Source organism: Pirellulales bacterium, assembly GCA_036499395.1.
GTDB lineage: Bacteria > Planctomycetota > Planctomycetia > Pirellulales > JACPPG01 > JACPPG01.
Window position 1 is genome coordinate 1 of sequence record DASYDW010000019.1, and the last position, 57671, is coordinate 57671.

At 60.3% G+C, this 57671-nt stretch carries 48 protein-coding genes (1 of these 48 running past the window's edge); 43 read left to right on the top strand and 5 right to left on the bottom strand.

What is annotated here, in order from left to right; translation table 11 throughout:
- The first annotated feature begins 595 nt into the window (after nucleotides 1-595).
- From VGN12_03590 to VGN12_03610, 5 genes are all read left to right on the top strand, one after another.
- Nucleotides 596-1522, top strand: coding sequence for an exosortase/archaeosortase family protein (locus VGN12_03590; GenBank protein ID HEY4308514.1), 927 nt, complete (start codon nucleotides 596-598; stop codon nucleotides 1520-1522).
- 321 nt (nucleotides 1523-1843) lie between these two features.
- Entirely contained in the window at nucleotides 1844-4111 is a 2268-nt protein-coding gene (locus VGN12_03595; GenBank protein HEY4308515.1) for a polysaccharide biosynthesis tyrosine autokinase, read from the top strand.
- Between the two features lie 72 nt (nucleotides 4112-4183).
- Nucleotides 4184-4900 (top strand): exosortase-associated EpsI family protein, encoded by a 717-nt coding sequence (locus tag VGN12_03600; GenBank protein HEY4308516.1) that lies wholly within the window; start codon nucleotides 4184-4186, stop codon nucleotides 4898-4900.
- A gap of 523 nt (nucleotides 4901-5423) precedes the next feature.
- Complete coding sequence (locus tag VGN12_03605; protein ID HEY4308517.1) at nucleotides 5424-6605, top strand: DegT/DnrJ/EryC1/StrS family aminotransferase; 1182 nt, start codon at nucleotides 5424-5426, stop codon at nucleotides 6603-6605.
- Nucleotides 6606-6743: 138 nt separating this feature from the next.
- Nucleotides 6744-7715 carry an NAD-dependent epimerase/dehydratase family protein gene (locus tag VGN12_03610; GenBank protein HEY4308518.1) on the top strand — a complete coding sequence of 324 codons (972 nt, stop codon included), beginning with the start codon at nucleotides 6744-6746 and terminating at the stop codon, nucleotides 7713-7715.
- An 86-nt stretch (nucleotides 7716-7801) separates the two neighbouring features.
- Here the strand turns inward: VGN12_03610 and VGN12_03615 are convergent, their stop codons facing one another.
- A complete protein-coding gene (locus VGN12_03615) occupies nucleotides 7802-7939 on the bottom strand; it encodes a hypothetical protein (protein ID HEY4308519.1) in 138 nt (45 codons plus the stop codon).
- Nucleotides 7940-8023: 84 nt separating this feature from the next.
- Between VGN12_03615 and VGN12_03620 the strand changes: the two genes are divergently transcribed.
- The 16 genes from VGN12_03620 to VGN12_03695 all read left to right on the top strand — a co-directional run bounded on the left by VGN12_03620 (nucleotide 8024) and on the right by VGN12_03695 (nucleotide 24607).
- Nucleotides 8024-9556, top strand: coding sequence for an SDR family oxidoreductase (locus VGN12_03620; GenBank protein ID HEY4308520.1), 1533 nt, complete (start codon nucleotides 8024-8026; stop codon nucleotides 9554-9556).
- Nucleotides 9557-9697: 141 nt separating this feature from the next.
- Entirely contained in the window at nucleotides 9698-10969 is a 1272-nt protein-coding gene (locus VGN12_03625; protein ID HEY4308521.1) for a glycosyltransferase family 4 protein, read from the top strand.
- The gene (locus tag VGN12_03630) at nucleotides 10929-11561 is read left to right on the top strand and encodes a sugar transferase (GenBank protein ID HEY4308522.1); all 633 of its coding nucleotides are present in this window, start codon (nucleotides 10929-10931) and stop codon (nucleotides 11559-11561) included. Before VGN12_03625 ends, VGN12_03630 begins: the two co-directional genes overlap by 41 nt.
- Before the next feature lie 329 nt (nucleotides 11562-11890).
- Nucleotides 11891-13009 (top strand): GNAT family N-acetyltransferase, encoded by a 1119-nt coding sequence (locus VGN12_03635; protein ID HEY4308523.1) that lies wholly within the window; start codon nucleotides 11891-11893, stop codon nucleotides 13007-13009.
- Nucleotides 13010-13044: 35 nt separating this feature from the next.
- Complete coding sequence (locus VGN12_03640; GenBank protein ID HEY4308524.1) at nucleotides 13045-13887, top strand: FkbM family methyltransferase; 843 nt, start codon at nucleotides 13045-13047, stop codon at nucleotides 13885-13887.
- A 3-nt stretch (nucleotides 13888-13890) separates the two neighbouring features.
- Nucleotides 13891-14562 carry an acetyltransferase gene (locus tag VGN12_03645; protein ID HEY4308525.1) on the top strand — a complete coding sequence of 224 codons (672 nt, stop codon included), beginning with the start codon at nucleotides 13891-13893 and terminating at the stop codon, nucleotides 14560-14562.
- Between the two features lie 141 nt (nucleotides 14563-14703).
- Entirely contained in the window at nucleotides 14704-15015 is a 312-nt protein-coding gene (locus VGN12_03650) for a hypothetical protein (protein HEY4308526.1), read from the top strand.
- Nucleotides 15008-15709, top strand: coding sequence for an SDR family oxidoreductase (locus VGN12_03655; GenBank protein ID HEY4308527.1), 702 nt, complete (start codon nucleotides 15008-15010; stop codon nucleotides 15707-15709). The genes VGN12_03650 and VGN12_03655 overlap by 8 nt, the downstream gene beginning before the upstream one ends.
- The gene (locus VGN12_03660; protein ID HEY4308528.1) at nucleotides 15709-17103 is read left to right on the top strand and encodes a fatty acid--CoA ligase family protein; all 1395 of its coding nucleotides are present in this window, start codon (nucleotides 15709-15711) and stop codon (nucleotides 17101-17103) included. Before VGN12_03655 ends, VGN12_03660 begins: the two co-directional genes overlap by 1 nt.
- Entirely contained in the window at nucleotides 17104-18165 is a 1062-nt protein-coding gene (locus tag VGN12_03665; GenBank protein ID HEY4308529.1) for a ketoacyl-ACP synthase III, read from the top strand.
- Between the two features lie 150 nt (nucleotides 18166-18315).
- On the top strand, nucleotides 18316-18555 hold the full coding sequence (locus VGN12_03670) for an acyl carrier protein (protein HEY4308530.1): 240 nt from the start codon (nucleotides 18316-18318) through the stop codon (nucleotides 18553-18555).
- Between the two features lie 48 nt (nucleotides 18556-18603).
- Nucleotides 18604-19368 carry an SDR family oxidoreductase gene (locus VGN12_03675; protein ID HEY4308531.1) on the top strand — a complete coding sequence of 255 codons (765 nt, stop codon included), beginning with the start codon at nucleotides 18604-18606 and terminating at the stop codon, nucleotides 19366-19368.
- A 16-nt stretch (nucleotides 19369-19384) separates the two neighbouring features.
- Nucleotides 19385-20011, top strand: a complete 627-nt coding sequence (locus VGN12_03680) for an acetyltransferase (GenBank protein ID HEY4308532.1) — start codon at nucleotides 19385-19387, stop codon at nucleotides 20009-20011.
- 1 nt (nucleotide 20012) lies between these two features.
- Complete coding sequence (gene wecB / locus VGN12_03685; GenBank protein HEY4308533.1) at nucleotides 20013-21143, top strand: UDP-N-acetylglucosamine 2-epimerase (non-hydrolyzing); 1131 nt, start codon at nucleotides 20013-20015, stop codon at nucleotides 21141-21143.
- Nucleotides 21140-22396 carry a UDP-N-acetyl-D-mannosamine dehydrogenase gene (gene wecC / locus VGN12_03690; GenBank protein HEY4308534.1) on the top strand — a complete coding sequence of 419 codons (1257 nt, stop codon included), beginning with the start codon at nucleotides 21140-21142 and terminating at the stop codon, nucleotides 22394-22396. The genes wecB and wecC overlap by 4 nt, the downstream gene beginning before the upstream one ends.
- Nucleotides 22397-22462: 66 nt before the next feature.
- Nucleotides 22463-24607: a bi-domain-containing oxidoreductase gene (locus VGN12_03695; protein ID HEY4308535.1), complete on the top strand. Its 2145-nt coding sequence runs from the start codon at nucleotides 22463-22465 to the stop codon at nucleotides 24605-24607.
- 187 nt (nucleotides 24608-24794) lie between these two features.
- Here VGN12_03695 and VGN12_03700 read toward each other — a convergent pair whose 3' ends face one another.
- Both VGN12_03700 and VGN12_03705 read right to left on the bottom strand, forming a co-directional pair.
- Nucleotides 24795-25307, bottom strand: a complete 513-nt coding sequence (locus VGN12_03700; GenBank protein HEY4308536.1) for a hypothetical protein — start codon at nucleotides 25305-25307, stop codon at nucleotides 24795-24797.
- A gap of 361 nt (nucleotides 25308-25668) precedes the next feature.
- Nucleotides 25669-27837, bottom strand: coding sequence for an alginate lyase family protein (locus VGN12_03705; protein HEY4308537.1), 2169 nt, complete (start codon nucleotides 27835-27837; stop codon nucleotides 25669-25671).
- A 712-nt stretch (nucleotides 27838-28549) separates the two neighbouring features.
- On the opposite strand from VGN12_03705, the gene VGN12_03710 reads away from it, so the two are divergent.
- The 14 genes from VGN12_03710 (at nucleotide 28550) to VGN12_03775 (ending at nucleotide 45273) form a co-directional block, all read left to right on the top strand.
- Nucleotides 28550-29113 carry a transcription termination/antitermination NusG family protein gene (locus VGN12_03710; GenBank protein ID HEY4308538.1) on the top strand — a complete coding sequence of 188 codons (564 nt, stop codon included), beginning with the start codon at nucleotides 28550-28552 and terminating at the stop codon, nucleotides 29111-29113.
- A gap of 163 nt (nucleotides 29114-29276) precedes the next feature.
- Nucleotides 29277-30332, top strand: a complete 1056-nt coding sequence (locus VGN12_03715) for an N-acetylneuraminate synthase family protein (protein ID HEY4308539.1) — start codon at nucleotides 29277-29279, stop codon at nucleotides 30330-30332.
- Nucleotides 30325-31491 (top strand): UDP-N-acetylglucosamine 2-epimerase, encoded by a 1167-nt coding sequence (gene neuC, locus VGN12_03720; protein ID HEY4308540.1) that lies wholly within the window; start codon nucleotides 30325-30327, stop codon nucleotides 31489-31491. The genes VGN12_03715 and neuC overlap by 8 nt, the downstream gene beginning before the upstream one ends.
- A gap of 18 nt (nucleotides 31492-31509) precedes the next feature.
- Nucleotides 31510-32232 (top strand): acylneuraminate cytidylyltransferase family protein, encoded by a 723-nt coding sequence (locus tag VGN12_03725; protein ID HEY4308541.1) that lies wholly within the window; start codon nucleotides 31510-31512, stop codon nucleotides 32230-32232.
- The gene (locus VGN12_03730; GenBank protein ID HEY4308542.1) at nucleotides 32229-33185 is read left to right on the top strand and encodes an NAD(P)-dependent oxidoreductase; all 957 of its coding nucleotides are present in this window, start codon (nucleotides 32229-32231) and stop codon (nucleotides 33183-33185) included. Before VGN12_03725 ends, VGN12_03730 begins: the two co-directional genes overlap by 4 nt.
- A gap of 70 nt (nucleotides 33186-33255) precedes the next feature.
- Nucleotides 33256-34629, top strand: a complete 1374-nt coding sequence (locus VGN12_03735) for an oligosaccharide flippase family protein (protein HEY4308543.1) — start codon at nucleotides 33256-33258, stop codon at nucleotides 34627-34629.
- A 228-nt stretch (nucleotides 34630-34857) separates the two neighbouring features.
- Entirely contained in the window at nucleotides 34858-35841 is a 984-nt protein-coding gene (locus VGN12_03740; GenBank protein HEY4308544.1) for a class I SAM-dependent methyltransferase, read from the top strand.
- 50 nt (nucleotides 35842-35891) lie between these two features.
- The gene (locus VGN12_03745) at nucleotides 35892-37343 is read left to right on the top strand and encodes a hypothetical protein (GenBank protein HEY4308545.1); all 1452 of its coding nucleotides are present in this window, start codon (nucleotides 35892-35894) and stop codon (nucleotides 37341-37343) included.
- A 111-nt stretch (nucleotides 37344-37454) separates the two neighbouring features.
- The gene (locus VGN12_03750) at nucleotides 37455-38507 is read left to right on the top strand and encodes an NAD-dependent epimerase/dehydratase family protein (GenBank protein ID HEY4308546.1); all 1053 of its coding nucleotides are present in this window, start codon (nucleotides 37455-37457) and stop codon (nucleotides 38505-38507) included.
- Between the two features lie 65 nt (nucleotides 38508-38572).
- Entirely contained in the window at nucleotides 38573-39817 is a 1245-nt protein-coding gene (locus VGN12_03755; GenBank protein HEY4308547.1) for a glycosyltransferase, read from the top strand.
- A gap of 140 nt (nucleotides 39818-39957) precedes the next feature.
- Nucleotides 39958-41073 carry a glycosyltransferase gene (locus tag VGN12_03760; GenBank protein HEY4308548.1) on the top strand — a complete coding sequence of 372 codons (1116 nt, stop codon included), beginning with the start codon at nucleotides 39958-39960 and terminating at the stop codon, nucleotides 41071-41073.
- A complete protein-coding gene (locus tag VGN12_03765; protein ID HEY4308549.1) occupies nucleotides 41048-42412 on the top strand; it encodes an O-antigen ligase family protein in 1365 nt (454 codons plus the stop codon). The genes VGN12_03760 and VGN12_03765 overlap by 26 nt, the downstream gene beginning before the upstream one ends.
- A 112-nt stretch (nucleotides 42413-42524) precedes the next feature.
- A complete protein-coding gene (locus tag VGN12_03770; protein ID HEY4308550.1) occupies nucleotides 42525-43595 on the top strand; it encodes an SGNH/GDSL hydrolase family protein in 1071 nt (356 codons plus the stop codon).
- 13 nt (nucleotides 43596-43608) lie between these two features.
- Nucleotides 43609-45273 (top strand): MBOAT family O-acyltransferase, encoded by a 1665-nt coding sequence (locus VGN12_03775; protein ID HEY4308551.1) that lies wholly within the window; start codon nucleotides 43609-43611, stop codon nucleotides 45271-45273.
- Between the two features lie 102 nt (nucleotides 45274-45375).
- Here the strand turns inward: VGN12_03775 and VGN12_03780 are convergent, their stop codons facing one another.
- Both VGN12_03780 and asnB read right to left on the bottom strand, forming a co-directional pair.
- Nucleotides 45376-46335 carry a class I SAM-dependent methyltransferase gene (locus VGN12_03780; protein ID HEY4308552.1) on the bottom strand — a complete coding sequence of 320 codons (960 nt, stop codon included), beginning with the start codon at nucleotides 46333-46335 and terminating at the stop codon, nucleotides 45376-45378.
- Nucleotides 46336-46487: 152 nt separating this feature from the next.
- Nucleotides 46488-48434: an asparagine synthase (glutamine-hydrolyzing) gene (gene asnB, locus VGN12_03785; protein ID HEY4308553.1), complete on the bottom strand. Its 1947-nt coding sequence runs from the start codon at nucleotides 48432-48434 to the stop codon at nucleotides 46488-46490.
- 250 nt (nucleotides 48435-48684) lie between these two features.
- Here asnB and VGN12_03790 point away from each other — a divergent pair, with 250 nt between their 5' ends.
- The 8 genes from VGN12_03790 to VGN12_03825 form a co-directional block, all read left to right on the top strand.
- Nucleotides 48685-49746: a hypothetical protein gene (locus VGN12_03790; protein ID HEY4308554.1), complete on the top strand. Its 1062-nt coding sequence runs from the start codon at nucleotides 48685-48687 to the stop codon at nucleotides 49744-49746.
- Entirely contained in the window at nucleotides 49743-51191 is a 1449-nt protein-coding gene (locus VGN12_03795) for a formyltransferase family protein (GenBank protein ID HEY4308555.1), read from the top strand. Before VGN12_03790 ends, VGN12_03795 begins: the two co-directional genes overlap by 4 nt.
- Before the next feature lie 55 nt (nucleotides 51192-51246).
- Complete coding sequence (locus VGN12_03800) at nucleotides 51247-52410, top strand: glycosyltransferase family 4 protein (protein HEY4308556.1); 1164 nt, start codon at nucleotides 51247-51249, stop codon at nucleotides 52408-52410.
- A gap of 69 nt (nucleotides 52411-52479) precedes the next feature.
- The gene (locus VGN12_03805; GenBank protein ID HEY4308557.1) at nucleotides 52480-53472 is read left to right on the top strand and encodes an SDR family NAD(P)-dependent oxidoreductase; all 993 of its coding nucleotides are present in this window, start codon (nucleotides 52480-52482) and stop codon (nucleotides 53470-53472) included.
- A 171-nt stretch (nucleotides 53473-53643) separates the two neighbouring features.
- A complete protein-coding gene (locus VGN12_03810) occupies nucleotides 53644-54957 on the top strand; it encodes a UDP-glucose/GDP-mannose dehydrogenase family protein (protein HEY4308558.1) in 1314 nt (437 codons plus the stop codon).
- 531 nt (nucleotides 54958-55488) lie between these two features.
- Nucleotides 55489-55881, top strand: coding sequence for an HU family DNA-binding protein (locus VGN12_03815; protein HEY4308559.1), 393 nt, complete (start codon nucleotides 55489-55491; stop codon nucleotides 55879-55881).
- Between the two features lie 347 nt (nucleotides 55882-56228).
- Nucleotides 56229-56447 carry a hypothetical protein gene (locus tag VGN12_03820; GenBank protein HEY4308560.1) on the top strand — a complete coding sequence of 73 codons (219 nt, stop codon included), beginning with the start codon at nucleotides 56229-56231 and terminating at the stop codon, nucleotides 56445-56447.
- A gap of 300 nt (nucleotides 56448-56747) precedes the next feature.
- Nucleotides 56748-57671, top strand: the 5' portion of a protein-coding gene (locus VGN12_03825) for a dihydroorotate dehydrogenase (protein HEY4308561.1). 15 nt of this gene lie beyond the right edge of the window; only the first 924 of its 939 coding nucleotides appear in the window; the start codon lies at nucleotides 56748-56750; the stop codon falls past the right edge of the window.

Sequence of the window (57671 nt, forward strand, 5' to 3'; positions counted from 1 at the left end):
GCAGACGCCCGCCCAGACCGCCACGCCCACGTGCGCGCAGCAACCCAGCAAGACGCCGCCCTCACCCCCCCGTGAGAACCCGGCTTCCATACAGCCCCTACCATCGACATTCCTAACCCATTCCTCAAATCTTTCCCGAACCATGATCGAAAATCGACCACAACATGTGTGGTTGATAAAGCGCGCCGATTGCGCGGCATGCGCCAAGTAAAAACGAACGGTTGCAACAGGTATGACCGCGCTAATCAAACGCAAATATTGCCAAGACAGGTCACACGCAACACAACCTGGGGGAAACTGTTTGACAGCATTTTTCGACCCGGATATCGTGACATCAGACGCAGTCGCAAGCCCACTTCAAATCTCAACGGGACCCCCTCAGCGCCAATCCTGCGGTGATGAGGCAATTTCAAATCAACCTCGGACGATCCACGCTTGCCATAGGGGCAGTTCAAAGGACCGTCGAGGAAGCCCGTTGTTCGACTGATTGATCCGTGCGGATTGCGGCCGGAAGTCCAAGAAGACCGAGTCGCGCCAAGATCGCGATTCGGAACTCCCTGACACGACTCACAACACCTGGAATCGACAACGTACGATGGCCGAGTCCTTTCTATCGCAATTCGAAATTCGTCGGGATCAGCAGCGTCCCATCGCCATTCTTACCGTGTTGGTGTTGCTGCTGATCGCGGTTTACTGGAACACGCTCCGTACGATCTCGACGGTGTGGAATACGCCCGCGTACTCGCACGGCTGGTTGGTGCCGGTATTCGCGCTAGTGCTGCTCTGGATGCGGCGCGAGCCGATTCAGGAACCGACACCGCAAGCACGCTGGACTGGCGTCGGGCTATTGGCGCTCGGTCTGACGCTCCGCATGGTCGGCGGCTATTTCGCCTACCCTTACGTCGAGATGGTATCCCTGTTGCCGTGCTTGTTCGCCATCTTCTTGTTGGTCGGCGGTTGGCAACTGTTGCGCTGGTCCGGTCCGGCGTTGGCCTTCTTGGTGTTCATGTACCCGCTGCCGGGTATCGTCGAGCGCGGTATGCTTGACCCCCTGCAACGTGTGGCCACGATCTGCAGCACCTACGCCCTGCAAACCCTCGGCGTGGCGGCCCATCGGTCGGGCAATCACATCATCCTGGGCGAATTGCGATTGGGCGTGGTCGATGCCTGCAGTGGTTTGCGCATGTCGACGATCTTTCTCGCCCTGGCCGTGGCGATCACCTTGGTAACCGAACGCCCCTGGTGGGAACGCATCACGATCATCCTTAGCGCGGTGCCGATTGCCCTGATCGTGAATGTCATTCGCATTACCGTTACCGGAATTCTACATCGCACCGTCGGTACACAGATCGCGGATGCGGTGTTTCATGACTTAGCAGGCTGGGTCATGATGCCGATGGCAATGGGCTTTTTGTTCGTCGAGTTGCAGCTACTACAGAACCTGTTTATCGAAGAAGAAGACCGCGGCCCGGTCATGGTCGGCCAGGTGGGCATGCCACGTTCGACTTCGGCCAGCCGGTAAGTGCAGGCCACGCAAAACAGACAGACACGCGCAATAGACGGGCGAATTCAGCTATTTAGCGACGTCAGGTGGAGAACAAAGGGCGCAAAGACAACGTTAGAAAGCAGCGACGTTGTAAAACGGCGACGAACAAGCGGCTCGTCCTCAGAGGAGTGAACGAATCAAAGCTCAAAAGCATTAGTCACTTACGACCAACTACGGAAAACGCCCTGGACGGCGGCCCGTAAGTTGCGTCGGCACTTGACCTCGCTTTCGGCGGCCCACTAGCAGCATGGATTGCCCGGAAACCGCAGCGCGATCACAACTTTGGAGAGTTTCTTGGTGTCTACGACTCACAACTCAGATCCCAGCGCCGCGCAAACCATATCTAGCCCCCCGCCGGACGAACATCGCGGCGGCGAGTTAGTCCCCGTCGGCAGCAACTACGGGATGGCGCCCTACGCGGGCGTACCCTGGCAGACCGGCCCGGCACCGCGCCCCGAGATGCTCTCTGCCGCGCCGGATCCGATGTCGATGCTGCGCGCCTTTCGGCGCCGCTGGCCGCTGGCGACCGGGCTAGGCATCTTGGCCGCGCTCGCGGCCATGGCTGGTGCCTGGTATGTGATTCCGCAAAAAGGCGAAGTCATCGCCTACGTGCAGGTCATGCGCGATCCGGAAACCATGACCACGAAAGCGCGTCAGGCCGACTCGTACGAGTTTTTGACGTATCGAAATACGACCGTCGAAATGATGAAGAGCAAGTCGCTTTTAACGCGCGCCATTCGCGACCCGTCGATTGCCCAACTGCCGCTTATCAAGAAACAAAATGATCCGGTCGAATGGCTGCAGGATCAACTAAGTATGAAATACCCCGGCGACGCCGAACTGTTGCAGGTCACGATGAGCGGGTCGATCGAAGAGATCGACAACATCGTCAACATCGTCAACGCCGTGATCAACGCATACTTCAAGGAAGTCGTGGAAAAGGGAGTGCTGGAGCGTACCAAGAAAGAGCAAAAGCTGAGCGAGCTGAGGCAGATGAAGAGTGAAGAGCTGCTGCGCGATATGAAGGACATTGAAGGTCTGCAAAAGAATCTGGGCATTGTCGATCCTGCCGCGGCGGCCGCGCAGAATCAGATGCTGCAGCAACAACTGGGCGTGGTGAATAATTCGATCTTCTCGCACACATCGCAGGCGGCGAATCTGGAAGTCGAGGTCGATAAGCTAAAGCTCGACATCGAGCTGGCCCGCGACCCTGCGGCCCGCGAAGCACGCGCCGAGGAGGAAATGCACAAGGACGACAAGCTGAAGAAGCTGGAAGAACAGAAGAGCGATCTGGAGCTAGCCATTTCCGAGGCCAAAAATCAAGTTAAAGGGAAGGACAATCCCACCGTCAAACGGTTGGCGAAAAGCTTGCAGGCGGTCGAGGAAAAGGTCGGCTTGCGACGGGACGACCTAATGAAACGCTTTTCCGACTCAAATGAATCGGTAAAGATCAAGGAATTCGAAGGTAAAAAGCTGGCTACCGAAAAGCATCGCGCCAGCGTCGTGGAGCAGATCGCAGAGTTGAAGGAACAGCACACCGAACTGACCGAGAAACTGACGGTCATGACGCGCGACACCGCGGAACTGGATACCAAGCGCCAACGCGTCAAAACGCTGCAGGCCCTTGTCGATGGCTTGAATGCCGACTTGTACAAGATCTCTGTCGAAAAGTCGGCCCCCTCGCGCGTGCAAAAGTTGGACGACGCGATTGCGCCGGGCGGATCGAGCATGAAGCGTAAGGCCGGGCTTGTCGGCTTTGCCGGCTTCGCCGTTTTCGCTATGGTTGGATTGGCCGTGGCGTTCTTCGAATTCCAGGCCCGCCGTATCAGCACCTCCTCGCAGTTGAGTGACGGATTAGGGTTGCGGGTCGTCGGCGCGCTTCCCTCGGTCACGCGTCCCGGTCGAAAGGCTCTGGCCGCGGCCAACGGCGACCTGAACCGGTTGCTCGTCGAATCGATCGATACGGTCCGCACCAATTTGATTCACAGTGCGGTTTCGGAACCGATGCGCGTGGTCATGATCACCAGTGCCCTGGATCGCGAGGGGAAGACCACGGTCGCCAGCCAACTAGCGGCCAGCCTGGCGCGGTGCGGCCGCAGGACGTTGCTGGTCGACGGCGACTTGCGCCGTCCCACGGCGCACAAGCTGTTCGAACTGCCGCTCGAGCCGGGGCTTTGCGAAGTCCTGCGAGGCGAAGGAGAGGTGGACGACGTCATTCGCCCCACGCGTGTGGCCGGCTTGTGGATGATTTCGGCCGGTCAGTACGACCTGGAAAGCATTCAGGCGTTGTCGAAAGACGGTGTCGGCGACATTTTCGACGTGCTGCGATCGCGCTTCGATTTCATCATCGTCGACTCGGCGCCCGTGCTCAGCATTGCGGACGCGTCAATGATGGGGCAAAACGTCGACGCCGCAATACTGTGCGTCATGCGCGAAGTGAGCCAGGCCAGCAAAGTCTATGAGGCCAGCGAGCAGCTTCGCTCGGTCGGCATTCACGTGCTGGGAGCCGTCATCAACGGCGAACGGACCGAGGCCACTTATCGCGCCCATGCCGCCCGCGCCTAAATGGGAAACGATTAAAACTGCCGCGGCATGGTCCTGCGGCTTCCTTTGAGATTCACCGCGAGAGCGAAAGATATGAAGAGCTATTTGGCGCCCGCTTGTGCCGCCCTGTTGATCATCAGCACCGGATTGGTCCGGGCCTATTGGGGTGGCGCCTTCGGGGCCGGCGACGACGCCGAGATCCTCAAGTTGTTTGCTGACCGGATCAAAGACGTCCCGATGGCCGTCGGCGATTGGGAGGGCAAGGACCAAGAAGAGATGGATCCGCGCGAGCGCGAAGTGGCCGAAGCCGATGCATCGCTCGGACGACAATACACGAATCGTTTGACCGGCGCGGTCGTCAATATCTCCCTGGTCAGCGGTCGCTTCCGCGGTGTGGCCCAGCACGTCCCCACGCAATGCTACGTGGCGGCCGGCTTCCAAATGATGAACCCGGAAATTCAATACGATATCGAGACCGACGCCGGTCCGGTGAAGTGTTACACCACGGTGTTCAAGAAGGACGAACATACGGGCACGCAGTACCTGCGCGTCTTCTGGACCTGGAGCTACGACGGCAATTGGATCGCCCCCGACCTGCCGCGCGTGGCGCTGGTCGGACAACCGGCGCTGTACAAGATGTATTTCATCGACATAGTGCCGATGCCGGGGCAGGCGATCGAACAGAACTCGGCTGTGGATTTTGTTCGCAAATTCATCCCGCCCACCAACGCTGTCTTGTTCCCCGATCAACCCGCGAAATCCTCGGACTCAGCTCCGGTCAATGAACCCACGTCGTCCCCCGCCAGTTGAGAGCATGGCCCCCTGCAGGGGGCCGGAAGCGGCCCCGAACGCTTGCCGCAGTAGCATGCCCTTTCGGCTCGCCGGTGTGCGATTTCACCTCCTGACTCTTCATCTTGATCCTCCCGCACGGCTACCCCGACAAGACATGTCGCGTTGTCGAGACGCAACGTGCCGTGGCCTGCGGACCACATCCCGTTTATCTGTTTGTTCCATAAAACCAGGCCAGGCCGTTCGCAAGCGGCCCCGCACGTCGTAAAATCGTGACCATCGGATGTCGTAAGTTCGCCGTCCGGACGAGGCACAGTTTTTGCCTCGTCAGTTAGCAGCGTTATGTCGGGGCATGCGAATTAATCGCGTCGACATCGCGGCTTTTGAAAGAAAAAGTTTTAAACGCCACATGTTTTTTTGGGTGCTGTCACCCATGGGAACGGAGTGCGCGCCGACCACGATCAGAACGATTCGTAGGAACGCTATCTCACATCCTTCATACGCGCCCGTTCTTCACCTCTAGTCACGCATCGAGACCAACTGCATGACCTCTCCGTCCGCTGCTGTCGCCAAGAAAGATTGGTTGTTCGTCGATGCCGGCAAGAAGGTGCCGCTCGCGCGGGCATGGTTCGACGAATCCGAGCCGACGGCCGCGGCCGAAGTCGTGCGCTCGGGCTGGTTATGCCAGGGGCCGAAAGTCGCGGAATTCGAAGAGCAATTCGCCAAAACGGTCGAAGCCCGGCATGCGATCGCCGTATCGAACGGCTCGATCGCTTTGCTCGTCTGCCTGCAAGCGATGGGAATAGAACCGGGCGACGAGGTCATTGCGCCGAATATGACCTTCATCTCCTCGGCCACCGCGGCCATGGTGCTGGGGGCGAAGCCGGTGTTGTGCGACATCAACCTGACAAACTATTGCATCGACGTCGATCGACTCGCGTCGCTGATAACGCCGCGCACCAAGGCCATCGTCCCGGTCCATTACGCCGGCCAATCGGCCGACATGGGACCAATCATGGACCTGGCCGACAAGCACGGCCTGAGCATCCTCGAAGATGCCGCCGAGGCACATCTGGCCCGATATAACGACGACAAGTACGTCGGCACGATCGGCCGCATGGGCATTTTCAGCTTCACGCCCACCAAGCCTATGACCACGGGCGAAGGGGGCATGATCGTCACGAACGACGATGATCTCGCGGCGCAATGCCGGTTGATTCGCAATTTCGGCGACTCGGGCAAATTCCAGTGGGACTTGCTCGGTTTCAACTACAGGATGAACGAAGTCGCGGCCGCGGTCGGCATCTGCCAACTGGCCAAACTCAAGCAAATCATCGCGATGCGTCGCGAGAAGGCGCTGCGCTACGACCAGGCGTTCGCCGGCGAAGAGGCGATCGTCATTCCCTGGCGGCGTTCAATGGAAGATATCAACTACCAGCTTTACACGGTTCGGTTCCGCCTGGACCTGCTGGACGCGGACCGCGACCAGATCGCCGATGAATTGGCCGAGTTGGGAGTCGCCTCACGACTCTACTACCCGTCGTTGCATCGGCAAAAGGTCTTTGCACCGTTTGGTCCCTACGACGACAAGGACTTCCCGAACTCGCTGGAATTCGAACGGTCGGCCCTGTCCCTGCCGATCTTTACCGGCTTGACCAACGACGAACAGGATTATGTCAGCGCCTCGCTGTTGAAGGTCGTGCGACATCATCGGAAGCGGACTTAGGCGTCGTAACAACATTTCCCCAAATCGCATTTTGATTCGCCGTGCGGGCCACGCGTTCAACACATTCGCAGACATTGCTCTCGAATTCCTGGCGACCCGCGCGGTCCACGATAGAGTCGGCCACATTAGGAGTGCTGAATGATCACAGGTAAGAAGGTATTAATCACGGGCGGGGCCGGTTTCATCGCCACGCACATGGCCGAGCGGTTGGCCGAACGCAATGAAGTGACGCTGTTCGATATCGATCTGAACGGCTCGATCACCTACAGCCCGCTGAACAAGGACAGTCGCGTCCGCAAAGTCCAAGGGGACGTGCGCAATCTCGAGGCCGTGCAAGAGGAAGTCTCGCGCTGCCAGATTCTACTGCACTACGCGTCGATCCTGGGCGTGCGCAAAGTCATCGACAACGCGCGCGATACGATCGATACGGTGCTATTCGGCACGCGCAATGTGCTCGAGGCGGCCCGCCACAATCCAAAGATCGAGCGCATCGTCAACATCTCGACCAGCGAGGTGTACGGCAACGTGATGGACGCTCGCGAAGGAAACAACTGCCTGGTCAGCACCGCCAATGACGCGCGCGTCTGTTATGCCTCGAGCAAGCTGGCGGCCGAGCACATCGTGTGGGCCTATCACCGCGATTTCAAGTTGCCGACGGTCATCGTGCGGCCGTTCAACATCTTCGGCCCGATGCGCAAGACCGACAACGCGGTCGGCCGGTTCTGCGTCCGCGCGATCGCCAACAAAGACGTGACCCTCATCGGCGATGGCAGCCAGTTGCGATCGTGGTGCTATATCGACGATTTCTGCGACGCCATGTCGAGCTGCATCGAAACGGAAAAGGCCATCGGCGAGGATTTCAACTTCGGCAATCCGGTGACCGCCGTCACGATCTATGATTTGGCTGACCGCACCATCCGGCTGGCCAAGAGCAGCTCGAAGATCACGACCACAGCGCACACCTTCAGCGATATCGGCGTCCGTGCCCCCAGCTCGGTGAAAGCCCGCGATCTGCTGGGATACGTGCCGAAATTCAACCTGGACGCGGGCCTGCTGCCGACGATCGAGTGGTACCGCCAGAACCTGAACGATTTCCGGGATTGGCTGTAGCAGTATGACCGACCTGGCGCGGTGCTGGCAGGAGTGTCCGGATGCACGTCCTGCCGCAACGATTCAGGCGAATAGCTTACAAATAATTAAATTTCGTTGATTTTTTCCATCGACACGCACAGAATTGACCACGAAGAGGGCAGTTCGGGGATCATCGGTCGGAAACGGAACCGTTCGTGTTCCGCACGCCGCGCCGTGCGCTCCGAAGGAGCGGTCGGGTTCATGTCACTGGCCTCGTTTAGGGGCCGGCCATGTCTCGCTGCATCGCGCCATAGGAAGCTTCGAAGTCGCACCCAGGAGGAACAGGCGTGAACTCTTCTAAACTCAGCTTCACCACCGGCACGATCCTGCGCATGGGCGCCGATACGGTGATGTTGCACGTCGCCGTTGCCGCGGCACTCGGACTGCGATTGGTGTGGCTCGTGGTCTCCGGTAATGCCCGCACGCCCGTCGATAACGCGGCCGACTTCTGGCGATTGTTCAGCCATTTCTGCACGTCGGTATGGCCGCTGACCTTGGTCTGTTTGGTTGTCTTTTACATCAGCGGCTTTTACACGTACGGCCGCGCGTATCAGAGTCGCTACAAGGCATTAATTGTCGCCCAGGGCGCGACGCTCGGATTTTTGATCTTTGCCTCGCTGTCGTATCTGTTCAGCGGTGCTGGATTTACGTTGCCACGGTCTGCTCTGGTGATGTCGTGGCTGTTCAGCGTGGTGCTGCTGGTCGGTTCGCGCATCTGGACGACCCTGTGGGCGACGATCGTCAGCCCCGAGCGGGATGCCCTGGTCAAGAAGCAGGTGGGCGAACGCCGGGTGCTGGTCATCGGTGGCGGGGGTTACATCGGGTCGGCCTTGCTGCCAAAGTTGCTCGATAAGGGCTATCACGTTCGCCTGCTCGATCTGCTGATCTTCGGCGATGATCCGATCCAGCAGGTCATCAATCATCCGCGCTTGGAAGTTCGCCGCGGCGATTTCCGCCACGTCGAACAAGTGGCTGATGCGTTGCGCGACGTCGACTCGGTGGTTCACCTGGGCGCGATCGTCGGCGATCCGGCTTGCAATCTGGACGAAGAGTTGACGATCGAGGTCAACCTGACGGCCACCCGCATGATTGCTGAGCTGGCCAAGGCATCGGGCGTGCAACGGATGGTGTTCGCCAGCACCTGTTCGGTCTACGGCGCCACGGACGAGATGCTGGACGAGCGAAGCATCGTCAAACCAATTTCGCTCTACGGCCATACGAAGCTGGCATCGGAGCGCGTGCTGTTGTCCATGACCAACGACAGCTTCAAACCCACGATTCTGCGGTTCTCGACCATTTACGGCCTATCGGGCCGGACACGGTTCGACCTGGTCGTAAATCTGCTCACGGCCAAGGCCAAGCTGGAAGGCAAGATCACGGTCTTCGGTGGTGATCAGTGGCGTCCCTTCGTACACGTCGACGACGCGGCCCTGGCCGTGGCAACGGTGCTAGAAGCGCCAGAGGAAATCGTCGGCAGCCAGATCTTCAACGTGGGATCGAACGATCAGAATTACACCATTCAGCAAATCGGCGAAATGGTGCATGAGAATGTCTTCTCGGCCGAGCTGCTCGTCAATTCCAACGACGCCGACAAACGCAACTATCGCGTCAACTTCAACAAGATCCGCAACCAGCTCGGCTTCACGCCGCAATGGACCGTCCGGCAGGGCATTCAACAAGTGTTGGACGCCATCGCGAACGGTGACATTTCGGACTACGCCGATTCCCGCTACTCGAACGTAAAGTTCCTTAGCGAGAAGAAATCCGTCGTTCGCGACAATTGGGCGCACGAACTTGTGCGGGTGATTGCCTCGCAATAGCCTCTGGTGTGCTGCCGGATCCAGTAGTCCGTCGCTCGGCTACCCATCGGCGGCTAGGCGATCGCCGCTGGCTGTGTTGCGACCGCTTCACAACTTTCCGTTCCGCTCCTGTCGGTCATCTCTTCGGTAACTCGCCCGCGCATGCGTCTGCTGTTGATTCACCAATACTTTGCCGGGCCCTCCGAGCCCGGCGGTACGCGCCACTACGAGCTGGCTTCGCACTTGGTACGCGCTGGGCACGATTGCACGATCGTCGCCAGTACGATGAACTACGCGTCGGGCAAACGTGTGGTCGAAGGGCGCGGCCTGGTCGTCGAGCAACGAATAGACGGCATTCGCGTCCTGAGGGCCTACACCTATCCCTCGCTGCATCGCAGCTTCGCCTGGCGCGTCGTGGCGCTGGTGAGCTTTATGTTCACGTCGGTGTGGGCCGCTTTACGTGCCAAGGATATCGACCTGGTGATGGGGACGTCACCTCCGTTGTTCCAAGCGCTCAGCGCGTGGCTGGTGTCGGCGATCCGCCGTCGCCCTTTGCTCTTGGAAATTCGCGACCTGTGGCCCGAGTTTGCCATCGATATCGGCCTGCTGAAGAATCCGATCATCATCAAACTCGCCCGCTGGGTGGAAGTCTTCCTCTATCGGCGGGCCACGCATTTGCTGGTCAATTCCCCCGCCTATCGCGACTATCTGCTCGCCAAGGGCGTGCCGGACGCGAAAATCACCGTTATCGCCAATGGTGTCGACCCCGACATGTTCACACCCGAGGCCGACGGCAAGTTCTTTCGCGAAGAGATGGGGGTCACGGACAAGTTCGTCGTCACCTATGCCGGCGCCCTGGGCATGGCCAATGACATCGAGACCATCCTCCGCGCCGCGGCCCGCCTGCGGACCGAGACCCGCGTCCGCTTCCTGCTGGTGGGCGAAGGCAAGGATCGCCCGCAGCTTGAGGCCAAGGCTAAGGAGCTGGAGCTGGGCAATTTGAAATTTGCCGGTTCGCGTTCCAAGGCCGAGATGCGTGCCGTGCTCGCCGGCTCGAACATTTGCCTGGCGACGCTCAAGAACATCCCGATGTTCCGCACGACGTACCCCAACAAGGTGTTCGACTACATGGCCGCCGGCCGGCCGACGGTGCTGGCCATCGACGGCGTGATTCGCCAGGTGGTCGAAGCGGCAGGGGGCGGCGTATTTGTCGAACCGGGGAACGACCGCGCCCTGGCCGCGGCGATCCAGTCCTTGTGCGACGATCGCGAACGTTGTCAGGCGATGGGCTTGGCTGCGCGCCGGTATGTCGTCGAGAATTTCAATCGTCATCGCCAAGCGCAGGACTTTGTCCGCCTGTTGGAGCGTTTGACGAACGTCCCGCAAACGGATCATGAACCGCCTGTACCGGAAGTTCGGGAAACGTGCGTTTGATCTGGCGGTCGCCGTGCCGGCGCTCGTCGTGTTTTCTCCGATCATCGCGCTCACGGCTCTGGCCGTGCGCTGGCGGTTGGGAGCGCCGGTCATTTTCCGTCAGGAGCGCCCCGGACAGAACGGCACTCCTTTCGAGGTGTACAAGTTTCGCACGATGGTCGACACCCGCGACGCCGCTGGCAATCTATTGCCGGATGCCGAGCGATTGCCCGCCTTCGGCATCTTCCTGCGTCGCACGAGCCTGGACGAGCTGCCGCAACTTTGGAACGTGGTGCGCGGGGACATGAGCCTGGTCGGTCCACGCCCCCTGATGATGCGCTACTTGGGGCGATACAGCGCCGAGCAGTTTCGCCGGCACGATTGTTTGCCCGGCATCACTGGCTGGGCCCAAGTGAACGGTCGCAACGACATTTCGTGGGAAAGAAAATTCGAGCTCGACGTGTGGTATGTCGACCACCTGAGTTTTTGGCTCGATCTAAAAACGCTCTGGTTGACGGTGCTGAAAACGGTTTTAGGGGTCGGTGTCAGCGCTAGCGGACACGCCACGATGCCGGAGTTTGAGGGAACGAAAGAGTTACAACTACGTAAGTAGCCCTCCCCCGCGTTGCAACGCCGGCCTCGGGCGATTAGTTATATGCTGACGATGAGTAGGGAAATTCGGAAGCAGGGGCCGAAACGGGGCGAGGGCGAAGAGTTGGCCTCTTAGGTTGAGGGCCTCTGATCGGGGCAGTGGGGCTCGTCGGGACTGTTCGGGATTCCGCGAGGATTGGCTATTCGGCTTGAAATGTCAAAGCCATGGATCGCATCGGTTGACGCGATCGGCTTTATTGGCAGGCGGGCTGGGTGTGCTACCGATCGAAACGGCCGGAGCGCGGCACGTTTCTGCGCTGCGGTGCGCAATATCTTCTCGAGCAATCGCCCGTGTTTAGCGATTCCGTCAACATCGTTCCCACGGCTTCTCTTCAACAGGGAATGCACGAGAAACCGTCGATGAACTTGACGTTCTTGACGCCGGATAGCGAGGAGTGGGGCCAGTTCCTCAAGACTGTCCCGCACGACTTTTATCATCTGCCCGGCTATGCGCGCATGACGGCCCCCTTCGACGGAGGCCAGCCCGAGGCGGCGCTGGTCCGTTCGGCCGAGAATTACTTCTTTCTGCCGTACATCGTGCGGCCGCTTTCCTATATTCCCTGGTTGGGAAACGAGGGAAGCACACTCTTCGACATTGTCTCGCCGTACGGTTACCCCGGCCCACTGTTCAGCGGTGACGAGGCCTTCCACCGCGCGGCAATCGGCGAATGGCATCGGCTGATGCAACAGCGTGGCTGCGTGAGCGGGTTCATCCGCCTGCACCCGCTGTTGAATGTCGGCAGCGACATCCCCGCCTCGGGCGGTCAGATCGTCGAACGCGGCCGCACCGTCTCGGTCGACTTGCGCCTATCGCTCGAAGAGATGTGGGGGCAGACGCGCGCCGATCATCGCCGCAATATCTCGAAGTCCCGGCGCAGCGGCATGACCGCGGCCATCGAGGACTTCGACGCCAATCTCGATGCTTTTCTCGAGATGTACAAAGAGACCATGGATCGCACGCGGGCCTCGCCCTATTACTACTTTCCGGCGTCTTACTTTCGAACGCTGAAAGAAGTGATGGGGGAACAAATGTCGCTGTGCCTGGTGCGTGGCGGCGGCGGGGAACTGCTGAGCGGTGCCCTGCTGACCGAGTGCTGCGGCATCGTGCAGTACCATTTGAGCGGCACATTCAACTCGGCGATCCAACTGCGGCCCAGCAAGCTGATGCTCGATTACGCGCGCACCTGGGCCAAGGCGCGCGGCAACGACGCTTTTCATTTGGGGGGCGGCTTCGGCGCCAAAGAGGATTCGGTCTTCGAATTCAAGGCCGGATTCTCGTCCAGCCGTCATTCGTTCTACACCTGGCAATTCATCTTCTCGACCGATCAATACATGCTCCTCGAGGAGCGCCGCCGCGGCCTGGAAACCGCCGCCCCCAACACCGAGTTCTTTCCGGTCTATCGCGGGTAATCTTCGCTCGTCCACGACACTTCACTGCGATCCGCATGAAATTGCACCTCGTACGATTCCTCCGCCGGCCAGCGATGGCCCTGTTCTCGCGCCTGAACCCGGGGGACATCACGATTCGGCATCACTGGACCGGTGATCCGGTGCGTTTGCATTCGTTCCGCCACAAGGGCTATTGGTTTCACGGCCGCGAGCGCGAACGCTGGATCATGGAAATGCTCGAGCGTCTGATCCGCCCGGGCGAAACCGTCGTCGAGGTGGGCGGGCATATTGGTTACGTGTCGTTGTGGCTGGCGAAGCTGGTCGGTCCAGGGCATGTCTACGTGTTCGAACCAGGCCCGAATAACCTCAAATACACTGAGCAAAACCTGCGCGGCAAAGCCAACATCACGCTCATTCCCAAGGGTGTCGGGGACGTCCAGACCGAACGGATCATGTTTGTCGAGCAACTCACTGGGTTGAACAACACCTTCGTCGAGAATTCTCCCCTGTTGAAAGGGAACGCCACGCTCGAGGGCTTCAATCCGGACAAATTGTGCGAGTCGGTGCCGGTCGAGTTGGTCCGTTTCGACGACTATGCGGCCGAGCATGGCGTAAAACCGGACCTGATCAAAATCGATGTCGAAGGCTTCGAGCCCGAAGTGCTAAAAGGAATGTTGGGAACACTGGCCCAATACCACCCGAAATTGATGATCGAGGTGACACGTCGGGCGGACCTGGTGTGGCCCGTGCTGGTCGATGCGGGATATGTCGCCTTCCGCGAAGATTTACGAGTCATCGAAACCGAGCGCAAATTGCGCAACAACTTATTCTGCCTCTGTCCGGACCACCACGGTGAAGAACTGCGAGCGTTGGGCGTTAATGTCCCGCTGCGAAGTTAGTTCATGAGTTCCGCGTCGAAATCTCCTGGAACGATTCTCGTCATCGGCGCCGGAGGGCACGCCAAGGCCGTGGTCGGAGCGGCCAAGATTTCCGGGTATGACGTTCGCGCGATCTACGACGACGACGAGTCGAAGTGGGGAAAGGGGATCCTGGGAGTTCCCATCTTCGGACCGATCAATCGGATCCTCGATGCGCCGCGAATTCCGGTCATCGTGGCCATTGCCGACGGCACGACGCGCAAGGCGTTCGTCGAGCGTTTGCCGCTGGAATGGGGAACCCTGATTCACACGACGGCCGTCATCGATCCGACCGCGGAAATCAGCCCCGGCACCGTAGCGTTCGCGGGCGTCGTAGTTCAGGCCGACGCGAAGATTGGACCGCATGTGATTCTCAACGCCAATGCCACGGTGTCGCACGATTGCGTGCTGGAAGAGTATGTCCATTTGGCCCCCGGCGTTGATTTGGCAAGCGGCGTCCACGTCGGCGCTGGCACTTTTTTCGGCATCGGTTCGGTGGCGATGTCCGGAATCCGGGTTGGCTGCTGGACCACAGTAGGCGCAGGAGCCGCGGTCACGGCGGACCTGCCGGATCGCGTCGTCGCCGTCGGCTGCCCGGCGCGAATCATCAAGTCGATCGAGAACAAGCCGCTTCCCTCCGGGGTCGATTATCGGTAACGACGAGCCTCGAAATCACCGCGAAACGCCCGTCCGGCAGGGTCCGGATTGGACGATCGCGAGCTACGCTTCAAGAGCGAACCGTCTCTCGGGTCGGCACACGTTCGAATAATGTCGGATTGAGTGGAAGGAACAAGAGCTTTGAGTCACGATTTGGACCGAATCACGACGCTGATTTGGGATGCCATCGACGAGGTCAACGAACTGTTGCCCGCCGACGCGCGCATTCCTCGTGAAGACGACGCCATCCTGCTTGGTAAAGCGGGCGCACTGGACTCGTTCGGCCTGGTCAACCTGGTCGTGGCGCTCGAGCAGCGCATCGAAGACGAATTTGGCGTCAGTTTGACGCTGGCCGATGAAAAGGCCATGTCGTACAGCCGTAGCCCCTTTCGCAGCGTGCATACCCTGCGCGACTACGTCGCCGACCTTTTGAATCGCGCGGCCCATGCCTGATCGACCGGTGTTACTAATTACGGGCACGCGCAAGGGCATCGGCCGGGGCCTGGCCGAACACTATGCGGCCCACGACTACGTTGTCGTCGGTTGCAGCCGACGCGACGTAACCGGCCTGCCGGAGAATTACCACCATTTTTCCCTGGATGTCACAGACGAACCGGCCGTGAAGCGCATGTTCGCCGAGATCCGCAGCCGGCATGGCCGCCTGGATGCGCTGGTGAACAATGCCGGCATAGCCAGCATGAACCACGTATTGACGACACCGCTCAGCACCGTGCTCGACGTATTGCACACGAACGTAGTGGCGCCGTTCCTGTTCTGCCGGGAAGCGGCCAAGCTCATGCAGCGCAAACGGTTTGGCCGCATCGTGAACTTCGCCACCGTGGCGACGCCGCTGCGACTCGAAGGTGAAGCGATCTACGCCGCCTCGAAGGCCGCGGTGATTTCGTTGACACAAATTCTGGCGCGTGAGCTGGCGGATTTCGGCATCACCGTCAACGCCGTCGGGCCCACGCCCATTCCCACGGATCTGATTGCCTCGGTCCCCAAGGAAAAGATGGACCACTTGATCGCCCGCCAGGCGATCCGCCGTTTCGGCGAGATCCGCGACGTGATTAACGTGGTTGATTTCTTCCTCCGCGCCGACAGCGATTTCATCACGGGTCAAACCATCTTCCTCGGCGGCGTTTAATGTCCCTGCAATTCCTGCTCGATGCCTTCGCGACCGATCCGGCGGCGGATGCCATCGTTTGGCGCGAGCAGACTTATCCCTACTCGTGGTTGCTGGCGCGCGTCGAACATTGGCGTGCCGAGCTGCGGGCGTGGCAGATTCCCGCAGGCGCCGTGGTGGCCATCGAAGCCGATTTCTCGCCCAATGCCGTCGCGCTGTTCCTGGCCTTGCTCGAGCGTGGCACGATACTCGTCCCCCTGACGTCGAGCCTGGCCGCCCAGCGCGCCGAATTGCTCGACACGGCCGAGGTGGAATGGATCGTCAATATCGACTCACACGATCAGGCCACTGCGACAAAGCGTGAGACTGCCGCGCAGCACGAGTACTACCAGCGGCTTCGCACCCTGGGGCATCCCGGGCTGGTCCTCTTCTCGTCGGGGTCAACCGGCAAGAGCAAAGCCGCCGTGCATGACATGCTGGGCATCCTCGAAAAATTCCACGTTCCTCGACATCGGTTGCGGACCATTTCGTTCCTGCTGTACGACCACATCGGCGGCATCAACACGATGCTCTACACGCTGTCGAATCACGGCTGCCTGGTCACCGTGCAAGACCGCACGCCGGACGGTGTGCTGGGCGCCGTCGAGCGCCACCGCGTCGAACTGCTGCCGACCTCGCCTACGTTTTTGAACATGGTGCTGATGAGCGAGGCTTATTCTCGCCATGACACCAGTTCGCTCCGTACCGTGACCTACGGCACCGAGCCGATGCCGGAAAGCACGCTGCAACGATTCCACGCGTTATTCCCCACGATCCAGCTCGTACAGACGTACGGCTTGTCGGAGGTGGGAATTCTGCGCTCGAAATCGAAAAGCTCGGACTCGTTGTGGGTCAAAATCGGCGGCGAGGGATTCGAAACGCGCGTCGTCGACGGCATCCTGGAAATTAAAGCCCGCTCCAGCATGCTCGGATATTTGAACGCTCCCAGCCCCTTCACGGCCGACGGTTGGTTCATCACCGGCGACGAAGTGGAAGTCGACGGCGAATACTTGCGGATCCTGGGCCGGAAAAGCGAAATCATCAACGTCGGCGGTCAAAAGGTTTATCCGGCCGAAGTCGAAGGGATCATTCAAGAAATTCCCGGCGTCAGCGACGCGGCCGTCTACGGCGAAAGGAACGCGATTACGGGCCAGATCGTTTGTGCGAATGTGTCGCTGCGTGCCGAGGAGCCGCCGGCCGAATTCGTGCGCCGCCTGAAACAGCACTGCCGCCAGCGGCTGGAGCTGTTCAAGGTTCCGGTCAAAGTTCGCGTTGTCGACGATGCCCAGCACGGCGGCCGGTTTAAGAAGATGCGACCGCACGGTCAAAGCGATACCGCAAAAGCCCCGCTAACATCCGGCGAGAGGACCCCGTAAATGGCCAGCGGACGCCTCAACCAGGTACGCATCGCGGGCATCGCCAGCGCTGTCCCGCAGCGGGTGCTGACTCTGGCCGACGATGCGCAGATCTTCGGCCAGACTGAGATCGAACGCATCAGCCAAAACATCGGCGTGCAGCAACGTCACGTGGTGAACGGGAACACCTGCACGTCGGACCTATGCCATGCCGCGGCCGAGCGGTTACTCGCCGAACTGGATTGGCAGCGCGATTCGATCGATGCGTTGATCTTCGTGACGCAAACGCCCGACTACTTCATGCCCGCCACGGCCTGCGTGCTGCAAGATCGACTGGGGTTGTCGCGCGGCTGTGCGGCATTCGACGTGAATCAAGGTTGCGCCGGCTACATCTACGGGCTGTGGATTGGTGGGCACCTGGTGCGTGGCGGATGCCGTCGATTGCTGCTGTTGGTCGGTGATACGACCAGCCGGTTGGTTTCGCCGCGCGATCGCACCATCACCAGTTTATTCGGCGACGCGGGAACCGCGACGGCGCTGGAATTCGACGCGGACGCTGCTGCGATGCAATTCGAGTTGGGCGTCGACGGAGCCGGCCGTAGCTGCCTGATGGTGCCGGGCGGCGCGTTTCGTCAACCGCATTCCGCACAAAGTAGCGAGCGCACCGAGCGGGCCGGCGGCAATTTTCGTAGCGACGAAGATCTGTTCATGGACGGCGGTGAAGTTTTCACGTTAGTCCTGCGCGAAGTACCACGACTCATACAATCCGTTCTTACATCAGCCGAAATGACGGTGGCCGACATCGACAATTTCGTCTTTCACCAGGCGAACCGCTTCATGCTCGGCCATTTGACGAAACGTCTGCGGCTTCCGACGGACCGCGTGGCTGTCGGCCTGACGAACTACGGCAACACCGGCTCGGCCTCGATCCCGCTGGCGATCACGACCGAGCTGCGCGAAACCTTAGCGCAGCAGTCGCGCCGGCTGCTGTTGGCGGGCTTCGGTGCGGGTTTTGCCTGGGGAGCGACGGTTCTGCACGGTGGGCCCATGTGCCTGCCCCCTCTGGTCACGGTGGCCGATTAATACCAATGCAACAGTTGTGCTTGCCCGAGATATACATCGGTCGCGGCGGCGCGATTTCGCTCGTATCTTACTGTAGACTAATAAGTTCGACACACTGCCAGTGTGGGGCGCAGCCGTTTCGCCGGCGCTCTAGTCGGTAACGAGGAAACTATGGCGGCTACCAACAACGAGTTCGTTCGCCGGTTGGCCGAGGCCTTGAACGAGGACGAGGCCACGGTCCAAGAAGCCACGGTACTGGCCGACCTCGAAGGCTGGGACTCCGTTGGCCAACTATCGGTGATCGCGCTCATCGACGAGTGCTTCAACCAGCGAATCAATGTCGACGCGTTGCGCAAATGCCAGCGAGTCGGCGACCTGCTGCAATTGATCAACGGCAAGGCGCAACATTAAGCGCTGCACATAGCGCAGATGCGATCGCCCGATCATTCCTTGGCACCCATGACCAGCAATCCGTTCCAGTTGCCAGGAAGGCGCGTGATCATCACCGGCGCCTCCTCGGGCATCGGACGCGCCACCGCCGTGAAATGTGCCGAACTTGGCGCGACAGTCGTCTGCCTGGGCCGGAACGAAGAGAGGCTGCAAGAGACCGTCACCTCGCTCGCTGGTTCCGGGCATTCGCATCGCACGATCGACGTCGACGACGCTGACGCTCTGACGCGCACCATTGAAACCATCGCTGCCGAGGGTGGTCCGCTCGGAGGCATCGTTCATTCGGCCGGCGTGCAACGCGTTACGCCGCTGCGGATCGCCAAGGCCGAGGACTTCCTCTCTCAATACCGCACTAACGCTTTGAGTGCTGCGGCGATCCTCGCGGCCGTGGCGAAACGAAAGGTCGCCGATCCGAACGGAGCCTCGGTCGTTCTGGTCGGATCGGTGATGAGTGTCCTGGGTGCGGCCGGGCTCGCTGCGTACTGTTCGTCGAAATCGGCTCTCACGGGTCTGGTGCAGGCCGGGGCCTTGGAACTGGCCACGGCCAGGATTCGGGTCAATGCCGTATTGCCCGGAGTCGTCGAAACCGAAATGTCACAAAAGTACCTGGCAGCGCTGGCCGAGGATCAGGTTCAAGCGATTCGCAGTAAACATCCGCTCGGCCTGGGGCAAGCGGAGGACGTTGCGCTCTCGATCGTGTTTCTGCTGGGAGATGCGGCACGCTGGATTACCGGAACATGCCTGACGGTCGACGGGGGCTACTCGGCCCAGTAAGGTAGAGGCTATGGGAATGAAGCGATTGTTCATCGCCGGCGCAGGGGGCTTCGGCCGCGAGGTCGCGGCCTGGGCGCGCGATTTTTGCGAAGCCGAGAAGGACTGGCAACTCGCTGGCTTTTTGGACGACAACCCGCACGCGCTCGGTGATTTTCCCTGCGACCTGAGCGTCGTCGGCACCGTCGACCAGCAGCACTTCGGGCCCGACGACCGGGCCTTCGTCGCGATCTGCGAGCCACGGGTGAAGATGCAGATCGTGCAGAAGCTGGCCGGCCGTGTGCAATTCGCCACGATCATTCATCCCACTGCCATCGTCGGCTCGCATTGCAAGATCGGCGCCGGCTCGATCCTTTGCCCGGGCACCGTGCTGACCACGAACGTCACGATCGGCGACCATGTGCATTTGAACTTGAAGGTCACCGTCGGCCACGACTCGCAGATCGGGTCGTATTCCACGCTCAACAGCCACGCCGACATCACCGGCGCGGTCATTATCGAAGAGGCGGTCTTCATGGGCTCACACGCCGTGGTTCTCCCGCGTGGCCACGTCGGTGCTTTCGCGCGTGTGGGCGCCGGTAGCATGGTGCTGCGGCACGTCGCCGCCGGCGATACCGTCTTGGGCGTGCCGGCACATAGGGTATAGCGTGCGCCCACTCCGCCCTCTCCTGATTTTCGGCACCCGACCCGAAGCCATCAAAATGGCGCCGGTCGTACATGAGTGTCTGCGCCGGCCCGACCAAATTGCGCCGATCGTCTGCCTCACCGGACAGCATCGCGAGATGCTGGCGCAAGTGACCGACTATTTCGGCATCCAAGCCGATCTCGACCTGGCGCTGATGCAACCGAATCAATCGTTGGCCGAGCTAACTGCCCGCTGCTTTCAAGGCATCGACGGGGCGCTCGCCCGCTTTACGCCTGACTGCGTCGTCGCCCAGGGTGACACCACGACCGTGATGGTCGCTTCATTGGCGTCGTTTTATCGCCGCATTCCTTTCGTACACGTTGAAGCTGGCTTGCGCACCGGCAATCTGCAGGCTCCCTGGCCCGAGGAGATGAATCGCCGTGTGGCCGGCATCGTCACCGCGGTGCATTGTGCCCCCACCGAACGATCGGCCGAGAATCTTCGCGCCGAGCACGTTCCCGACAGCAGCATTTTCGTCACGGGCAACACCGTGATCGACGCTCTGCTATGGGCGGTCGAGCGCGAGCGAGCCGGCGACGCCCGCTGGCGCGATAAATATGCTCGCCTGGGGGACAGCCGGATGGTGCTGATCACCGGGCACCGGCGCGAGAATTTCGGCCAGGGTTTCCAGGATATTTGCCAGGCCATCGCCACTCTGGCCACGCGGTTCGCGGACGTGCAGTTCCTTTATCCGGTACATTTGAACCCCAACGTCCAGGAACCGGTCCGCAAGTTGTTGGGGGACAAGCCTAACGTACACTTGACCGAGCCGGCCCCCTACCCCGAGTTCGTGTGGCTGATGGACCGTAGCACGGTCATCCTCACCGACTCGGGCGGCGTGCAAGAGGAAGCTCCGTCGTTGCGCAAGCCCATTCTGGTGATGCGTGATACGACCGAGCGTCCCGAAGCGCTCGAGGCCGGCGCCGTCGAACTCGTCGGCACCAACGTGACGCGAATCGTCGAGTCGGTCAGCCGACTGCTGTCCGATCCCAACGAATATGCTCGACGACAACTCGATAACAATCCGTACGGCGACGGTCAGGCAGCACGCCGCATCGTGGACATCATGCTCGAGCAAGGTTGGAATCAATGAGTTCAGAAGGAAGTGGTCTGGCCCACAGCGGCCGGATGTTCGCCCCGGGTAAGTCCAAGGTCTGCGTCATGGGGCTCGGCTATATCGGCCTTCCCACGGCCAGCATCCTGGCCAACAAGGGGTACCACGTCCACGGCGTTGACGTGCGTCCCGACGTCGTCGATACGATCAATCGTGGCCAGATTCATATCGAGGAACCGGATCTCGACATCCTCGTGCGCTCGGCCGTGAACAGCGGCCAGTTGAAGGCCGGCCTCGAACCGCAGCCGGCCGATATTTTCTTTATCTGCGTTCCCACGCCGATCAATCCGGATCACTCGCCGGACCTCAGCTTCGTCGAGCAAGCCTGCCATGCCATCCGGCCGCACGTCCGGCCTGGCAACCTGATCATCCTCGAATCCACCAGCCCGCCGCTGACCACGGACGAGATCGTGCTGCGTCACGCCGTCCCGGACGGTATGGTGCCGGGCCGTGACGTTTTCATCGCGCATTGTCCCGAGCGCGTGCTGCCGGGGCGTATCTTGCTGGAAGCGGTGCAGAACGACCGCGTCGTGGGCGGCATTACGCCGACGTGCGCCCGGGTAACCAAAGAGTTCTACCAGACGTTCGTCAACGGCGAGATCTTCGCCACCAGCGCCAAGACGGCCGAAGTGACCAAGCTGGTCGAGAACGCCTACCGCGACGTGAACATCGCCTTTGCCAACGAACTTTCGATTCTGGCCGATTACCTCGAAATCGATCCATGGGAATTGATCTCGCTGGCCAATCGTCACCCGCGTGTGAACATCCTCAGCCCCGGGCCAGGCGTTGGCGGTCACTGCATCAGCGTTGACCCCTGGTTCCTCGTACACACGGCGCCGCAATTCACGCCGCTGATCCGCACGGCCCGCGAGGTGAACGATGCCAAGCCGCATCACGTGGTCGAACACGTGGCTAAGCTGGCGCGACAGTTTCACGCGCCGAAGATTGGCTGCCTTGGCCTGACCTACAAAGCGGACGTTGACGACTTGCGGGAGAGCCCGTCGCTCGAGATCGTGCGCGACTTGCTCAAGTTGAACCTGGGTGAAGTGCTGGCCTGCGATCCTTACGTTTCGCCGAAACGATTCACTGAGTTTCCGCTGCATGCCCTGTCGGACGTCGTGCAGCAGAGCCAGGTGCTGGTATTGCTGACGGACCATCGCCAGTTCCGCGACATTCCCAAAAAGACTTTGCAGGAAAAGGTTGTCGTCGATACGCGCGGACTTTGGCGCTAACGTCGACATACTGACCGCGGATCGCTTTCTAGTTTTCCAACGCGACTCCACACCACAGAGATCGTCGTGAAGCAAGTCGTGCAAAATTTCGGTTCGGGCGTGCTCGAGTTGCTCGAGGTCCCCTGTCCCGCCGCGGGACGTGGGCACCTGTTGATACAAACGCGCGCCAGCCTGATTTCGGCAGGGACCGAGCGGGCCCTGGTCGAGTTCGGTCAGGCCGGCCTGTTGTCCAAGGCTCGCCAAAGCCCCGAACGCGTTAAGCAGGTGTGGGACAAGATCCGCACCGAAGGGCTGATGCCTACGATGGAATCGGTCTTCGCCAAGCTCGACGAGCCGATGCCGCTGGGCTACTCGAACGCGGGCATCGTGGTCGAAGTCGGCCCCGGCGTCACCCAATTCGCCGCCGGCGACCGTGTGGCCAGTAACGGCGGTCATGCCGAGATGGTCAGTCGTCCGATTAACTTGTGCGCCAAGATTCCCGCCGGCGTCAGCGATGACACGGCCAGCTTCGCGGTCCTGGGATCGATCGGGTTGCAAGGCATCCGCCTGTTGCGCCCCGAGATCGGCGATACCGTGGCCGTTTTCGGCCTGGGCTTGATCGGCTTGTTGGCCGTGCAAATGCTCGCCGGCAGTGGTGCCCGCGTCCTGGGCATCGATCCCGATCCCAGCCGTCGCGAAATGGCGCGCACGTTCGGCGCCATTCCCGTCGACGTGGCAGGCGATCCCGTCGCCGCGGCCCTGGCACAGACCTCGGGGCACGGTGTGGATGGCGTCCTGGTGACGGCGTCAGCCCGTGACGACGATATTCTCAGCCAGGCAGCCCGCATGTCGCGCAAGCGCGGGCGCATCGTGCTGGTGGGTGTCGTGAATATGGAACTGAATCGCTCGGAGTTCTACGAGAAAGAACTGTCGTTCCAGGTCTCCTGCTCGTATGGACCCGGCCGCTACGACGCCCAGTACGAAGATCAGGGACTCGATTACCCGTACGCCTTCGTCCGCTGGACCGAGCAGCGCAACATCGAAGCGGTGCTCGAACTGATGGCATCGGGCCGGCTGAACGTCGCCCCGCTTATCACCAAACGGATCACGCACGCCGAAGCGGCCAAAGCCTACGAACTGCTCTCGGCCGACCGCGGGCAGTTGGGCATCGTGCTCGACTATCCCCAGGTGCCGCCGGTTGCCGGGCGCGTGGTGCGTACTCCGACCGTCGTAACCCCCTCAACCGCCACGGCCCAGGTTACGGTGGGCGTTATCGGAGCGGGCAATTTTACGAAGCGGATGGTGCTGCCCGTCCTGGCCAAAACCAAGGCGCGCCTGGCCACGATCGCCAGCGCCGGCGGCGTCACGGCGGCCCACGCGGCGCGCAAATTCGGCTTCGAAGCCAGCACGACCGACTACCGCACGATTCTGGCCGACAAGGACATCAACTGCGTCTTCATCACGGCGCGGCACAACCTGCACGCGTCGATGGTCGTCGAGGCGCTGGCCGCGGGCAAGCACGTGTTTGTCGAGAAGCCGTTGGCGATCAGCCGTGGCGAACTGCACCGCGTGCAAGAAGCGTTTGCCGCGAGCCGCGGCCTGCAACTGATGGTCGGATTCAATCGGCGCTTTTCACCGCACGCTTTGAAAATGCGCCAATTGCTGTCTTCGCGATCGCAACCCGCGGTCATGAACATGCTGGTGAACGCCGGCGACGTGCCACGCACCCATTGGATGCATGACCCGCATGTCGGCGGTGGCCGCATCATCGGCGAAGGCTGCCACTGGATCGACTTCTTGAGCTTCCTGGCCGGTTCACCCGTCGTGGCGGTGCAATCCATCACGGCCGGCGGCGTCGGCAGCGCGCAGCCTCAGAAAGACAACATGTCGATCTCGATGTCGCTGGCCGATGGTTCGATCGCGAACCTGCATTACCTGACCGGCGGTCATCGGGCGTTTCCCAAAGAAACGCTCACGATCTTCTGCCAGGGACGCGTGCTCGAACTCGATAACTTCCGCCGCTTGCGCGGACTCGGCTGGTCAGGTTTCAAGCGCTACAACCTGTTCCGCCAGGATAAGGGGCATCACGCCGAGATCTCGTCGTTCATCGACCGCGTCGCCTCGGGCGGGCCCCCGCTGATTCCGCCCGCCGAACTGTGGAACGTCACCGAAGCGTCGTTCGCCGCCGAAGAAGCCGCGGCCGAACATTCGCGCGTACAGCTCTCGGTGTAGCAGTCGCGGCGTCTATTCAAGGCGCACTCATCTCGGCGCACCACCACCGCGCCATGCTTTTTCCGCCACCGGCGGAATAAGCATGCTTGCTTCGATATCCCGGCGTCGTCGCTCGGCCGGCCGGAAAGCCCGTCGGCATCGCGAAAGCAACGATGCTTATCCTGACGGGAGACATCCCGGCGCAAATCTACAGCGGCTTCGCGTCTTGACGCGGAAACCATTGCAGAACTTCGGATGCCTTTCCGCATCGGCTCTCGGGAACGCGCGACTGGATCTCTTGCAAGAAGTCCCGAATGCCGATCACCGCGAGCGATACACGGATTTTTTCACCAAGAGCGCCGATGACGATGACCAACCCATTCGACTTGGAGTAGACGATTTCTTGAATATCGGTCCAGCGAATAAAGCGGGGCTTGCGCCAGGGAGAAATGCTTTCGATCCCCTCCGGGCTAACGGTGATTCGAAGAGCCATCGATTCAATAAAATAGTAGCCACCTCCGATGCCGAAGAACGCGAGTATGAGGGACATTAGGACGTAGTCCGAGACCGTTCGTACCGGGGCCGCAACGAAAAGTATTGCAAGTATTCCGGGAATCAACAGTCCTGTCGCGAACCCAAAAGCGCGCAAGTGCCAACCATACCGCAAGACCATGTTTCCCTTTGCGTCCTGCTTGGGGTGTTGCCTTGCCGCCAGCAACATCCAGACTTGAAATCCGACGGCCACCATCCCAACGATGAACAGGTTTGATTGCATCACAATGGCACCACGTGGAAGTGACTGAACCGGCCAAATGCTGGGTAAATGATGCGGGAGTCGCGCTGAGACGGCGATATGCCCTCGCCGGAACGCCGCTAAGAAAGAATATGGCAACAAAGCGGGCAGTGCCGGGGCAACGCAATCTCGACGCGGTTTGCTCTGGTTATGCCGATTCTGGCATTAGTCCAGTGCTGGCCAATGCGGAAGCGCAGCACAGCGACAGCTAGCCGATTGCCAGTAGCCGCAAATGCGGTGCAGCGACACCGAAATCGCCGCACAGATTCATCAGCGTTTCGCTGATCCTTCAGCTTGCGACGACCGCCCCTTGTGACAGCCGGGCGATCTCTTCTGCCAGGCCGCGATCCGCGACACCCGCGATCGACAGTCGCCCGTTAACGACCGGTCGACTCCCCTCGGCCAATCTGAGTCCTTGCCCGGTGGGGCCGACGATCGTCACGAGTCTGACGGGCAGCGTGCCGTTCCCTCGGGCCACTAATGTCGGCACCGGCACGCGCTCGGCGTAGTATTCCGACTCCCACCCCTCGGCTTGGTCCCCTTCGACGCCGCGGCACAAGTCGATCTTAAAACCGTCGGGCAAATGCAAGGCTATCGACAACTCCTGCCCTCGGGACGTTGCCCGCCATGAGTCGTTCTCGCGTTGCCAGTCGAGTGAAGCGAGCCTCCAGCGCAACGCTAGTTCATGGCTGCCCGACCCCAACAAGTCGTCAACGATGAGATAGGAGTCAACCACGCGCAAGATCGACCGACGATGCACCACCCGTCCCGGCAGACGGCGATAGCCGTAATGCTCGCCAGAGATGAACGTCGCCCGGCCATCCAGCGAGAATGCATAGGCCAGGTGTCGGGACTGTATCCAGCGAAACCACAGGAAGGCCGGCCCGCGCACCATCTGGTCCTGGCCATCAACCTCGACGGTGTTATGACCGGCCGTGGATTCGAAAAAATGTTGCCACGGTGGATCGCTGTAATATTTATAGCTGCCGCCATCGCGCAGCACGTTCAGGCCGTCGTACCAAAGATCGACGTGCAGCATGTCGGCCTGCGCAGGTCGATCGCGATAAGCGTGAATCCGGGTTAGCAACCACGAACGTGGCCCGCTCGTGACGTAATAGCCCCCTTGCGGCGCCTCGAAATGAGCCGGCCGCTTCGCCTTGGATGGCCCGTTCGTAGCGGCGACCGGCGCGGTCATCGACTCGGGCCCGCAGAGCCACAGCATCTGCTCGTCCCATGGACCTGGCGGAAAGGCCCGCGTGCCGTGCAAGGTGTAATGCATGGCCTGCGCAACCGGCCGATAGTCGGTGTAATCGCAAGTGCTCAGCGGCAGCATGATGGCGCCGTCGTTAGCGCCGTAGTTCGGCGCTTGCCCCGTGCTGGGCTCGATCATGACCAATAGCCAGTCGAGCGATTTAGCGAGCGGTGCGCGTACTTCCGGCAGTCGATCGCCGTGCAATCTGCCGAGATGGATGGCCCACAGCAGATCGTCCAGCATCACGCGGTGGTAATTCATGCTGTGCTGCACGTACGAACCGTCGGGCTGGATCTGCCGAGCCACCTCTTCGCAGATCACGCGCCGTCCCCATTCGCGCCATGAGTTGGCCCGGCGCAACTCGGGGAACATCAACCCTAATGTCCACAGGCCGATGGCCTCGCTGATCGCGTGGTTGTTCTTCTGGCTGCGGGCATAGACGATATTGTCCTCGATGATTCGGCCCGTCAGGTACGCCAATTCCGTCAGCCGATGGTAAGACTCGGCCTTCGCGCCGGGCGCATCGACGAACGCGCACGCCGCGAATACCCACGACAACAGCCGAACGGTCGACTCCTGTCCGCAAACCCATTGCACGCTGGCGGCGAAGGGGTTTTGCCGGTCCCAGTCCGCGACCATTTGCCAAAACAACTCGGCGGCCGGTGACGCCGGATTGCGCGCGCTATCCCGCGCCAGTAGTAGCGCAGTCTGGAAGCGGGCCGGTTCCCAAGCGCACTTCATATCCGCGCGGCGGGGATCGAATTGCCGGTAGTCGCGCCGCGTCTCTCCCGCCGGCCACGGCACGTCATGCAGCGGGTCGCGAGTGAAATCGATCGGCCAACCGACTTTCGTCCGGTGATGATGAAAGAGCAGCATCTCGCCGCGTGGCAACGATTCGACCCACGTCCCGACGCGCTCTTGCCACAGCGCATCATCCGCGACCTCGTGTAACGCGGGCCGCAGTCGCGGGATCTGCGTCGGGCCGATAAAGAATCGCTCGGCGCGACGTCGCCAGTTCGCCAGCGCCATGTCCGGCGTGTAGCCAGCGACCATTTCGCGTTCAAAATGTCCGTCGCCGAGTTCGTGCTTCAGCCGGTCGCTGCTATCCAGCCCAAACCGTCCTTTGAGGACGTGCCAGGTGCGGCGCGGAACATTCTCCCAGCCAACGGCGCGCACCAGCCAGTACATTCGGGCCAATCGATTCATGCCGGACGTTGCTCACGATTGTTACGTGTACACCGCGCACGATGGCCGCGGCTCGAATCGGAAAAGGCCGCCAAGCTGGGCGACCTGCGCAGACTCATTTGGTCGCTCGCAACGCCCGCGAAGGAGCGTCTCAATCCCCTCTGTAGAGGCTGCGGCCGGTCAATCGTCTTGCGCGCAAAATGCGGCCACGACGAGGCCTTACGACGGCATGGAAGAGCCGTGCGGACCATCGACAACGTTGTTTCAGATGTGTAGTCTAAAAGCTGGAAATCTAACACTTCATGCTGCCTGCAAACTACCGGTCTCGGCGGTCGATTCTCAGCCCGAACCCTGATCCATTCAGGGGCACCGGGGAGTACCGGAAACACGGCGACGTCCGAGTCGGTAATCTAAGCTACCATTGTAGTTCGCGCACTGCGCGAAGCCGCGGCCGGGGTCAGCAATGGCCACCAATGACCGCGTCGAAATAGCGTGTACGAAAAGAGCGATGATCAATTTTTTTAGGGGACGAGTGTCACCCACGGGAACGGAGTGCGCGCCCACGACCTCGCGTCTGATCCAGCTCCCACGACGCCCAATTCTCGACGACTGATCGCGCTTCGTCCAGCCCATGCTTCCTTGGACCGTACAAATCGGTAATTGCGGATAGCTTCGCCGGTCGAATCGTCGGACCCGACGAATTGACTCCCCGAGTAATTGTGAAAAGCCACTAATGCCGATCCTGGCTCCTGAACTAAGCCTGTACCCTGCTGATCTGTTCGACCGCGTCGACGCGGCCGCCGACGCCGACGCGCGTTGGTGGGCCCTGTACAGCCTGCCACGTCAGGAAAAGCAGTTGATGCGCCGACTGCACGTCCAGGACACTTCGTTCTATGCCCCCGTCGTGGCGAAGCGCAGCCGGGCCCCCTCGGGCCGGGTGCGCGTCTCGCATGTTCCGCTGTTCGGCGGTTACGTGTTCCTATACGGCAATGGTGCCCAGCGCCATACGGCGATGACGACCAATTGTGTCTCGCGCTGCCTGGAAGTCGCCGACGGCAAAGAGCTGACTCGCGACCTGCGCGCGATTCACAAGCTAATCGCCTCGGGCGAGCCGCTAACCGCCGAGGCACGGCTCGAAGCCGGCCAGGCCGTTCGCATTCGCTCGGGCGCCCTTGCGGGGATGGAAGGCGTCGTCATTCGCCGCGCGAACGAAACACGGCTGCTGGTTGCGGTGAATTTTTTGCAGCGAGGCGCTTCGGTGCTGGTGGATGATTGCCAGCTCGAGCAGTTGGTGTGATAAGCGCACCCGCCGATTAGCTCGCTGATCAGGATCGGTCGGCGGCACACAACACCCTTGTAGAACAAAACCCAAGCTGCCGGCACGCAGGATTCGTGCAGAGCGAGCCAATTCTCAATAACGAAGACCGGCCGTCATTACGCGTCGGAAACTCGCCCAGCAAGTGCCGCACTCCCCTTCGACATTCCTCATAGGCGACACGCCCGTCGGCGCCGGTCATCCGGCCTTTCTGATCGCCGAGATCGGGCAAGCCCACGACGGTAGCCTGGGCACAGCGCACGCCTATATTGACGCCGTGGCGCGGACGGGCGCGAATGCCGTCAAGTTTCAGACGCACATCGCGGCTGCCGAATCGACGCCATCCGAGCAATTCCGCGTCAAGTTCTCGCCACAGGACGCGACGCGTTATGACTATTGGAAGCGGATGGAGTTTACGGCCGACCAATGGCACGGCCTGGCCCGACATGCGGCCGACCGTGGTTTAATCTTCCTTTCGTCGGCCTTCTCGCTAGAAGCGGTCGAACTGCTGGATCGCCTCGAGATGGCGGCTTGGAAAGTCGGCGCCGGCGAAGTTGGCAGTTTGCCGATGCTCGAAAGGATGGCCAAAACCCGACGCCCCGTTCTGCTGTCGAGCGGGCTATCCTCGTGGGCCGACATGGACGCCGCTGTGGAATGCGTGACACAGCAGGGTGCGCCAGCGGCCGTGCTGCAATGCACGACGGCCTACCCCTGCCCGCCGGAAAAGACCGGGCTGAACGTTATCGAAGAGTTGCGGACCCGCTACGGCTGCCCCGCTGGTCTGTCGGATCATTCTGGCAAGATTTACGCCGGGCTGTCCGCGATCACGCTGGGAGCTAACCTGATCGAAGTGCATGTTGTCTTCTCGCGCGAGTGCTTCGGCCCTGACGTCCCGGCCTCGTTGACGACCGACGAGTTGCGCCAGTTGGTCGACGGGACCCGCTTCATCGAGACAGCGCTGGCCCACCCGATCGACAAGGAATCGATGGCCAACGATTTGGCCGGGCTACGGCGCACCTTTGGCAAGAGCGTCGTGGCTGCCCGCGCTTTACCGGCCGGCTACCGCATCACAGCCGAAGACATTGCCTTCAAGAAACCAGGTACTGGCATACCCGCCAGTCGCTTTCAAAGCGTGATTGGAACGACCACGAAACGCCCCATTGCGGCCGACACGCTTTTGTCGGAGGACGATTTTGAGTAACGCCCAGCGACGTAAAGTCTGCGTTGTGCTCGTCGACCGTGCCAATTACGGCCGGTTGAAGCCGGTCATGCACGCCATTGCCGAACACCCCGACCTGCAGTTGCAGGTTGTTTGTTCCGGCACCATGGTGCTCGAACGGTTCCAGCAACCGGTCGAGGTCGTGCGTGCCGATGGCTTTCATGTCGACGGCGAAGTCTACATGGAACTGGAAGGCTCGACGCCCACGACGATGGCCAAGAGTGTCGGCTTCGGTATGGTGGAATTCTCCAGCGAATTCCAACGATTGAAGCCTGACGTGGTGTTGATGATCGGCGACCGGTACGAAGCCCTGGCCGCCACGATCGCCGCGGCCTACATGAATCTGTGCATCGTGCATATCCAGGGGGGCGAAGTGTCGGGCTCGATCGACGAAAGCGCCCGCCACGCCATCAGCAAGTTCGCCCACTTCCACTTCCCAAGTACGAAGCGTTCGGCCGAATACCTGGTGCGCATGGGTGAGCGGCCCGATACGATCCTCGGCACGGGCTGCCCTTCGAGCGATATTGCCCGCACGCTGGACCGCACGCTCGATCCGGCGATCGTGAACTCGCGCGGCGGTGGTGCCACGATCGACGTGACGAAACCGTTCTTCCTGGTCCTGTTTCATCCCACAACCACTGAATTCGGTGGCGAGCGGGCGCAGATGGAAGCCCTGCTGACGGCGCTCGATCGGCTACAGACGCAGACCGTGCTTTTGTGGCCTAATATCGACGCCGGCTCGGACCATATCAGCAAGGCGATTCGCGTCTTCCGCGAGAAACGCAGCACGACCTGGATGCGAACGCTGACGAACCTGACGCCGGAAAAATATCTGAAAGTGTTGTCCAACACAGCGTGCGCTATCGGCAACTCGAGCAGCTTCGTCCGTGACGCCGGTTACTTCGGCACGCCGGTCGTGCTCGTCGGCCACCGGCAGGAAGGGCGCGAACACGACGGCCACGTGGCACCGACCGATCCGACGCCGGACGCCATCGAGGCCGCGCTGCGTAAGCATCTGGCCCACGGCCGGTACGCCCCCAGCACACTGTACGGCGACGGGCATGTGTCGGAGCGGATCGCGACCGGCTTGGCTTCGTTGAAGCCCTATGTGCAAAAGCGATTGCATTTCATCTACGACTAACGGCAGACCACACGCTAAATGTTACGAGTCCTGGGCATCGTGACGGCGCGCGGCGGATCCAAGGGGATCCCGCGCAAAAACACCACGCGCGTCGCTGGTAAGCCGCTGATCGCTTACACGGCCGATGCTGCGCACGCATCGCAACATTTGGCGCGGGTCGTTCTTTCCACTGACGATGACGAAATCGCCCAGGTAGGACGCGACCTCGGCCTGGAAGTTCCCTTCATGCGGCCAGCCGAGTTGGCCAAAGACGACACGCCCTCGCTGCCGGTCGTGCAGGATGTGGTGCGACGCTTGGAAGCGGCCGGTGACCATTTCGACGCGATCTTCACGCTGCAACCAACAAACCCCCTGCGGCTGCCCTCGGATATCGATGGCGCGATCGAACTGCTCGATCGTACCGGCGCCGATTCCGTAATTTCATTCGTCGACGTCGGCGAGCGACATCCGGCACGCATGAAGTTCGTCACCCCCGAAGGACGAGTGCAGGATCCACCGTTTGCCGAATCGTTCGAAGGACAACGCCGCCAGGACCTGCAAAAACTCTATCTGCGCGACGGCTCGGTTTACGTCACGCGTCGTGACGTGCTGATGAATCAGAATTCCTTCAAAGGGACCGACTGCCGTGCCTGGCTGATGCCGCCCGAGCGGTCGTGCAACGTCGACGTGCCGTTCGATTTGTTCCTTGTCGAGTGCTTGTTGCAATATCACGCGGCGCACGCCGGGAGCGAAGCGGGTTGAAAATCCTCATCGCCGAGTCGAGTGGTTTTTCCCCCGTTGCCTTGCGAACCTTGCGGAGCGTGGCCGAAGTTGTTGAAGCGGACCTCGATCGGGCCTCGCTTCTGGCCGCTTGCCGTGACGTCGACGTGCTGTGGGTACGATTGCGAAATCACATTGATGCTGAAATCTTCGACGCTGCACCAAAATTAAAGATCGTCGTGACGCCGACCACGGGGCTGAATCATATCGATCAGGCCGAGGCTGCCCGACGCGGCATTCAGATCGTTTCGCTGCGTGGCGAGGTCGATTTCCTGAAGGATGTACGCGCCACTGCCGAGCTGACGGTGTCGCTGTTGTTGGCACTTTTGCGCCAGGTCCCGTCGGCTGCCGCGGACGTGCGGGATGGAAATTGGGACCGCGACGCGTTTCAAGGACGCGAGCTGTATGGCAAGACCGCCGGCATCGTCGGTTACGGCCGGCTGGGACATATCGTCGCCCGCTATTTGCAGGCCTTTGACATGCGTGTGCTGGTCACGGATCCGGATGTCGATCCCGAGGACATTGCCCCTGGATTAACGAAGGTGCCGCTAGCAAAGCTGCTGCGGGAAGCGGACATTGTTTCGCTGCACGTGAATCTGTGCGACGATACCTACGGCTTCTTCGGTCGCAGCGAGTTCGAGAGCATGCGGCCCGGCGCCTGGTTCATCAATACGGCCCGCGGCGAGCTGATCGACGAGCAGGCGCTGCTCGATGCCCTGGAGTCAGGCCGGTTGGCCGGCGCGGCGGTGGACGTTTTGTGCGACGAAAAATCGACGGGCATGGCGAGCCATCCGCTGGTCGAGTACGCCCGAACGCATCCGCAATTGATCATCACTCCGCACATCGGTGGCTGCACGGAAGAATCGATGGAAAAAACCGAACGGTTCCTAGCCGGTCGGTTAGCTGCGCAGTTGGCCACGAGCGCCACGAACTGACGTTCCACATTTCCTGGACAGTGTCGGACGCCGACCGACAAGAATAAAAACGGCAGAAGGAACGCCACGCTTGAGCAACGCCATCGCCTCGGCAGGAACTCCGCCCGCGGCAAAAGCGCCCAAGGTGTCGTCCGCGCGCAGCACGCTGAGCATATTCACCACACGCGTGGTCATGCTCCCGCTGACCATCGTGACCAGCATCCTGGTCGCGCGCGTGCTGGGTCCGAACGCCCGCGGTATTTACGGGTTTCTGGCGCTGATCGGTGGCTTCGCTTTGCCGATTCTGATGCTCGGCTCGGGGGCCTCGGCTACCTACTTCATCTCCAGCAAGCGTTTTCGTGCGGCGGATATCTTCGTGACCTGCATCACGATCGGCTTCTTGCAGGGTACGCTGGGTGCCTTGTTACTCGTAACCCTATGGGTGACAGGGCTGCTGGGTACCACAGCCAGCGCCACGCCGGCGTCGCTAATCATTCCTGCGCTGATCGCGCTGCCGCTACAGGGCGCAATCAACATGGGAACTCGTGTGGCGCTGGGGGATTCCTGGTTTGCACTTAACAATCGCGTCATGTTCGCGACGTCGCTATGCACCGGCCTCTCGATGTTGCTGCTGGTCGTGGTTTTGGGCTGGGGAGTTCAGGGGGCGGTGTTTGGAATCGTCGTCAATAATTCTCTGCTATTTACCGGCATTCTCATTGCCTCACTACGGCGCTATCGCCCAAGGTTTGCGCTGAATTGGACCTATCTGCGCGAGTCTTGGCAGTATGCCGTGAAAGCCTGGATTACGGATCTTGCAGTCACGACCAACTTACGATTGGACCAATGGGTCCTGGGAATGGCCAAGAACCCAGTCGTACTCGGCATCTACGGCCCAGCCGTGGTGATTTCTGAAATGTTATGGATGATCCCGGATTCGTTGGGCTTTGTGCTGTTCAACAAAATCGCCGCGGCGCGAAATCCCGAAGAACAGGCTGAGTTGATCGAACGTCTGAACCGGCTGATTTTCTGGATTATGGCCCTGGCCTGCGGTGCGCTCGCGCATTTTGGCCCCTTGGCTATTCGCCTGCTTTACGGAGCGAATTATGCCGCCAGTGCCGAGCCGCTGGCAATCCTGTTGGTCGGCACAGTCGCATTAACGATTTCGAAGATGCTGACCAAATATTTCGCCGGTACGGGCGCCCCGCATCACTCGGGCACGGCAGTCGTGGTAGGGGCTATCGTTGGATTCGCATTATACGCCCCCATGATCAGAATGTATGGCGCCGCCGGGGCTGCGATGGCACACTCGGCTTCTTACCTGGCAGCCGCCGTCACAAGCGTATTCATCTATCGCCGCTTAGTTGCGCCGCGCCGCCCGAATCTGTTCGGACTGAAAATCTCGGATCTTTCATGGCTACGCGAGCAACTGCGCATGGTTCGCGCCCGACGGCACGCCGACGCTTGATTCATGCATTCCATGAACTTCTTCGTCTCTATGAAAGGTGTCTGATACGTGTCTCGGAGTTCTGCCTCATGTCGGTCATGCGCGATTGCTCAAATGCGGCTGGCGTGCGAGATCGGCAAAGACTTAATAGCGACGTACCAATATGTCAATCTTCTCGTGATTCTTAGGTAGGCAACGAATTGTCACACGGGCAGAGTTCTTCGCTGAAAAACTACAGGACCGCCAATCATGGCACGCTGCCACATTTGTCATAGCGATCAAACCCGCCCCATCTTCCAATCGCCCTTGGAGAGATTCACCAAAGCGATGGGACGTAGCGTCGGCGTCGATTACCACTATTGCGACAATTGCTCTGGATTGTTGCAGTACCCGATCTTCGACGAAGCGGAATATCAAAAATTCTATGAGAAGGTGCAGCGATCCGAGGAAGTCGGCTTTCGCTCGGACCAGGTGCCGGAAAGGCATCTTCGAAAGAAGCGTAATGACACCGAGTTCAAATGGAACCAATTGACCCTCTTGGACGTGGAATCACTGCTTCCCGGCAAGCGCATTTTCGAAATCGGGCCCGCCGAAGGAACGTTCCTGGCGGCCTTCCGTGACCGTGGTTACACCGCGCGCGGTGTCGAGCCGCTGATCCCCTATGCGAATTACGCGCGCGATGTCTTCAAGCTGGACGTAGAGAACGGTTATTTCGATGCAGAGTTTGCGGCACGGGAGAAGGCAGACATGGTAATCCTCGATAACGTCCTGGAACACCTGCTGACGCCCGGTGAGTCACTGCGACATATTCGCAATATGATCAGTGACAATGGCATCTTGTATGTCGCCGTTCCTTGTGCCGAAGTCGCTTCACCCACGAATGCAAATATTGCGCACATCACGCTGTGGACCCGCCGCGCTCTCGCGTTTCTGCTGAAGTGCTCTGGTTTTCATCCGCTGGCCATCGTTAAAGGGCGACCGCTGGGGATGCCCGCCGAATGGGTAAGTATCTCGCAGGCCTGCCTCGAACCACGACCGATCGAAACAGAAGTTCCGACCCTCTTCAAAGCCCCGACCTTCGTCGAACTGTCTACCCGATGGAACGACATGCTGGGGCGCTACGAAAGGGCTCGCGCGCGGTCTGAGAAATATGGTCCCGCCTATCCCTGGTTGGTTCGCCTTGCGCGTAATGTGCCGGGCGCGCGCGCATTGGCTCGCAAGTTCAACGTCTAGACGACCTGACCCGTTGATTCCCGTGGGAGCTTGCAATCTTGGTTTCCGCAATGTCACAGTTCGCTAAGTCGCCGCCCGACAGCGGCGCCCGCGGTCCGACGCTGCTGTTCAACATCACGCACGGCTTCCAGGCGCGGATGCTGCTGCGTTCCGAGATCGCCGAGGGCCTGCTGGCACGTGGGGCCCGGCTGGTCATCGTCTCGGGCGCCGCGCGCGAACCTTACTTCGTGAAAGAGTTCTCTCATCCGCAGATCTCGCTGGAGGAGATGCCGGAGAAATTCTCGAAGCTCGAGTCAAACTTGATCAACCTGCGGCAATATTTCTTGATGAATCCGTCGCTGGGCGCCACGTTGAATCACAAGAACGAGGCGTTTCGCCGCGAACGGCCGAGCCGGTACTGGTTCGCCCGCGCCGTGAATTCCGTGCTCGGCCGCATTCCGCCGCTGCGCCGTGCCTACCAGGCGGGAGAAGCGTTCGCCTATCCCGGCAGCGAATTCGACGAATTGCTCAAGCGCTACCAGCCGGATTTGGTGGTCACTGGCACGCCCGGATTGAATCGCAATGATATGCACTTGATGCGCGCCGCCCGGCGTGCTGGTATCGAGACCGCCACAGTCATGCTCTCGTGGGACAATCTCACTAGCAAAGGATACATGGGTGCCCGGCCAGATCATTTGCTCGTGTGGAGCGACTTGATGGCCGAGGAAGCGGAGCAGTATCACAACTTCCCGCGCGATCGCATTCAATGGAGCGGCGCGGCGCAGTTCGATTTATATCATGGTGTGCGCGAGCGCCTCGATCGCGAAGCATGGCGCAGACGGCATAACATTCCACCCGGCCGGCCGCTGATCGTGTATGGAACGATCAACCCGGCGATTCTGCCGCACGAAGGCAACGTCCTTCAGCAGATCGTTGATGCGTGCAAGTCGGATGCTTTCAGCGTGAAGCCCTACCTGTGGATTCGCTTACATCCGCAGGTGGTGCGTGGTTACTACAGCCGTTCGCTGGGACCGATAAAGGCGCTTGCTGGGCCGGATGTTTACATCGAAGAGCCGCCCGTGCAGTCCGAGAAACTTCCGTGGGACTTGCCAAAGAAGGACGCGATCCACTTGGCCGAATTGATGGCCGCCGCGGACATCCTGGTTACTACCAGCTCGACCTTGAGCATTGACGCGGCATGCGCGGGAACGCCGATCATCAATGTATTTTTCGACGGTGACACGCCCGTCCACCCCGCGCTTTCCGCGCAGCGTTTCATGTATTACACCCACTACGCCCATATCCTGAATACCGGCGGAATCGCCAAGTCGATGACCATCGACGATTTTATCCGCCAGGCCAAGACATACATCGAAAAGCCCGAGACCGACCACGCCGGACGAGAAAACATCCTGCGGCAACAGATGAATCGCCTGGACGGTCAGGCCGGCGTGCGCACTGCCGAGCAACTTTGGGAACTGGCCGTCCGCCGCAGCAATCGTGCGGCGAAAGACGAAAAATAACATCGGCAAGATCCCGCGAGTCTTCGCTGCAGCCCGTTCGGCTACCGCACCGCCAGACGCACCTTACAATAGCATCGCCCCTCTGACACGCCCTACGTTGAGAAGTATGCCATGCGCGTTCTCGTCACTGGCTCCAGCGGATTGATCGGCTCCGAGGCTGTGCGGTTCTTTGACCAACTCGGCTTCGATATATCGGGAGTCGACAACAACATGCGGGCCGATTTCTTCGGTCCTAAAGGGGACACCACCTGGAACCGCGACCAACTGGCGTCGCAATGCCGGAGGTTTCAGCACCACGAGCTCGATATCCGCGATCGTGCGGCGGTCGACGAGCTGCTGAAAAAAGGAAAATACGAGCTGATCGTCCATGCGGCCGCGCAGCCCAGCCATGACCTGGCTGCCCAGCGCCCGTTCGACGATTTCGACGTAAACGCCGTCGGCACGTTGAACATGCTCGAAGCATGCCGACGCCACTCGCCTGAGGCCGTGTTCATCCACATGAGCACCAACAAGGTGTATGGCGACGGGCCGAATTTCATCCAGCTCAAAGAGTTGGAAACTCGCTGGGATTACGCCGATCCACATTACGAGCACGGCATTGCCGAGGATTTTTCGATTGATCGCTGCCTGCATTCGCTGTTCGGCGCTTCGAAGGTGGCCGGCGACGTGCTGGCCCAGGAGTACGGCAAGTACTTCGGCATGAAGACCGGCGTCTTTCGCGGCGGCTGCCTGACCGGCCCTTCGCATTCCGGTGTCGAACTACACGGTTTCCTCAATTACCTGGTGCTCGTGGCTTTGGCCGAGCGGCCTTACACGATATTCGGCTACAAGGGAAAACAGGTTCGCGATCAGATTCACAGCCACGATGTGATCAACGCCTTCTGGAATTTCGCGCAGAATCCTCGCCCTGGCGAGGTCTACAACCTCGGCGGCGGCCGTGTCAACGCGGCCAGCGTGATCGAGTGCATCGACATGATCGAGAAGGCCAGCGGCAAGCGTCCCAAGATCACGTATAGCGATACGAATCGCATCGGCGATCATATCTGTTATTATTCGGACCTGCGTAAGCTGCGTGCGCACTATCCCCGCTGGGACCTGACGTACAGCCTGGACCAGATCGTAGCCGAGATGGTCGAATCCGTGCAGAAGCAGCAGCGAAACTAGCAGTGCATCCGCCCGTGGCGGCCCTGCCAATTTTGGCCGGTTAGAGTAGCAGCCCCTCGATCAACATGAGCAACCGCTCCAGCAGTACCGCGGCGCAAGCGCCCATCCCCAAAGAGTTCTCCGCGAAGCCTGGCAAGGAAGGCTGTTTACTAGTGACCTCGTGGTGCGTACCGCCAATCTTGAGCGGTTCGTCCGTGATCGTCGACGGCCTGTCCGAGCAGTTTGCCCGCGACGAAATGGTGATCATCGGCCAGAGATGGCGTTCGTTGGCTGATTATGACCGTCCAGCAACCCTGCCCGAGATCAAATACTTCGGCAGCGAGTGGACCTGGCCGCGCCGCGGCCAGAGGTTTGTGCGCTGGATGCGCTGGTTTACTTTGCCGGGACTGGTGCGGACTCTGACGCGCGTGGGGCGCGAGCGCAAAGTCCGCGCGATTCTCGCCGTTTTCCCGAACGAGTTCTTCCTGTTGGCTTCTTACCTGGCGGCCAAGCGGTTGGGCGTGCCGCTCTATCCGTATCTGCATAACACGTATAGCGAAAACCGCACCGGCTGGGCATTGCGCCTGGCCCAATGGCTCGAGCCGCGCATTTTTCATTCCTCGCCGGTCGTGTTTGTGATGAGCGAGGGCATGCGAGAACATTACGAAAAGATTCATTCAAACGTGCGTTTCGAGCCGCTGGTGCATACATTCAACACTCCGCTCCCCGAATTCGCGCCCGCACCACCGCCTGGGACACCTTTGAAGCTAGCCTTTCAGGGCAACCTGAACGAGTCGAATATCGACGCCGCCCGGCGGCTGGCCGCCATCGTGAACCGGCGAGAAGACTACATCTTGACCACTTACTCAGGTTCCCCCGACTGGTTCTTCGCCAAAGTCGGCGTGGCAGGGCCGCGCATCACGCACACGCGCGTCGCATCGAACAAGGTGATCGAGGCCCTCCAGCAGGCGGACATTCTGTTACTACCGCACGGCCTAACGGGCCGCTTGAGCCAAGTGGAATACGACACCATTTTTCCGACTCGCACGGTGCCAAACTTGCTGGCCATGCGGCCGATCCTGGCGCATACGCCGCCGAACTGCCACCTCACGCGCTGGCTCAAAGAACATGAATGCGCGGAGATCATCGACCAACCCGATTCCGACGCGCTCGAGCAAACCATCGAACGGCTGCGTCATGATTCGCACAGGCGAGAAACGTTGGTACGCAACGGTCTGGCCGCGGTCGAAATGTTTCAGGCCTCGATCGTGGCAGCCAAGTTGAAGCGGATCATCGCCGAAACCATGCCGGCTGCCAGCACGCGACTTTGAGAGAAAGAACATCGTTCAACGCGGGTTGAACCTTATGCACCATCGCGGTGCGAATACCATTCCGGCAGAAAGTTGGTCCCCTGATGCCGGTCGGTGCGTCGCCAGCAACTCGTCAAATTCATAGTTCGTCGTCCGTACGCATGCCGCCCAAACGTATTCTCTTTCTGATCAATACGCTCAGGACCGGCGGCTGGGAACGAGACGTGGCGATGATCTGCCGCCACATCGACCAGACGCGATTTCTGCCCGAGGTCTGGACATTACTCCCCGGAGGCGAAAACGAGCCGATTGTACGCGAAGCGGGCATCGTAGTACGCTGCCTGGAACGACGCCGCGCGGCCGATCCGTTCTTCAGCCTGCGCGTGGCTCGAGAGTTGGCGCGCTCGAATTTCGATCTATGGCATGCCTTTCTGCCATCGATTCTGTACTATGCCGCGTTTGCGCGAACGCTCCATCGCTCGAGCGCGCCCCTTTTGTATTCCGAGGGAACTATTGGGCTGTCCAGCCGCTGGCGCGGACCCCTTTTTCGGTGGGCCATCCACCGCCATTGTTCGATGTTCACGGCCAACTCGCGCTCTTCGCAGGCATTTCTAACGTCGCAGGGCGTGGCTCCCGAAAAAATCGCCATTATTCCCAACGGCCACGAGTTCACCCGCTTCCGCAATCCATTGGATCGACAGGCCTTACGTGATTCGCTGGGAATCACGCCGAACCAACGGCTGGCGATCACGGTGGGCCGCTTAACGGGCACGAAGCGCGTTAGCGACCTGATCGACGCGTTCGGCCGTTTGAGCCCCGATTATCCAGATTGGCGCCTGGCGATCGTGGGGGACGGCGAGGACCGCCAGCAGCTCGAAGCGCAGGTTCAGCAACAAAAACTGCAGGCCATAGTACAATTCCTTGGTACGCGCCGCGATGTACCGGAACTGTTACGCAGCGCCGACCTGTTCGTTTTTCCGTCAGAAATGGAAGGATTGCCCAATGCCGTGATCGAGGCCTCGCTGGCCAGCCTGCCGATCGTCGCCTGCGATATCGCGGCCCTGCGTGAGGTGATCGAAGACGGTCGTAACGGCACGCTGGTGCCGACTCGCGATGCTTTGTCCCTGGCCCGCGCGATGCGAGGATACATGGATGGCCGCGAGGTAGCCGAGCAACACGGCCAAACCGCCCGCGCGATCGCTGAGCAACGTTTCGCGATTGAAAACACCGTCGAACGACTCTACGAGCTGTATGAGCAAGTATTCAGCACCCATTAATCCGGCGATGGCCATGCAGCCCCCAATGGCATGGCGCCGCACGACGGCAAATGCGCGCGTGCCGGGAATTGCGCAGTGGACGTTCATCGCGTTCTTCTTGTTTACGCTGCTGAATTGCGTTCCACTGCTCCAGCATTCCCTCAAGACCCAGGGCCTCCCGATTCAGCCGGTGGCATTCGTCCTCACGGCCATGATCGTGATCCCCTTCGCGCGGGCAAAGCCCAGCAGTTCCTACTTTGTCGTCGCCTGGATCCTCTGGATTCTGTTCTCGATCGGTGGATTCCTGGGTCCGGATCGACTGGCCTCATTTGCGGACAAAGGTCTTTACCAGCTCATCATCAAGCTGTGGATCAGCCTGATCGGCCTGCCGATGTTCATGCTGCGCGCCATCAGCCGCGACAAGATCCCGTTGCTGGTCAGGTTGGCAGTGCTCGGCGTGGCGTCGGGAGGGCTCTTTTCGGTTGCTCAAATTGTTTTTCGCGCTCGGTTGGGAGCGTTTTCCGCCGAGATTGGACGCGGTGCCGGATACTGGGTCGATCCCAATAGTTGCTCGCACGCTTTGAGCTTCTTTTTGTTCTACTCCTATTTGTTTCCCTTCCGCACGAAAGCAGTGAATCTGGCCATTCGCGGCATCATGATCCTGGGAATTCTTGCGACGCTTTCACGCACCGGACTGGTGTTGCTTCCGATCGGCTTTCTCACGTACGCGATCGCGGCCAAGCGCGTGCGCATTTTGCTCCAGGCCGGCATCGCATTGGCGGTCGTCGCGATCGCGGCCAATATACTTGTCAACCTGTTGCAGCCGAAGTCGGGGGCCGGCTCATCGCTCGAAGGATATAAGAGCACACTCCGTCTCACTCGGTTCAGCAATATGCTGCAAGGAAAGATGGCGGCCGATGAAAAATCGACGAGCCTGGACCGCCTGATATTCTGGAATTACGGCTGGCAAGCCATCATGCGCGAGCCCATTCTCGGACGCGGCCATCGCTTCATGGATAGCGTCGTACCCATTGGCGACGGTCTGGGGCCACACAATTATTACCTGTTCATATGGGGTAATTCGGGGCTCTTTGCGTTTCTCGCGTTTTTGACGTTCTTGTTCACGCTGGTTCGCATGTCCAGGCAGTGTACCGACCCTACGGCCAAACCCGTCATGCTGGCGATCACCGCGATGCTGATATCGATTGCCTTCGTGGATCATGCCTTGATGAACGTGCAATTCCTGGGATGCGTTCTGGCCATCATGGTATCACTGCACTACTACAATCGGCCGCAGAAACGTTCTTTTCAGCAGTTGCCACAGGTTCCGAACGTAGTTCCTCGCCCGCGAGGGGCCTGATTTTCGCGCACCTCGATGATTGCGCGGCAGCAAGCCCGTTCGCTGCCGGCCATCGTGGTTCCCTCACCTACCGCGGACGCCCATCCGTTACGCTCGCAAGAACTCCTTCCGCATGACCACCATCGAAGAGCCTCCTGCAAAGACCGCGGCTTCTTCCGAGCCGTCGCCGTCGGTTTTGCGCCCGATTGCTCGCATGATCTTGTTGCCTGCGCTGGGGGCACTACTGGGATTCGTGCTGCTCGAGAAAGTCCTGTTGCCGATCATCGGGGTGGGCAGCGTCGAGCGGATCGTGCAACTTGGCCAGCATCTGGACGAACCACTGAGCCCGGCCCCGACCGTGGCCTTGCTCGGCAATTCGATCACGCGTGAAGGGATTGATACGCGCTTGCTGGCCGAAAGTGCGCCGGCCGGCTGGCACGCCCAGAATCTTGCCATCAGTGGCTGCTCGATCAACGAAATGCGCGTGCAACTTCCAAAGGTGCTCGCGGCGCGCCCGGCGGCCGTTGCCATCGGCCTGCGTCCCGAAGACCTGGGCCGGACTGATGACATGGACCTGGATAAGGCGTTTGCCTATGCCAAGGGGGGCTTCGTTACTGCCTGGCCCATGGACTGGACTCGCGCCGATTTCCCCGGCATCAGCGTCGAGGCATACGAGGCACTCCGCTCGACGCCGCTCGCCCAGGACATGCACTTTCGCACCGCTCTTTTGAACATGATCAATCAAGAGGTGCGGCTGCGGTTCCGCCGTGGCTTGCGTCGCGTGGCGCCGGACAACTGGACCGATCCCTACGAGATGGCCTTCAACGTGCGCGACAACCGTCTCGAACGGCACCTGGAGTCCACGCTGCACGATATGCGTGAATTGCTCAAGGAGGAACGCACGGGCGCCACATTAATCGAAAAGATGGCCACCGAGATTCACGAAGCCGGCGCCATACCAATTCTGATCATTCTCCCCATGCATCCCGCGTTTGGGGACGACATGCTGCAGCCGGTCACCGACCTACGTGCTCTCACGGCACGCCTGGCCAGCGAACGATCAGGACTGGTGGTCGATGCCTTGGACGTATTGTCGGCCAACGAATTCGCCGACGCGCTCCATCCCAACGCCGAGGGGCGCGAGGTCTACAGCCGGTTTGTCGGCCACGCCCTCGAGCCGTTAGCCACAACTTCGAAGAAATAGGCCGCCCCCAGGCATGCTCTTTCAGACCTACGAATTCCTGATCCTGATGCTGGTCGTGCTGGCTGGCATCGTCATCTTGCGCCAGGCCCGCGCGCAGCACTGGATGCTGCTCGTGGCGAGCTATGTCTTCTATGCCTGGTGGGACGTGCGTTTTCTGATCCTGCTGCTGTTGACGTCGATGATCGACTTCTCGGCGGCATTGGGCATTTATGGCGTTCAACTGAGCTGGCGTGAGCGAATCCGTCTGAGCGTCTTGCTCATCGTCGGAGCGTATTTAACACTGGGCCTGAATTGGCCGGCGGTGCAAGGCGGACAGACGCAGCTCACCGTGGCCGAGTTTTTCCAACCCGGCTGGGCCCACGCCCCGCAGGCGATCGCCGTGATCGCGGCTTTCGCTGTAATCGGACCGATGGTTTATAGCCTGTACTTCAGGCTCTCGGAAAACGGACGCCGCAATGCCTTCCTCGCGACCAGCATGATCGCGAACCTGGTCATTCTGGGCTTCTTCAAATACTTCAACTTCTTCAGCGACAACCTAGTCGGACTGGGCCATATCCTGGGTTTCAACTGGACCCCGCCAGCCCTGGATGTCGCTTTGCCCGTGGGCATCAGCTTCTACACCTTCGTCACGATGAGCTACGGCATCGACGCCTATCGTGGTGACATCGTGCCCGAGCGATCGTTTCTGCGCATGGCGCTCTTCGTCTCGTACTTTCCGCACCTGGTGGCCGGCCCGATTATCCGGCCCGAACAATTGCTGCCCACGTTGCATGAGCCGTGGAAACTGTCCCCCGAGCGACTGTTGAGCGGTTTTCACCTAACGGCCGTCGGGATGGTCAAGAAGGTGCTGATCGCCGATTCGATCGCACCTCTGGTCGAAGTGATCCTGGGGCACCCCGCGGGGCAACCGAGCTTGCTCATCTGGATCGGCACGGCGCTGTTTGCCGTGCAGATTTATTGCGACTTCTCCGGCTATACCGATGTGGCCCGCGGCGTCAGTCGCATGGTCGGCGTCGAGTTGCCGCTGAACTTCAATTTCCCGTACTTCAGCACGTCGATCATCGAATTCTGGCGCCGCTGGCACATCAGCCTGTCGAGCTGGCTGCGCGACTATCTTTACATCCCGCTCGGGGGCGGTCGGGCCAGCTTGCCGCGAATCTATTTCAATCTGCTCACGACAATGGTGCTTGGCGGATTGTGGCACGGGGCCAGTTGGAACTTTGTCATGTGGGGCACCTATCAGGGGCTGCTGTTGTGCATCAATCGGTTCTTTAACGAATACAAGGCAACGAGCGCCAAGCTCACCGCGCTATTCGAACGCCCCGGCATGAAGGTCGTATGCTGGGTCGTGACCATGTACTTCGTGCTGTTGGGCTGGCTGATCTTTCGCGTCACCAACTTGCACGATTTGCTGTATGCGATGCGGGCGTTTGTGCTCTTTGATGGGCAAATGAATCTGACCAGCCTGGGACTCGGGCTTGGCACGCCCGTTATCGCGCTATTGGCGTTCTTGGTTTTCGTCGTGTTGCACACGTCGAGCTATTTCGCCATCCGCTGGTCAGAATTGCTCGACCGGCTGCCCAGCCCCGCTCTCACCGCGGCCTACGTGCTGCTGGGGCTGCTGTTCTTCATCGCGTGGCCATCGCAGAACGCGCCGTTCATCTACTTCCAGTTCTAAACGAACGGGAAGCTTCTAAACCGCGCACCTCTTCGCGCGCATTGCCATAGCTCGATGCAAACGAACAGCCGGCGCGATCGCGCTCAGTTTCGCGTTTGAGCGCTACGTCGAGCCGACGGGATCGAGCTTCTCCGCCGCTTGCGGCCGGCGGGCAACGATCGCCATTCCGCGTGCGGGCGTACGACGAATGTCGACCAGCCCCGACTCGGTCATGGCGCGGCGAACGTCCGGTTCGCGCTGCCACTGGTCGTACATCGGCCCGTACCAATCGAATGTATCCATGACGCTGTATTCCCATTGGCGTCGCAGGTTACCTCGCCCGCGAACATGGCGCGTCGCGTAGGGCAGGAAGACGCTCAAGCGCTCGCCGAAGCGTCCCATCCAGGAAAGGATCCAGCCGATGGGAAAGAACAATGTCGTAAGCATGCGCGACATCAGCAGCTTGCTTTTGTTCGACAACCGCGGCACGCCCAACTGCCGGATAATTACGCGTGGAATGACCGGCTTGAATAGTCCGTACAAGCCACCGTCCTCGTAGATCCAGGTCGCCAGCGAACCGCCCGGTTTGAGAAACTGCGATAAGTGCCGGATGCCGCCCAGCGGATCGGGCGTATGCTGAAGGACTCCCAGCGAATAGATGCCGTCGAAGACGCCCGGCTTGAAAGGGAGATCGAGTAGACTCGCCTTGAGCAGCAAATAGTTCTCGGGCGGAAATCGCGAGATCGTCTTCTTGCAGGCGTAGATCGCCTCCGAGATGTCGATCGCCACCACACGGGCGCCCGCTTCGAGGGCGATCTCGGTGAATCGTCCGGCGCCGCAGCCCGCGTCGAGTAAGACCTTTCCCTTCAGGTCGCTTTTTTTCCAACCGGTCTCGGCATAGAAGCGATCGTTTGATTCGGTATCGCCGGAGACCGAATCAATCTGCATTTCGCGAAACTGGTTCCACTGCTGGCCGAAATTGTCGCAATAATCCTCGTCGTCCGGCACGTACACCAACACGCCATCCTTGCGCGAAACAGGGGCTTTTGCAAGCACGCTCTCCAGCGAATCAACCTCACTCATGGACCGGCCCCCCCGAGGACAATTTCAACGTTATCCAGCAACCAAATCTAATCAAATAATCAAGAATTATACTTTGCATTGATACGGATGCTATCACGCGGCGTTACATGTTCGTAAGCTGAAATCCGATCTTCGGTTCCGTGACTGCCATCTCAGCCGACGGCAACTGGTGCGTCGATAAATTCGCGCATCCACAGTTCGAGCATGAAGAGGGCCCACAGCGAATAAACGTGATCCGCCTGGCCGTTGAGATGTTCGTTCAACAGGCGCTGCACGCCGGCCGGCTTGAAGTAGCCGCGTCGGCGCACCGTTTCCTCGTTGAGCGTGTCACAAAGTTGCTCACGCAGCTCGTTGCGAAACCAGTCACGTAAGGGGGGCGTGAAACCCATCTTCGGACGATCGACCAGATTCGCGGGCAAATAGCGATAGAGCAGCTTCCGCAGCAAATACTTCTTCTGGCCGCCGCGCACCTTCATCGACAGTGGCAGCCCAACGGCCATTTCCCACAGATGCTTGTCTAATAGCGGAGCGCGTGCTTCGAGCGAGAATCCCATCGTGGCCCGATCCACTTTGACCAAGATGCCATCGATCATCGGATGCGTGGCGTCGTAGACCATCGCTCCCGCTGTGGCCGGTACGCCGGGCAAACCGCGGATGAAGCGCGCCACGGCTTCCTCAGGTGCCTCGCCGATTTTGTCTTCGGGGATGAGCGTCCCCAGGCCGGCATACCGCCCCAGGTTCGCGAACGAGCCGAAGAATGTCGCTGCATCGGGCGCGGCCGAGAGACGAGCGAACCGCCGCATTCGCTCGCGCGGCAGCCACCGATGCATGCCTGATATCGCCCGCCGCATGCCGTGCCCGGCGAAGCGGGCGTAATGTTCGAAAAAGTGCGTCGCCAGGTAGCGCTCGTAACCGCCGAATAATTCGTCGCCGCCGTCCCCGCTCAAGACCACCGTGACGTCGCGTCGTGCCAAGCGCGAAATGGCCATGGTCGGCAGCAGCGAAAAGTCGACGATCGGCTCGTCATAATGGCGGATAACATCCGGCACGAAGGCCAACAGGTCGCTGGCCGACATGTGCTCGACCGTATTCTCCACGCCCAGATGTTGTGCCACCCGCTGGGCGAATTTGCTTTCGTCGAATTCCGAGCTGGTGAAACCAATCGTGAAGGTCCGCACCCGGTCGCTGGCCACCTCGCGCATTAGCGCCACGACCAGGCTGGAATCGATCCCGCCCGATAAAAACGCACCCAGTGGCACGTCCGAGACCAGCCGCTTGCGCACTGCCAAGCGTAGCGCGGCGTCAAGCTGATCGAGTAAGTCCTCTTCACTGCGAAATTTCGGCGCCGGCCGGCAAGCGATTTCGGCGAGGTCCCAAAAGGCAACATCCTGCTCGATCCCCTCGCGCCCTACGACGAGGTAATGCCCTGGCCGCACCTTGTACGTGTTCGCCATTAGGCTGCGAGGCGCGTGCAGGTAGCCGATCTTGATGTATTCATAGATCGACGATTCGTCGATCTCGCGCGGCACGTCGGGCCACGCCGACACGCAACGCAGCGTCGATCCAAAGACGAGCAACTTGCCGGGACGATGGTAATAAAACAGCGGCTTTTTGCCGTGCGGATCGCGCGCCAGCACCATGCGCTGGCGCCGCACGTCCCACACCGCGATGGCAAACATTCCGTCGAAGCGCGCGAAGCAGGCTTCCTGCCATTCTTCGTACGCGTGGACGATCACTTCGCTGTCGGTCTCGCTGCGAAACTTATGGCCGGCCGCGATCAGCTCGGCGCGCAGTTCCTGGAAGTTGTAGATCTCGCCGTTGTAGGTGACCCACACGTCCTCGGCTTCGCCCGTCATCGGCATGCGGCCGTTGGGCGATAAGTCGATAATGGCCAAGCGCCGCTGGGCGAGGGCGACGTTGTTCTTGATCCACGTGCCGGCGTCATCCGGACCGCGGTTCATGAGTGTGTCGCGAGAACGCTGCACGGCCAACTCGTCGACCGGACGACCGTCAGGACACCAGACCCCAAAAATGCCGCACAAACGACCGCCTCCGATGCCTTGCCTGGGGAATTCGTTCGCGCACGGGAAGTGCGGCAAGAAAATGAATTCAACGTGTCTAGACTATCAGAATCTTAGGTCGACAACGGGTCAAGCGACGGCCAGCAGGCAGCCCATCGAGCCACGCTTAGACCGCTTCACGGAATTCTAACTCGCCACTGCCGGACAGGGCTGAGGATGGAAAGCCCAGCCGGGTCGTAGTATTCTAGATGGACCCCTGAATTCGCCCGCCTGGCCCTGGCGCGGCGAATCGGCACGTCTCGATGGACCAAGGTTGCGCGCGTCTCTAATGGAACTACGTCTGGAGCAATTTCCCGGGGCCGAGATCGCGCACTACGCCTCAAAAGACGTGATCGTCACGACATTCGCGCAGCACATCCGCGTACGTCACCAGGGACAGACCCAAACCTTTACCTTGCCGGTCAGTTCTTGGGAACGCCCACTGCTGCCGTTCCGGCTGTTGCGCCGTGGCGCGCGGCTGGATAAATGCAACGTCGTGCCGCGTTTCCAAGATGGCAGGCTAGTGGCGCTGGTGGCCATCCGCCACGGACATGTCTATCGGATCGAATACCCGTCGGGCGACATGACCGAAACGCTACGATTAAAGCGCTGCCGGGTTACGCTGCACCAATCGATCTGTGAAACGCCCGACGGCGACCTGTATTTCGGCGAGTACGGCGCCAATAAGGATCGGCAGTCGGTGCCCCTCTATCGCAGCCGCGACGACGGTCGATCCTGGGAAATGATTTACGAATTCCCGGCCGGATCGATCAAGCACATCCATGGCTGCTTTTGGGACCCTTACGAAGAGCGAGTCTGGGTCTGCACGGGGGATTTCGAGAACGAAAACGTCGTCATGTCGGCCGACAAGGATTTCAAATCGGTTGAAAAATACGGCGACGGCAGCCAGTGCTGGCGGACGTGTGCTCCGATCTTCTTGCCGGATGCCGTGGTGTGGGGCATGGATTCGCAACTGGAAACCTCGCATTGCTGCCGTTTCGACCGCAAGACGAAGACTCTGGAAAAGCTGCAGCCCTTCCCGGGGCCGATTTGGTACGTCAAGCAGACGACCGACGGATGGTATGTGACCGCTTCGTCGAATGAGATCGGCGTGGGCGTGCTCGACGATTGTGCCCACATCTTCGCCTCGCGTGACGCGTTGGATTGGAAGCCGGTATACAAATCGCGCAAGGACCGCTGGTCCAAGCGATGGTTGAAGTTCGGCGTCTTCGGATTCGCCGATGGTCCTCAAAGCAGCCAGGATTTCTGGATGTTCGCCGAAGCACTCGTGGGTTTGGACGGCCGCACGTTTCGCTGTGCGCTCGTGCCTGACGGAACGGTGACGCCATGATGGACCAGGAGATCCGCTCGCTGCGCACCGCCTGGGATAAATGGACCGGGATCGATCCGCTTCCCGATCTGAGCGCCGCGGCGCGACAGCTCGCCCAGGCCGATTTTCCTGCACCGCCAGCCCCGCGCACGAGTGGCGATGAGTACAGGCGCGTGAAGCCGGCGCTGAAATCGCTCACGCTGCCGCTGTTGTCCGAGTTGCGATCCGCCCTGCGTCGTGGCGAAGTTAAGCACGAAATCGCCGCCTGGGCCCAAACGTTGTTGACCGTCTGCGAAGTGCGCAAGACCACGATCCGAGAGCGGCTGGCCGAAGGCGGTCTTTCGGCTGAGCAGACTCAGCAAAAGCTCTTTCTGCTGGTCTTGTTCTTTCTGGAATACTTCCAGAAAAGCCAGGACGGTCGTTACGTGAACGTGGCTATCAAACTACTCGAGCAACCGTGGGCGCTGTCGGCCTCGGCTGCGATGAAAATGCTCGGTCAGCAGCAGGTGCCAGCGACGGCGCTGTTATCGCTCTCGGCCCGCGTGGCGACCGAACATGGCTTTGCCGAGATCTCGAGCGATGCCTATCACACCTCGATCTGCCTGAATCGCCCGGAATGCAATGCCGAGCATTCGGCGGCGCCGCGTCAGCTATCCAAGCCGGGCAAGCACGTCGTCATTTTTTGCCCCAACCGGTACGGCCTGTACACGCTAGCCGTGACGCAGCAACTGCTCGACGCCGGCGTCAAGATCGACGCGATCCTGGTGCGCAAGCTGCTGAATCCGATGCGGTTGGTAACTGAATTTCGCCGCGACGGGGTGCGCCTGCTAAAAAAGGCCTGGCGGAAGCTTGTCCTGCGCAAACATGCTTACAGCCCCAAAGAATACGAAACGCTGCCCGACCTTCTGGCCCGACTGAAAGTCACCGAAACCACGGTCGATGCGCTAGCCGCGAAAAACGGCATTCCCGCCGTTTATTGCGCCAGCCTGAACGATCTGGTGGTCCATCAGACGCTCGACCAATATCGGCCTGATCTGGTCGTCTTCGCCGGCGGAGGAATCGTTGGCCCCGAAACGCTCGCCCGGGCTGGCGCTGGCGTGGTGAACTGCCACATGGGAAAGTTGCCGCAATACCGCGGCATGGACGTGGTCGAATGGCCGCTGATCGAGAACCATCAGGACGACATCGGCTTTACCGTCCATTTCATGGCCAAGGGGATCGACACCGGCGATATCCTGGGAATTTTCTCGGTCGATAATAGCCAGGCCGCGACGGTCTACGAATATCGCGAGAAATTCGAGAAGCTGATGGCCGTCGCCCTGGTCGATACCGTGGTCGCAGCGTTGAATAGCGATCTCGAACGGCGCAGCCAGGGGCTGGAGGATGGCAAGCAATACTTCATCGTTCATCCCCGCTTGTACCAAATGCTGAGGGATCGTTACGTACGCAACCTGAAGCGCGGCTGACACCCAAGTCCGAAGCACCACGAAGCGCGCCGACCGGCGGCAAGAAGACACGACCGTGCGAATTCTCGTAAATACAACCAGTTGTCGAACCGGAGGGACGCTGCAAACCTCGAGCGCCTTCATCACCGAAGCGCTGCGCGACGATAGCGGTATCGACTGGCGATATGTCGTTTCGCCCGATGGCTTGTTCCAGCTCGAGCAGTTTGGCATCCAGCGGCCCGAGACGATGACCGTGCTCGAAGGTGTGCCCGCGTCGAACCGAGCCGCGCGCCGCGAATTGCTGGCGATCGAGGCGAAAGAGAATCCGGATTGCGTACTGACGTTTTCCGGTCCGGCGTACGTACACTTTCGCTCGTTCCATATCGTCGGCTGCTCTGCCCCCTGGGTGACCCATGCCAGTTGGGCGGCATTTCGCAGCTTGAACTCGGTGCGCGACTGGGCCGAATGCATTGTGCGCACGGCGTACAAGCGCTACTGGTTCAGCCAGGCGGATGCCTGGATCGCCCAGACCGAAACCGGCGCACGCGGCCTGCGCAATCGCCTGAAATTGCCGGCTGATCGCATCACAGTGATTTCCAATACGTGCGGCGAGCGCTACCACCAGCAGCAAGGCGAGAAGCCATTTCCTGCGCCTGACCAACCAATTCAATTGCTATTTTTTTCAGCCCCTTACAAGCACAAGAACTTCGATATTCTGCCTGACGTGGCGCGCGAGTTGGAAAAGCGCATGCCGAATCGACCGTTCAAGTTCGTCGTCACCCTGTCCCCAGGGGATCGGATCTGCAAGGCGCTGGTCAGCAAGGCCGAGCGTCTGGGCGTCAGCGATCGGATCGAAAACGCCGGCCCGATCCCGGTGGCTCGGGGCCCTGACATGTATCGGGCGTCGGACATCTGTTTCTTGCCGACGCTGCTCGAAACATTCAGCGCCAATTATCCCGAGGCCATGGCGATGGGCGTGCCGATCGTGACCACAGACCTCGATTTCGCCCGGGACGTTTGCGATGACGCGGCCTTGTATTTCGAGCCGCAAAATGCCGTCTCGGCGGCTGACACCCTGGTGCGTCTGCTGGGAGATGAGAGACTATGGAAGCAGCAGATCGCGGGCGGCAAGCGAGTATTGAAACGCTTTCCCACGCCCCGTGAACGCTTCGAAGCCTACCGGGATTTCCTCGTTTCATTTCGCGACCAGGCAAAACCGGCGCGGGAACGCGTTCACTAAACCACTTTTGAAAAATCGTCGTCGGACTATCAATCGCCTTCGCCACGCCTTCGAGGATCGCGCGCCCTTATGTCCCAACGATATGTCGTAACTGGCGCCGCGGGATTCATCGCGTCCCGCGTTGCGCGTTTACTGCTCGACGCCGGGCACGAGGTTGTCGGCGTCGACAATCTGAACGACGCTTATGACCCACGACTGAAACAGTGGCGGCTGGCGAAGCTCCAGGCCGAAAGCCGGTTTCGTTTCACGGAACTCGATGTCGCGCATCACCAGCAAGTGTCCGATTTCTTCGCCGCCACGGCGGCCGACGGCGATCGTCCCATCGCGGCCGTGCTGCATCTGGCGGCGCGGGCCGGCGTACGGCAGTCGGTCGAGATGCCGCACGTCTATGTCGAAACCAACGTCACTGGCACCTTGAACGTCTTGGAAGCGTGCCGCACGTTGGGCATCTCGAAGTTTGTCCTCGCCTCGACCTCGAGCCTGTACGGCGACACGACCGAGACCGTATTTCGCGAGGACATGCACTCGAGCCGGCCACTGTCGCCGTATGCCGCCTCGAAAAAAGGGGCCGAGGCGATGGCGTTTGCCTACCATCGGCTGCACAACATCGATACCACGGTCGTCCGATATTTCACGGTCTACGGACCGGCGGGCCGACCGGATATGAGCGTATTCCGCTTTGTCCGGCAGTTGATCGAAGACGAAACGATCACCATCTTTGGCGACGGGTCGCAACGACGCGATTTCACTTTCGTTGACGATATCGCCCGCGGCACCATTCTGGGGCTCAAACCCATCGGGTACGAGGTCATCAACCTCGGCAGCGACCGACCGGTCGAGCTCATGGACGTGCTGGAAAAGATCGCTCAACTTGCAGGGAAGAAGCCGGATATTCGGTTCCTGCCGGCGCACGCGGCCGATGTGCCGGCCACCTGGGCCGACGTCACAAAGGCTCGGAATCTGCTGGGCTGGCAGCCCCAGGTGTCGCTCGACGAAGGTTTACGCCAGTCGATCCAGTGGTACCTGGAAAACCGGTCGTTCGCTCGCGAAATCGTTCTCTAATATTTGCCACCGGGCGCCGCGCCAGGTTGCCGCAAAATACGGGATGATCCGCTACCATAAGCTACATTTGGCAGTCAAATATCCTTTTGCGCAGACCGCAGCGGGCAGCCCCGCCCCCAAGAGTGGCAACAGCCGCTGAACGCATAAAAACGAATTGAACAAGGATTCGTCATGAAGATTACGATGATCGGAACGGGTTATGTCGGCCTGGTGACCGGCACATGCTTCGCTGATAGCGGAAATGACGTCACCTGCGTCGATATCGATCAACAGAAGATCGAGCGTCTGCGTCGCGGCGAGATCCCCATTTACGAGCCGGGCCTTTCCGAGCTCGTCGAGCACAACATCGCCGACGACCGCCTGCACTTCACCACCGATCTGGCCTCGGCCGTGAAGAGCGCGAAGCTCGTTTTTCTGGCCGTCGGCACTCCGTCGGCCGCTGATGGCTCGGCCGATCTGACGAACCTGTGGGCCGTGGTCGAAGCGATGGCGCCCCACCTGCCCGAAAAGACGGTGGTCGTCACGAAGAGCACCGTTCCGGTTGGCACCAATGCCGGTATCTTCTCGCGATTGAAGAAGGCCACGGGGCGCGATTGCCTGGTCGCCAGCAACCCCGAGTTCCTCAAGGAAGGGGCCGCGCTCGACGACTTTACGAAGCCGGACCGGGTCGTGGTCGGCGTTCGCGAAGCCGAGACGGCCGCCGTGCTGAAAGAGCTCTATTCGCCGTTCCTGCGGACCGATCATCCGTTCCTGGTCATGTCGCCGGAGAGCGCCGAAATGACCAAGTACGTCGCCAACGCCTTGCTGTCGACGAAGATCAGCTTCATCAACGAGATCGCAAACCTTTGCGAGCACATGGAAGCAGATATCAACGACGTCCGTCGCGGTATCGGCCATGACAGCCGCATCGGGTTCGCCTTCCTCTTCCCGGGCGTCGGATACGGCGGTAGTTGCTTCCCGAAGGACGTCCGCGCCCTACAGTCCATGGCGCAGAAGTTCGACGTCGAGCCGCGCATCCTGGCCTCGGTTGATGACGTGAACACTCGTCAAAAGAACGTGCTACACCAAAAGGTTACGAAGTTCGTGCCCGGCGGTGTGAAGGGCAAAACGATCGCTGTCTGGGGATTGGCCTTCAAGCCTCGCACGGATGATATCCGCGAGGCCCCGGCTCTGGTGCTGATCGATCGTTTGCTAGCGGACGGTGCCAAGCTGCACGTGCATGACCCCGAGGCGATGGAAAATGTCCGCCGCGAGTATGGCGACCGAATTCAATACGCTGAGCATCCTTACGACGCCTTGGACGGCGCGGATGCCCTGGCCATCGTGACGGAGTGGAAGCAGTTCCTGCGACCCGACCTGGACGAAATGCGCAAGCGTATGAAATCGCCGCTGATCTTCGACGGCCGCAATCTGTATGAGCCTGCCCAAATGAAGGCCGCCGGCTTCACCTACCATTGCATTGGACGCGCCCCGGTCAGTCCGTAATCTGACCGCGGCGATCTGTCTGCTGGCCACTTGCTGGCATTCCAACTGGTCCGGAGCTCGCTTGCGCGCCAGCGGTTGCCGCTGGCATCGTTGGCTAGGTTTTCGCGCCGATTCTCACGATTGGGTGAAGTTTAACGCTTCGGCTGTCGATAACGGCGGTGAGGATCCGGCGCTACTCGGTTCCTCGGCGTGAAGTTGGGCGAAAATGTGCAAGGAATGAGCCAGACACCCGTCGGTTTAGCCCTTACCTGGTAAGGGCTTCGGCCATTCCCACACGTGTCCCGCCCGGCGTTTAACCCTGATTTTTGGCAATTCGACCTTCTCCAACCGCGTCCGCAGGGCTTTTGGCCCGGCGGCGGAAACTGCGGCCCTCCTTTTTATTATGGTTAGGGCGCCAAGGTGTGCCCAAGGGACTAGAGTGCCCTTGACACTACTTCTTACGGCACCTACACTTGGGACGTGCCTAGCCTGTATGTTAGGGCTTGTGCTGTGGGTCTGCCGGCCTCGAGGCGCGGACAGGAGAACCGAGTCGTGACCAAGAAAGAGATCGTCAAGACCATCTCAGAAGAAATTGGGATGACGCAGCTCAAGACGAAGGAGATCGTCCAGAAGACTTTCGACGCTATCGTCGAGACGTTGGTGGAAGATAAACGTATCGAGCTACGGAACTTCGGTGTCTTCGAGGTCAAGAAACGTGCCGCTCGCAAGGCGCGCAACCCGCGCACCGGCGATAAGGTGTTCGTTCCCGAGAAGTTCGTCGTAACGTTCAAGCCCGGTAAGGAGATGGAAGAACGGGTTCGTGAGCTGGAACGGCGGGCCGCGGCAGCAGCCGCGGCGCGTTTGCACGAGGCAACCGCTCAACCCAACCTGACCGAACACCCGGTAAGCACGAACAGTTACGGTGAGGCAAAGCCCACGGGGTGACCCAACCCCCGAGGCTGACTAGCTGGGCCGGCTAAAAGAACAGGCCCGACAAATCTCAAGGTTTCACGCGAATCAAGCTTCCTCACGAAGCAATTCTCGTCTACATGTCTGAGTGTGATCCGGAAGCGGCGATCCCAGGTGCGTCCCACGCACAGGCCGAGTTCGGATGCGACAGTTCGAATGTGACCGCCCGCACGCGTCACAACTACCTTTCCCACAACAATGGATTGTTTGTCATCGGTCGCGCCAGCATTGCGCTTGCGCCGATCGAGGGTTTACGCATTGTGCGGTCTGAATTCCGACACCCTTCGGAAATTCTAAACCGCGTTCATGCGAGGAGTTCGGTGATGCGCGCAGTCTTCTTGTCACTCGCCCTGGGCTTGCTGGTCAGCTCGACGGTGGGCTGTTTGACCCCCGCGTATTCGGGCGATCCGAATCGCCGGGCGCAACAGCTCATATTCACGTCGGAAAACCTGCGTCTCTTGTTGGACGATTGGGAACGAATCTGGTTCTTGGACCAGCCGTCCCACCTGTCGCCCTACCGGACGCACGGCGGCATTATCTAGCAGGCCGGGATTTTACGCGTAACACGCCGTCAGGCGCGCGGACTTGGTACCGCGCGCCTGAATTGGCGGCGTGCGCTCTTGGTGCGCGCGCTTGAAGAACTCCTCTCGTCCGCGCAACGTCACTTCCCACCAACAGATACGCACGCCTCTCGCTCTCGGGCCGTTGCTGCTGACACTCCGAATCATTACATTGCGGTACCGCGCAACGATCTGGTCGTTCCGCGGATTCAGCACCGCGCCAAGCGCCGCTCCACGGCGCGCGCGGTTTCTCCCTCAACTTGATTCAACCGCAAGGCTTACGTGAATTCCGCCGCCGTTGATCTCCAGGTTCAGCTCGGCCGGCTGCGTCTGGCGAATCCGGTGATGGTGGCGTCCGGAACCTTCGGCTACGCCCGCGAGATGGCCGGCCTCGTCGAGTTGCATCGCTTGGGAGGCATTCTGCCCAAGACGATCACACGCGAAGCCCGAGCCGGCAACGCCCCCTGGCGCACCGTCGAAACCACCGGCGGCATGCTCAATTCGATCGGCCTCGATAACGACGGCATTGATGCCTTCATTGCGCATCATCTGCCTTACCTGCGCACGCTTGGCACCGCGATCGTTGTCAGCATTGCCGGCCGTGATCACGACGAGTTCGTCGCCATGTGCCGGCAGCTCGATGGCGCCGAAGGTGTCGCCGCGATTGAGTTGAACATCTCGTGCCCTAACGTCTCGGGCGGAGTCGACTTCGGTACCGATCCCCAGATGTGCGAGCGGCTGGTGGCCGATTCGCGCCGGGCGTGCCAACGTCCGATCATTGCCAAGCTGACCCCCAACGTCACCAGCATCGCTGATATCGCCCGCGCCGCCGAAGCCGGCGGCGCGGACGCGATTTCGCTGATCAACACCTGCCAGGGCATGGCGGTCGACTGGCGCCGCCGCAAACCTTTATTGGGCAATGTCTTGGGTGGTCTCAGCGGACCGGCTATCAAGCCGATCGCTCTGCGCGCGGTCTACCAGGCTGCCCAAGCAGTGAAGACGCCGCTGATCGGCATCGGCGGCATCGCCACGATGGATGACGTCATGGAGTTCCTGGTGACCGGTGCCACGGCCGTGCAGCTCGGCACCGTGAACTTTTACGATCCCACGGTTTCCATGCGCGTGCTAGACGCTTTGCCCGCGGCGATCACACAATTAGGCGCCACGAGTGCGGCCGAGATCGTCGGCACACTGGTCGCCAAACCG

Bases quoted from the DNA above. Each gene is read 5' to 3' on its own strand.
- VGN12_03590 (HEY4308514.1), top strand. From the start codon at position 596: ATGGCCGAGTCCTTTCTATCGCAATTCGAAATTCGTCGGGATCAGCAG.
- VGN12_03600 (HEY4308516.1), top strand. From the start codon at position 4,184: ATGAAGAGCTATTTGGCGCCCGCTTGTGCCGCCCTGTTGATCATCAGC.
- VGN12_03605 (HEY4308517.1), top strand. From the start codon at position 5,424: ATGACCTCTCCGTCCGCTGCTGTCGCCAAGAAAGATTGGTTGTTCGTC.
- VGN12_03610 (HEY4308518.1), top strand. From the start codon at position 6,744: ATGATCACAGGTAAGAAGGTATTAATCACGGGCGGGGCCGGTTTCATC.
- VGN12_03615 (HEY4308519.1), bottom strand. From the start codon at position 7,939: ATGAACCCGACCGCTCCTTCGGAGCGCACGGCGCGGCGTGCGGAACAC.
- VGN12_03625 (HEY4308521.1), top strand. From the start codon at position 9,698: ATGCGTCTGCTGTTGATTCACCAATACTTTGCCGGGCCCTCCGAGCCC.
- VGN12_03630 (HEY4308522.1), top strand. From the start codon at position 10,929: ATGAACCGCCTGTACCGGAAGTTCGGGAAACGTGCGTTTGATCTGGCG.
- VGN12_03640 (HEY4308524.1), top strand. From the start codon at position 13,045: ATGAAATTGCACCTCGTACGATTCCTCCGCCGGCCAGCGATGGCCCTG.
- VGN12_03645 (HEY4308525.1), top strand. From the start codon at position 13,891: ATGAGTTCCGCGTCGAAATCTCCTGGAACGATTCTCGTCATCGGCGCC.
- VGN12_03655 (HEY4308527.1), top strand. From the start codon at position 15,008: ATGCCTGATCGACCGGTGTTACTAATTACGGGCACGCGCAAGGGCATC.
- VGN12_03660 (HEY4308528.1), top strand. From the start codon at position 15,709: ATGTCCCTGCAATTCCTGCTCGATGCCTTCGCGACCGATCCGGCGGCG.
- VGN12_03665 (HEY4308529.1), top strand. From the start codon at position 17,104: ATGGCCAGCGGACGCCTCAACCAGGTACGCATCGCGGGCATCGCCAGC.
- VGN12_03670 (HEY4308530.1), top strand. From the start codon at position 18,316: ATGGCGGCTACCAACAACGAGTTCGTTCGCCGGTTGGCCGAGGCCTTG.
- VGN12_03675 (HEY4308531.1), top strand. From the start codon at position 18,604: ATGACCAGCAATCCGTTCCAGTTGCCAGGAAGGCGCGTGATCATCACC.
- VGN12_03680 (HEY4308532.1), top strand. From the start codon at position 19,385: ATGAAGCGATTGTTCATCGCCGGCGCAGGGGGCTTCGGCCGCGAGGTC.
- wecC (HEY4308534.1), top strand. From the start codon at position 21,140: ATGAGTTCAGAAGGAAGTGGTCTGGCCCACAGCGGCCGGATGTTCGCC.
- VGN12_03700 (HEY4308536.1), bottom strand. From the start codon at position 25,307: ATGTTGCTGGCGGCAAGGCAACACCCCAAGCAGGACGCAAAGGGAAAC.
- VGN12_03705 (HEY4308537.1), bottom strand. From the start codon at position 27,837: ATGAATCGATTGGCCCGAATGTACTGGCTGGTGCGCGCCGTTGGCTGG.
- VGN12_03710 (HEY4308538.1), top strand. From the start codon at position 28,550: ATGCCGATCCTGGCTCCTGAACTAAGCCTGTACCCTGCTGATCTGTTC.
- VGN12_03725 (HEY4308541.1), top strand. From the start codon at position 31,510: ATGTTACGAGTCCTGGGCATCGTGACGGCGCGCGGCGGATCCAAGGGG.
- VGN12_03740 (HEY4308544.1), top strand. From the start codon at position 34,858: ATGGCACGCTGCCACATTTGTCATAGCGATCAAACCCGCCCCATCTTC.
- VGN12_03745 (HEY4308545.1), top strand. From the start codon at position 35,892: ATGTCACAGTTCGCTAAGTCGCCGCCCGACAGCGGCGCCCGCGGTCCG.
- VGN12_03750 (HEY4308546.1), top strand. From the start codon at position 37,455: ATGCGCGTTCTCGTCACTGGCTCCAGCGGATTGATCGGCTCCGAGGCT.
- VGN12_03755 (HEY4308547.1), top strand. From the start codon at position 38,573: ATGAGCAACCGCTCCAGCAGTACCGCGGCGCAAGCGCCCATCCCCAAA.
- VGN12_03760 (HEY4308548.1), top strand. From the start codon at position 39,958: ATGCCGCCCAAACGTATTCTCTTTCTGATCAATACGCTCAGGACCGGC.
- VGN12_03765 (HEY4308549.1), top strand. From the start codon at position 41,048: ATGAGCAAGTATTCAGCACCCATTAATCCGGCGATGGCCATGCAGCCC.
- VGN12_03770 (HEY4308550.1), top strand. From the start codon at position 42,525: ATGACCACCATCGAAGAGCCTCCTGCAAAGACCGCGGCTTCTTCCGAG.
- VGN12_03775 (HEY4308551.1), top strand. From the start codon at position 43,609: ATGCTCTTTCAGACCTACGAATTCCTGATCCTGATGCTGGTCGTGCTG.
- VGN12_03780 (HEY4308552.1), bottom strand. From the start codon at position 46,335: ATGAGTGAGGTTGATTCGCTGGAGAGCGTGCTTGCAAAAGCCCCTGTT.
- VGN12_03790 (HEY4308554.1), top strand. From the start codon at position 48,685: ATGGAACTACGTCTGGAGCAATTTCCCGGGGCCGAGATCGCGCACTAC.
- VGN12_03795 (HEY4308555.1), top strand. From the start codon at position 49,743: ATGATGGACCAGGAGATCCGCTCGCTGCGCACCGCCTGGGATAAATGG.
- VGN12_03805 (HEY4308557.1), top strand. From the start codon at position 52,480: ATGTCCCAACGATATGTCGTAACTGGCGCCGCGGGATTCATCGCGTCC.
- VGN12_03810 (HEY4308558.1), top strand. From the start codon at position 53,644: ATGAAGATTACGATGATCGGAACGGGTTATGTCGGCCTGGTGACCGGC.
- VGN12_03820 (HEY4308560.1), top strand. From the start codon at position 56,229: ATGCGCGCAGTCTTCTTGTCACTCGCCCTGGGCTTGCTGGTCAGCTCG.